The 40986-nt window shown below is 72.6% G+C and carries 37 protein-coding genes; 20 read left to right on the top strand and 17 right to left on the bottom strand.

What is annotated here, in order from left to right:
* Nucleotides 1-117: 117 nt before the first annotated feature.
* From KUM38_RS31345 to KUM38_RS31320, 6 genes are all read left to right on the top strand, one after another.
* Nucleotides 118-2199 (top strand): DUF4185 domain-containing protein, encoded by a 2082-nt coding sequence (locus tag KUM38_RS31345; RefSeq protein WP_308409100.1) that lies wholly within the window; start codon nucleotides 118-120, stop codon nucleotides 2197-2199.
* 206 nt (nucleotides 2200-2405) lie between these two features.
* Complete coding sequence (locus KUM38_RS31340; protein ID WP_217134371.1) at nucleotides 2406-3041, top strand: hypothetical protein; 636 nt, start codon at nucleotides 2406-2408, stop codon at nucleotides 3039-3041.
* Between the two features lie 153 nt (nucleotides 3042-3194).
* Entirely contained in the window at nucleotides 3195-3818 is a 624-nt protein-coding gene (locus KUM38_RS31335; protein ID WP_217134369.1) for a sigma-70 family RNA polymerase sigma factor, read from the top strand.
* Nucleotides 3819-3879: 61 nt separating this feature from the next.
* Entirely contained in the window at nucleotides 3880-4569 is a 690-nt protein-coding gene (locus KUM38_RS31330; RefSeq protein WP_217134367.1) for a transcriptional regulator, read from the top strand.
* Nucleotides 4566-5543, top strand: a complete 978-nt coding sequence (locus KUM38_RS31325) for a pyridoxal-phosphate dependent enzyme (RefSeq protein WP_217134365.1) — start codon at nucleotides 4566-4568, stop codon at nucleotides 5541-5543. The genes KUM38_RS31330 and KUM38_RS31325 overlap by 4 nt, the downstream gene beginning before the upstream one ends.
* A 140-nt stretch (nucleotides 5544-5683) precedes the next feature.
* A complete protein-coding gene (locus tag KUM38_RS31320) occupies nucleotides 5684-6043 on the top strand; it encodes a cupin domain-containing protein (protein WP_217134363.1) in 360 nt (119 codons plus the stop codon).
* A 156-nt stretch (nucleotides 6044-6199) separates the two neighbouring features.
* Here KUM38_RS31320 and KUM38_RS31315 read toward each other — a convergent pair whose 3' ends face one another.
* From KUM38_RS31315 to rhaI, 10 genes are all read right to left on the bottom strand, one after another.
* Nucleotides 6200-7564 carry a VWA domain-containing protein gene (locus tag KUM38_RS31315; protein ID WP_217134360.1) on the bottom strand — a complete coding sequence of 455 codons (1365 nt, stop codon included), beginning with the start codon at nucleotides 7562-7564 and terminating at the stop codon, nucleotides 6200-6202.
* Nucleotides 7561-8418 carry a MoxR family ATPase gene (locus tag KUM38_RS31310; protein ID WP_217134358.1) on the bottom strand — a complete coding sequence of 286 codons (858 nt, stop codon included), beginning with the start codon at nucleotides 8416-8418 and terminating at the stop codon, nucleotides 7561-7563. The genes KUM38_RS31315 and KUM38_RS31310 overlap by 4 nt, the downstream gene beginning before the upstream one ends.
* A gap of 88 nt (nucleotides 8419-8506) precedes the next feature.
* Nucleotides 8507-9817: an FtsX-like permease family protein gene (locus KUM38_RS31305; protein ID WP_217134356.1), complete on the bottom strand. Its 1311-nt coding sequence runs from the start codon at nucleotides 9815-9817 to the stop codon at nucleotides 8507-8509.
* 3 nt (nucleotides 9818-9820) lie between these two features.
* On the bottom strand, nucleotides 9821-10606 hold the full coding sequence (locus KUM38_RS31300; RefSeq protein ID WP_374227109.1) for an ABC transporter ATP-binding protein: 786 nt from the start codon (nucleotides 10604-10606) through the stop codon (nucleotides 9821-9823).
* A 123-nt stretch (nucleotides 10607-10729) separates the two neighbouring features.
* Nucleotides 10730-11371 (bottom strand): LUD domain-containing protein, encoded by a 642-nt coding sequence (locus KUM38_RS31295; RefSeq protein ID WP_217134353.1) that lies wholly within the window; start codon nucleotides 11369-11371, stop codon nucleotides 10730-10732.
* Nucleotides 11368-12846, bottom strand: a complete 1479-nt coding sequence (locus KUM38_RS31290) for a LutB/LldF family L-lactate oxidation iron-sulfur protein (RefSeq protein ID WP_217134351.1) — start codon at nucleotides 12844-12846, stop codon at nucleotides 11368-11370. Before KUM38_RS31290 ends, KUM38_RS31295 begins: the two co-directional genes overlap by 4 nt.
* Nucleotides 12843-13598, bottom strand: a complete 756-nt coding sequence (locus KUM38_RS31285; protein ID WP_217134349.1) for a (Fe-S)-binding protein — start codon at nucleotides 13596-13598, stop codon at nucleotides 12843-12845. Before KUM38_RS31285 ends, KUM38_RS31290 begins: the two co-directional genes overlap by 4 nt.
* Before the next feature lie 73 nt (nucleotides 13599-13671).
* The gene (locus tag KUM38_RS31280; RefSeq protein WP_217134347.1) at nucleotides 13672-15117 is read right to left on the bottom strand and encodes a rhamnulokinase family protein; all 1446 of its coding nucleotides are present in this window, start codon (nucleotides 15115-15117) and stop codon (nucleotides 13672-13674) included.
* Nucleotides 15114-17153 carry a bifunctional aldolase/short-chain dehydrogenase gene (locus KUM38_RS31275; protein ID WP_217134345.1) on the bottom strand — a complete coding sequence of 680 codons (2040 nt, stop codon included), beginning with the start codon at nucleotides 17151-17153 and terminating at the stop codon, nucleotides 15114-15116. The genes KUM38_RS31280 and KUM38_RS31275 overlap by 4 nt, the downstream gene beginning before the upstream one ends.
* Before the next feature lie 144 nt (nucleotides 17154-17297).
* On the bottom strand, nucleotides 17298-18458 hold the full coding sequence (gene rhaI / locus KUM38_RS31270) for an L-rhamnose isomerase (protein ID WP_217134343.1): 1161 nt from the start codon (nucleotides 18456-18458) through the stop codon (nucleotides 17298-17300).
* A 260-nt stretch (nucleotides 18459-18718) separates the two neighbouring features.
* Here rhaI and KUM38_RS31265 point away from each other — a divergent pair, with 260 nt between their 5' ends.
* The 10 genes from KUM38_RS31265 (at nucleotide 18719) to sigJ (ending at nucleotide 29379) form a co-directional block, all read left to right on the top strand.
* Nucleotides 18719-20236, top strand: a complete 1518-nt coding sequence (locus KUM38_RS31265) for a sugar ABC transporter ATP-binding protein (protein ID WP_217134341.1) — start codon at nucleotides 18719-18721, stop codon at nucleotides 20234-20236.
* Nucleotides 20233-21273 carry an ABC transporter permease gene (locus tag KUM38_RS31260; protein WP_217134339.1) on the top strand — a complete coding sequence of 347 codons (1041 nt, stop codon included), beginning with the start codon at nucleotides 20233-20235 and terminating at the stop codon, nucleotides 21271-21273. Before KUM38_RS31265 ends, KUM38_RS31260 begins: the two co-directional genes overlap by 4 nt.
* Entirely contained in the window at nucleotides 21266-22279 is a 1014-nt protein-coding gene (locus KUM38_RS31255; RefSeq protein ID WP_217134337.1) for an ABC transporter permease, read from the top strand. Before KUM38_RS31260 ends, KUM38_RS31255 begins: the two co-directional genes overlap by 8 nt.
* A gap of 28 nt (nucleotides 22280-22307) precedes the next feature.
* On the top strand, nucleotides 22308-23393 hold the full coding sequence (gene rhaS / locus KUM38_RS31250) for a rhamnose ABC transporter substrate-binding protein (RefSeq protein ID WP_217134335.1): 1086 nt from the start codon (nucleotides 22308-22310) through the stop codon (nucleotides 23391-23393).
* 31 nt (nucleotides 23394-23424) lie between these two features.
* Nucleotides 23425-23745 carry an L-rhamnose mutarotase gene (locus KUM38_RS31245; RefSeq protein WP_217134333.1) on the top strand — a complete coding sequence of 107 codons (321 nt, stop codon included), beginning with the start codon at nucleotides 23425-23427 and terminating at the stop codon, nucleotides 23743-23745.
* Between the two features lie 14 nt (nucleotides 23746-23759).
* Nucleotides 23760-25184 carry a BNR repeat-containing protein gene (locus KUM38_RS31240; RefSeq protein WP_217134331.1) on the top strand — a complete coding sequence of 475 codons (1425 nt, stop codon included), beginning with the start codon at nucleotides 23760-23762 and terminating at the stop codon, nucleotides 25182-25184.
* 81 nt (nucleotides 25185-25265) lie between these two features.
* Nucleotides 25266-26291 (top strand): LacI family DNA-binding transcriptional regulator, encoded by a 1026-nt coding sequence (locus KUM38_RS31235; protein WP_217134329.1) that lies wholly within the window; start codon nucleotides 25266-25268, stop codon nucleotides 26289-26291.
* A gap of 102 nt (nucleotides 26292-26393) precedes the next feature.
* Nucleotides 26394-27695 carry an alpha/beta fold hydrolase gene (locus tag KUM38_RS31230; protein WP_217134327.1) on the top strand — a complete coding sequence of 434 codons (1302 nt, stop codon included), beginning with the start codon at nucleotides 26394-26396 and terminating at the stop codon, nucleotides 27693-27695.
* 44 nt (nucleotides 27696-27739) lie between these two features.
* Entirely contained in the window at nucleotides 27740-28483 is a 744-nt protein-coding gene (locus KUM38_RS31225; RefSeq protein WP_217134324.1) for a PIG-L deacetylase family protein, read from the top strand.
* Nucleotides 28480-29379, top strand: coding sequence for an RNA polymerase sigma factor SigJ (sigJ, locus tag KUM38_RS31220; RefSeq protein ID WP_217134322.1), 900 nt, complete (start codon nucleotides 28480-28482; stop codon nucleotides 29377-29379). Before KUM38_RS31225 ends, sigJ begins: the two co-directional genes overlap by 4 nt.
* A gap of 127 nt (nucleotides 29380-29506) precedes the next feature.
* Here sigJ and KUM38_RS31215 read toward each other — a convergent pair whose 3' ends face one another.
* Nucleotides 29507-30949 (bottom strand): cytochrome P450, encoded by a 1443-nt coding sequence (locus tag KUM38_RS31215; protein ID WP_217134320.1) that lies wholly within the window; start codon nucleotides 30947-30949, stop codon nucleotides 29507-29509.
* 110 nt (nucleotides 30950-31059) lie between these two features.
* On the opposite strand from KUM38_RS31215, the gene KUM38_RS31210 reads away from it, so the two are divergent.
* Together KUM38_RS31210 and KUM38_RS31205 are read left to right on the top strand one after the other, a co-directional pair.
* Nucleotides 31060-31668, top strand: a complete 609-nt coding sequence (locus KUM38_RS31210; protein ID WP_217134318.1) for a TetR/AcrR family transcriptional regulator — start codon at nucleotides 31060-31062, stop codon at nucleotides 31666-31668.
* A gap of 88 nt (nucleotides 31669-31756) precedes the next feature.
* Nucleotides 31757-32485 carry a DUF2470 domain-containing protein gene (locus KUM38_RS31205; RefSeq protein ID WP_217134317.1) on the top strand — a complete coding sequence of 243 codons (729 nt, stop codon included), beginning with the start codon at nucleotides 31757-31759 and terminating at the stop codon, nucleotides 32483-32485.
* A 41-nt stretch (nucleotides 32486-32526) separates the two neighbouring features.
* Here KUM38_RS31205 and KUM38_RS31200 read toward each other — a convergent pair whose 3' ends face one another.
* Together KUM38_RS31200 and KUM38_RS31195 are read right to left on the bottom strand one after the other, a co-directional pair.
* The gene (locus tag KUM38_RS31200; RefSeq protein ID WP_217134316.1) at nucleotides 32527-33762 is read right to left on the bottom strand and encodes an aromatic acid exporter family protein; all 1236 of its coding nucleotides are present in this window, start codon (nucleotides 33760-33762) and stop codon (nucleotides 32527-32529) included.
* Nucleotides 33763-33842: 80 nt separating this feature from the next.
* Complete coding sequence (locus KUM38_RS31195) at nucleotides 33843-34331, bottom strand: FBP domain-containing protein (RefSeq protein WP_217134315.1); 489 nt, start codon at nucleotides 34329-34331, stop codon at nucleotides 33843-33845.
* Between the two features lie 160 nt (nucleotides 34332-34491).
* Here KUM38_RS31195 and KUM38_RS31190 point away from each other — a divergent pair, with 160 nt between their 5' ends.
* Entirely contained in the window at nucleotides 34492-35472 is a 981-nt protein-coding gene (locus KUM38_RS31190; RefSeq protein ID WP_217134314.1) for a phosphotransferase family protein, read from the top strand.
* A gap of 91 nt (nucleotides 35473-35563) precedes the next feature.
* Nucleotides 35564-36853 carry an ROK family transcriptional regulator gene (locus tag KUM38_RS31185; RefSeq protein WP_217134313.1) on the top strand — a complete coding sequence of 430 codons (1290 nt, stop codon included), beginning with the start codon at nucleotides 35564-35566 and terminating at the stop codon, nucleotides 36851-36853.
* 192 nt (nucleotides 36854-37045) lie between these two features.
* Here KUM38_RS31185 and KUM38_RS31180 read toward each other — a convergent pair whose 3' ends face one another.
* The 4 genes from KUM38_RS31180 to KUM38_RS31165 all read right to left on the bottom strand — a co-directional run bounded on the left by KUM38_RS31180 (nucleotide 37046) and on the right by KUM38_RS31165 (nucleotide 40719).
* Nucleotides 37046-37312, bottom strand: coding sequence for a hypothetical protein (locus KUM38_RS31180; RefSeq protein WP_217134312.1), 267 nt, complete (start codon nucleotides 37310-37312; stop codon nucleotides 37046-37048).
* Between the two features lie 78 nt (nucleotides 37313-37390).
* On the bottom strand, nucleotides 37391-38422 hold the full coding sequence (locus KUM38_RS31175) for an SDR family oxidoreductase (RefSeq protein ID WP_217134310.1): 1032 nt from the start codon (nucleotides 38420-38422) through the stop codon (nucleotides 37391-37393).
* A 395-nt stretch (nucleotides 38423-38817) separates the two neighbouring features.
* Nucleotides 38818-40032 (bottom strand): aromatic acid exporter family protein, encoded by a 1215-nt coding sequence (locus KUM38_RS31170; protein WP_217134308.1) that lies wholly within the window; start codon nucleotides 40030-40032, stop codon nucleotides 38818-38820.
* A 30-nt stretch (nucleotides 40033-40062) separates the two neighbouring features.
* Nucleotides 40063-40719, bottom strand: a complete 657-nt coding sequence (locus KUM38_RS31165) for an HAD family hydrolase (protein ID WP_217134306.1) — start codon at nucleotides 40717-40719, stop codon at nucleotides 40063-40065.
* Nucleotides 40720-40986 lie beyond the last annotated feature (267 nt).

Genomic DNA, 40986 nt, shown 5'->3' with positions numbered 1-40986 from the left:
GGCCGACGTCTACGTCGCCACCTCCAACGGCACCGACGGCTTCGTCAACGGCCGCAAGTGGCACGACTTCTTCGGCACCCCCGGCGAAACCAGCCTCTGACCGGAAAGGAACACGTGGTGAAACGCACTACCGGGAGACTTCTCCCGGCCGTACTGTCGCTGGCCTCCCTGGTCATCGGCTCACTGTTCGCCGGCGCCTCGCCCACCGCCGCGGCCTCGGCGGACACCGCCGAAGTCAAGGCCGCCGGTGTCGTCTCGCGCGCCGAGCGCGTCGCCAAGCTGACCGGCCCCGGCTCCACCAGCGCCACCGACGTCCGCTGGCAGCTGAAGGCGACCGACCTCGGCATCATGTGGGACAACGGCAAGGGTGAGATCCTCACCGCCTTCGGCGACTCCTACGGCAACGGCTGGACGGGGCCGGGTGCCGCCGTCGGCGACCAGGCCACGCTCGACTGGCGCTGCAACCTGGTGGCGCGCAGCGCGGACCACAACCTGGCCGACGGCATGAGCATCGACAGCATGGCGACGGACCGCCCGGGCCACGCCAAGCAGGTCCTGCCGTGCAAGCGCGTCGACAACGACGAGCTGACCACCATCCCCACCGCCGGCATCTCGGTCGGCGACCGGCAGTACATGCACTACATGTCGGTGCGCCGCTGGAGCCCGAAGGGCGGCGAGTGGTTCACCAACTACTCGGGCATCGCCTACTCGGACGACAACGGCGAGAACTGGGTGAAGGACGCCGACGCCCGCTGGCAGAACGACGCGTCCTTCGGCAACAAGTTCCAGATGGCGGCGATGCTCAAGCAGGGCGGCTACGTCTACCTGTACGGCACCAGGAACGGCCGCTTCGGGGACGTGTTCCTGTCCCGCGTCCCCGAGGGGCAGCTCCTGGAGCCCGGTGCCTACCGGTACTGGACCGGTGGCGACTGGGTGACCGACCCGTACGCCGCCACGCCGATCGCCGGGGCTCCGGTCGGTGAACTGTCCGTGCAGTACAGCCGCTATCTCGGCCGGTTCGTGATGATGTACCTGGACGACCCGGGCGGCTCGATCGTGATGCGGACCTCGGCGACGCCGTGGGGGCCGTGGAGCGGCAAGCAGGTGGTCGCGTCCGGCGCCGACTACCCGCAGCTGTACGGGTCGTTCATCCACCCGTGGTCGGCCGACTCCAACAGCCCGTATCTGTACTTCACGATGTCGCAGTGGCAGCCGTACAACGTCTACCTGATGCGGGTGCGGCTCACCGGCGGCGGCATGATGAGCGGTTCCCCGGCCGACTTCGACGGCGACCTGAAGGACGACATCGTCACCTTCACCCAGGACGACCGGGCCGACGTCTATGTCGCGAGGTCCACGGGCAGTGGGTTCGACGGCCGTGAGGTGAAGTGGAACGACCACTTCGCGCCGGGCGGGGAGACCCCGTTGACCGGTGACTTCAACGGCGACGACAAGGACGACGCGGTCACCTTCACCCACGGCGCGAACGCGGACGTGTACGTCGCCGCCTCCGACGGCAAGTCCCTCGGCACGGGCGAGAAGTGGCACGACCACTTCGCCCCCGGCCGTGAGGTGCCCGCGGTGGGCGACTTCGACGGCGACGGCATCGACGACATCATCACCTTCACCCGCGAGGACACGGCCGATGTGCATGTCGCCCTCTCGGACGGCGACACCTTCGGCGCGGGCCAGAAGTGGCACGACGACTTCGCGCCCTGGGCCCAGTTCCCGGCCGTCGGCGACGTCGACGGGGACGGCCTGGACGACATCATCGCCTTCACCCAGGACGCCGGCAACGATGTGTACGTCGCCCTGAACGAGGGCGGGAAGTTCGGCACTCCGTACAAGGCGCACGACCACTTCGCCCCCGAGGGCGAGCGGCCGCGCGTCGGTGATGCGGACGGTGACGGGAAGGACGACATCGTCACCTTCACCGGTGGCGAGGCGAGCGACGTCTACGTGGCCCTGTCCGGCGGCAAGTCCTTCGGCACGGGCCAGAAGTGGGCGGACTACTTCGCGCCGGACGGCGAGTTCCCGTACCTGGGCGACTACGACGGCGACGGCAAGGACGACATCGTCACCTTCACCCACAACGACCTGGCCGACGTCTACGTGAACCGGTCCAACGGGACGGACGGCTTCGTCGACGGCAGGAAGTGGCACGACTTCTTCGGCCTCGCCGGGGAGACGAGCCTCTGACCCCACCCGCCCCCTGACCGGCCCGGCCGGCCGTGGTTCCCGCTCCCCCCGTACGGGACCACGGCCGGCCGGGCCCTTTTCGTTTCCCGCAACTCCGACCACTTTGAAGGGTGTTCTGGATCACATACCGGGGAATGAGTTGCGGGCGTGGGAGAAACCGTATCCACGGGTGACCGGTTGGGGCCCGGGTGCGACGATGAGGGGTCATGACTGCTGGGTGGGGTGCTCGCACGGGACGGGCCGCGGTGTTCGCGGCCGTCTGTGTCGTGCTCGCCGCCCTGGGGCACGTCATGATGTCCGGCGACCACGTCCCCCTCGGGACGCTGGCGGCAGGCTGGGCCGTGACCGGTGCCCTGGGCTGGGGACTCGCGGGGCGTGAGCGCGGACTGCCGCTGATCACGGCCGTCGCCGTCGCCGCCCAGACGGTTCTGCACTCGGCCTTCTCCCTGGTGGAGCCCGCCCACGCCGACTTCATGGACGGGAGCGCGATGCCGCACGGCATGCACTCCACGCCCATGCCCATGGGGACGGGTACGGGCATGGAGGGACACAGGGCGCCCTCCGGCGACTCCTCGGCGGGCATGCTCGCCGCCCACCTGCTGGCCGCGCTGCTGTGCGGCCTGTGGCTCGGGTACGGCGAGCGGGCGGTGTTCCGGGTGCTGCGGACCGTCGGCGGATGGCTGGCCGCCCCGATGCGGCTGCTGTTCCTCGCGCCGGTGCCGCCGCGCCGTCCGTCCCCCCGCGTCCGCCGGCGCCGCCGCTCGGACCGCGTGCCGCGTCTCCTCCTCCTCGTCCACGCGATCACCTCCCGCGGTCCGCCCGCCGGGGCCGCTGCCCTCTGACGGCAGCCGGTGACACCCCGGGGCCGCCCCTGCGCGCCCCGGGCTCCGGCCGTGTGCCGGTACAGCCTCGTTCCGCGTACCGCCCGCGGCCGTATCCCCGCCGGCCGGGCCGCGCACGCCCGCGGTTCCCGGTTCCCCCGCGAAGGACCTCAGGTGATCACTTCCACCCTGCCCACCCCTGCCGGAAGACCCACCGACGACGCGGCGACCGCCTGGGCGCTGGCCGCGCGCGGCGGTGACTCCGACGCCGTCGACCGCTTCGTCCGCGCCCTGCACCGTGACGTCATCCGTTACGTCGCCCATCTGTGCGCCGACCCGCAGGCGGTGGACGATCTGACCCAGGACACGTTCCTGCGGGCGCTCGGCAGCCTGCACCGGTTCGAGGGACGCTCCTCGGCCCGCACCTGGCTGCTGGCCATCGCCCGCCGCGCGGTGGCCGACAGCCACCGGTACACGGCCGTACGGCCCCGGACGGCGGATGTCCCCGACTGGCAGCTGACCGTGGAACGGGCACAGCCGCGCGGACTGCCCGGATTCGACGACGGGATCGTGCTGCTCGACCTGCTGGACCGGCTGCCGGACGAGCGGCGCGAGGCGTTCGTCCTCACGCAGCTGCTCGGGCTGCCGTACGCGGAGGCGGCGGCCCTCGGCGACTGCCCGGTCGGCACGGTCCGCTCCCGCGTCGCCCGCGCGCGGACGACCCTCGCCGCCCTCGTCGCCGAGGCGGAGGGGGCGGAGGAGGCGAGCACGGCGGTACGGAAACCGGTACTGGACTGAAAATCCAGCAGTTGGACGTATAGTCTGAGAAAGGTAGGTGGAACAGGCAGGAGGTGGGCTCATGGCGGCCGCACAGGGCCGGGACGCCGAGCGGGACGCGATCCTCGCCGCGCTGGCGCCGCTCGTCGACGGGATCGCCGCGACGTTCGGGCCGGTCTGCGAGGTGGTGCTGCACGACTACCGGCGCCCGGAGGGATCGGTGGTCGCCGTGGCCGGCTCCGTGACCGGGCGGACGGTGGGCGGGGCGATGAGCGAGATCGGCATGCGGATGCTGGCCCGGGGCGATCAGGCCGCCGACGAGCTCAACTACGTCACCCGGACCGGGAACGGCGTCCTCGTGAAGTCCTCCACGATGGTGCTCCGGGACTCCGCGGGAGCGGTGTTCGGCGCCCTGTGCGTCAACGTCGACGTCACCGCCGTCGGCCGGGCGCACACCCTGCTCGGCGCCCTCGCCGGTCTCGGCACCGGTTCCGCCGAACCGCCGACGACCGCCTTCGGCAACGACATCGACTCCGTGGTGGAGGCGATCGTCGACGCCCACCAGCTGCGGCAGCACCGGGACTGGGCCCAGCTCGACCGCGAGGAACGGCTGCGGCTGTTCCGGGACCTGGACGCCCGCGGAGTCTTCGCCGTGCGGCGGGCGGTCGAGCAGGTCGCCGGCCGGCTCGGCATCTCCCGTGCCTCCGCCTACAGCTACCTCTCCCAGTCCAGGACGACGACCGACCCGACCCCCGCCGGAGGCAGCACATGACGACCACCATCCCGCCGGTCACCCTCGACGACGTCCGTGCCGCCGCCGGGCGGCTCAAGGGCGTCGCACACCGTACGCCCGTCCTGCGCTCCCGCACCCTGGACGCGCTCGTCGGCGCCGAGGTGCACCTCAAGTGCGAGAACTTCCAGCGGGTGGGCGCCTTCAAGTTCCGCGGCGCCTACAACGCGGCCTCCCGGCTCACCCCCGACCAGCTGTCCCGGGGCATCGCCGCCTACTCCTCCGGGAACCACGCCCAGGCCGTCGCCCTGGCCGCCCGGGAGCTGGGCACCACCGCCGTCATCGTCATGCCCGAGGACGCGCCGCCGTCGAAGCGCGCGGCCACCGAGGGATACGGCGCCGAGATCGTCACCTACGACCGCTACACCGGCGACCGGGTCGCCCTCGCCGAGGCCCTCGCCGCCGAGCGCGGCCTGACCCTCGTCCCGCCCTACGAGCACCCGCACGTCATCGCGGGACAGGGTACGGCAGCCCTCGAGCTCGCGGAGGAAACGGGGCGGCTGGACGCACTGCTCGCACCGGTCGGCGGCGGGGGACTGATCGCCGGAAGCGCCACCGCCGTCAAGGGCCTGTACCCCGCCACGCGGGTGATCGGCGTCGAGCCGGAGGCCGGCGACGACACCAAGCGGTCCCTGGAGGCGGGCCGGCGCGTGAGCGTCCCGGTCCCGCGCACCATCGCCGACGGCCAGGCCCTGCACACCCCGGGCGAGCTGACGTTCTCCCTCAACCGGCGGCTCCTGGACGGGATCGTGCTGGTCGGCGACGACGAGATCAGGGACGCGATGCGGTTCGCCTTCGAGCGGCTGAAGATCGTCCTCGAGCCGAGCGGCGCCACCCCGCTCGCCGCACTGCTCACCGGCCGCGCGGGCCCCCTCCCGCCCCGCGTCGGCCTGATCCTGTCCGGCGGCAACATCGACGCCGGCCGCTTCGCCCGGCTCTGCGGTCCGGGCGACTGACGTACCGGCTTCACCCGAATGGCGTCCCCGAGTGGACGGACGGACGATGGAGGGGTGGGGCCCGGCCCCCGCCGGCGCCGTTCGAGGCAGACGGAGACCGGACCCGGCCGTGCAGGCGACGGTCGGAAGGGAACAGGGCCATGCTCGAGATCAAGACGCTGGACAAGCCGGACGAGAGGCGCGACTTCCCCAGGGGGCACCTGGAAGCCGTCCACATGACAGGACTGGACTTCGCCGTGGCCACATTCGAGCCCGGGTGGCGCTGGTCCGAGTCCGTCGGTCCCATCGCGGGGACGGAGAGCTGCCGGATCCACCACAACGGCTATGTCGTCCAGGGCCGTATGCACATCCGCATGGACGACGGCGCCGAGCAGGAGGTCGGCCCCGGAGACGTCTTCGTCTGCGCACCGGGCCACGACGCGTGGGTCGTCGGCGACGAGCAGGTCGTGGTGCACGACTTCGCGGGCGGCATGGCCCAGGACTACGCCAAGGCCGACTAGCCGGTCACCGGAGTCGCACCCCGACGCGCACGGCCGTCCTCGCCCAGGGAGCACCTCGCGGGACGGCCGTCGGCGGTCACGGCGGCAGGAGGGTCCCGGCCCGGCGGATCGGACATCGGTTCCCCGGAGCCGTGCGGTGGCGCCGTCCGGGCCCCGTCACACCGGGAGCAGCCCTCCGACCAGCGCGCTCAACTGCCGTGCGTTGCGGCACTCGTGCATCTCCACCAGCCCCGCGTACGCGGGTGCGGCGGAATCGCCCGTGCCCCAGCGGGAGCGCTGCTCCGGGTTCAGCCAGTGGACGCGCCGGGCGCGCCGGACCAGCTCACGTACGGCCGCCAGGTTCGGGTCGGCCGTGTTGGTGCGGGCGTCGCCGAGGACGAACACCGTCGTGCGCGGGCCCACGGCATCGGCGTACCGTTCGGCGAACTCGCCCAGCGCCGTGCCGTAGTCGCTGCTGCCGTGCCGGCCGGTGACGGCCGCCTCGCCCTGGATCCGCGCACCCAGGCCCTCCGGGTCGGCGGCGCCGCGCACGAGCAGCCCGGTCACCTCGTCGATCCGGTTGACGAAGGCGAACACCCGCACCTTGGAGAACTGGTCGTGCAGCGCCTGCACCAGCAGCATCGTGAAGTCGGAGAACCCGGACACCGAGCCCGACACATCGCACAGCAGCACCAGTTCGGGCCGGGCGGGCCTGCGCCGGCGCAGCACGGGCCGCATCGGCACCCCGCCGGTCGACAGCGAGCCGCGCAGCGTCCGGCGCAGATCGATGCTGCCGCGCGCGGCCCGTCGGCGGCGGGCGGCCAGCCGGGTCGCCAGCTTGCGGGCCAGCGGCCGCACCGTCCGGCGCAGTTCGGCCAGCCGGTCCTTCCCGGCGAAGAGGAAGTCGACGCGGTCGGCGGTCGGGGCCACCGCACGCCGGGCGATCTCGTCCCGGCCCCGTCGCTCCGCCACCCGGCGCCGCGCCTCCACGGCCACCATCCGCCGGAACTCCTCGATGCGCCGCCGGATCTCGTCCTCGAGCAGCCGGTCGCCGAAGCCCGCCGAACCGTCCCGCCCGCGCACCTCGTCCCGCACCCGCGCCAGCAGGGTCTGCGGACGCAGCTGCTCCAGCGTCTGGTACGACGACCAGCCGTCCGACCCCGGTGAACTCCCGTACCCGCCGAAGCCGTCGACCGCCTCCACCGCCAACCGGCCCATCAGGGCGGTGTCGTTGTCGGCGAGCGCGGCCGCCAGCCGTTCGCGCAGCTCGTCCCGGTCCCCGCGTCCGCCCTCCGGCGCGCCGACCCCGCGCGGGAAATACAGGTCGAAGACGGCGTCGAACACCGGGCGTTGAGCGGTACCGTGCAGCAGGGTCGCCGCCAGGCCCTCCCGGAGCAGCTCCCGGTCGGCGAGTCCGAGCGCCTCCGTCGCGCGGGCCGCGTCCACGGTCTCTCCCGTGCCGACGCGCACCCCGTGCGAGCGCAGCGCGTCGACGAGGCCGGTCAGCCGGGCCGCGAGGGCCGAGTCCGCGACGGCGTTCACACGGCGTCCAGGTCGAGCTTGGCCGCCGCCTTCTGGATGTCGTCCTGGTGCTTGAGGATCACGCCGAGGCTGTCGCGCACGACCGTCTCGTCCAGGGTGGCGGCGCCCAGCGCCAGCAGGGTGCGGGCCCAGTCGACGGTCTCGGCCACCGACGGCGCCTTCCGCAGGTCCATGGCGCGCAGCGCCCCCACGACCCGTACGACGGACTCGGCCAGCGCCGCGTCGATGCCCGGCACCTTCAGCCGTACGATCCGCCGCTCCAGCTCCGCGTCGGGGAAGCCGATGTGCAGGAACAGACAGCGGCGGCGCAGCGCCTCCGACAGCTCCCGGGTCGCGTTCGAGGTGAGGACCACGAACGGACGGCGGGTGGCGGTGACGGTGCCCAGTTCCGGAACGGTCACCTGGAAGTCGCCGAGGACCTCGAGGAGCAGGCCCTCGACCTCCACGTCCGCCTTGTCGGTCTCGTCGATCAGCAGCACCTTGGGGTCGTCGCCGCGGAGGGCCGTCAGCAGCGGACGGGGCAGCAGGAACTCCTCGCTGAAGATGTCCGTGCGGGTCTCGTCCCAGCTCTCGTCGCGGCCGGCGCTGATCCGCAGCAGCTGCTTGGCGTGGTTCCACTCGTACAGCGCCCGCGACTCGTCGACGCCCTCGTAGCACTGCAGGCGCACCAGCCGGGCCCCGGCGACCTGGGCGACGGCCTTGGCCAGTTCGGTCTTGCCGACCCCGGCGGGGCCCTCCACCAGCAGCGGCTTGCCGAGCCGGTCGGCGAGGAAGACGGTCGTGGCGACCGCGGGCGACGCCAGATAGCCGGTCTCGGCGAGGCGCGCGGAGACGTCGTCGACGGAACGGAACAACGGAAACCTCCGGCTGAAGCGCGGAAACGGCACGGTCCGGGCACCCTGGGGTGCCCGGACCCTATCCAAGCGCTTGCTCACCGCTCTGTCACGCGGTCAGGGCGACCGCCCGCACCGCCGGTGTGCGCAGCACGCGTCGCGCCGTGCCCAGGCTCGTCCCGAGGGTCACCGCGGCCGTCACCGCCACCGTGGCGAGCCATGTGCCGAGGAACTGGTCCGGCAGCACCCCGTCGGTGCGGACGACCGTGAACGGGACGACCCCGGCCAGCGCGGCCATCGTGCCGAAGAACACCCCCGCGACCGTGAGGATCGCGCCCTCGGCACCCACCACGCCGAGCACCTGCCCCGGAGTGGCCCCCGCCAGACGCTGCTGCCCGAACTCGCGGGAGCGGTAGGTCGTGGCGGCGTACAGCGAGTTGACCAGCATGACGCAGACGAAGACGGCGATGATGCCGACGACGGTGAGGTTGAGCGTCTCCAGGTTCTTCGCGTCGACCGACTTCACCAGGCCCGAGGCCGCGACGGCGTCGCTCTCCACCGCCTGCATGGTGAGCGTCGCCGTGGACACGGCCGTGAACATGATCAGTGACACCAGGATCCCGGCGAGCTCCCCGGCCCGCTGCCGAAGGTTCCGCACGGCCAGCCACCCGCTCGCCCCGCTCAGCGCCAGCCGGTCCAGTACGCCCTTCAGCAGCCGTGGCGACATCAGCGCGAACCCCACCGAGAGCATGATCGCCCCCTGGGCGGGCGGCGCCATCAGCACCTCGTCCGTCGCGGAGAAGAAGAAGGTCGAGCCCGCTCCGGCGGCCCCGGCGGCCAGCGCGCCGTACGCCAGGAACCGCCGTGCCCGGACGCGTTCCCTGCCGCGCCGCGTCACCCGCCGCACGGCGAGGAACGCGGCGCCCGCCGCCGCGAGCAGGGTGATGTGCACGCCGGACAGCAGCGCGATCGGACCGAAGGAGTACTCGACCGACCGCGCGACCTGACCGCCGTCCTGGAACATGTCCAGCAGCACCCGCCCGCCGAGCATCGCCGGGCCGATCGCCAGCGCCGCGCCCACCAGGGCCACGGCCACCGCCTCACCCACGACCATCCGCTTGATCTGCGCCGGGGTCGCCCCCGAGCAGCGCAACAGCTCCAGCTCGGCCGCCCGCTGCCGCACGTTCACCGTCAGGGTCGAGGCGACGGCGAAGAGCACCAGCAGCGTGCCGTACCCGCCGACGACGCCGGCCGCCGTTCCCAGGGTGTCGGAGCTCACCGCGTCCACGCCCGGCTGTCCGGCCGTGTCGTGCATCGAGTTGAACATCATGATGATCGCCGCGCCCAGGAAGGCGGACAGCAGCGTCGCGAGGAACCGTCCGGGCCGCTGCCGGATCGACCGCATGGCCAGTACGAACACGGCTCACACCCCCGCCGTCATGTCGTCGCCCAGGTGCGCCAGCCGCTCGGCCACCGCGTCCGCCGTCGGCGCGTCCATCCGGCCGGCCAGACGGCCGTCCGCGAGGAACAGCACGCTGTCGGCGTAGGAGGCGGCGACCGGGTCGTGCGTCACCATCACCACGGTCCGCCCGTGCACCCGCACCGACTGCTGGAGCAGCGTCAGCACCTCCCGCGCGCTGCGCGTGTCCAGGGCGCCGGTCGGCTCGTCCGCGAAGATCACCCGGGGTTCGGTGACCAGCGCCCGGGCGATCGCCACCCGCTGCCGCTGACCGCCGGACAACTGGTCGGGCCGGTGCCGGAGCCGGTCGCCCAGACCGACGGCGGTGAGGATCTCCCGGGCCCGCCTCCGGTCCACGCGCTTTCCGGCCAGCTTCAGCGGCAGCACGGTGTTCTGCGCGACGGTCAGCGTCTCCAGCAGGTTGTACTGCTGGAACACGAACCCGATCCGCCCGCGCCGGAACTTCGTCAGCTCCGCCTCGCTGCCGCCCGTCAGCTCGGTCCCGTCGACGCGCACGATCCCGCTGTCCGGCCGGTCAAGACCCGCCGCGCACTGCAGCAGCGTCGACTTGCCCGAGCCCGACGGCCCCATCACCGCGGTGAACGTGCCCCGCGCCAGGCCGAGCGTCACCCCGTCGAGGGCGGTCACGGCGCTGTCCGCGATGCCGTAGGACTTGCTGACCTTCACCAGCCGCAGCGCCTCGGGGGCGGGGCCCGTGTCGTGGTCGCGTCGTGACCCGTTGCGAAACATCGTCATCTCCTCCGTCCGGCACGTCCTGTGCCACGCTCAAGACGCTACGGAGAAGACGGCCGCACCACATGGGGCGCAGAACCCGTATCGGGGGGTGTACTCAGCGACACCCCCCGAGGGGCTTCACCCGACCAGCACGACCTCCAGCGTGCGCGGTCCGTGCACGCCCTCCACCCGGTCGAGTTCGATGTCGCTGGTCGCCGACGGGCCGGAGATCCAGGTGAGCGGACGGGCCGGGTCGAGGCGTTCGAGGGCCTGGGGGACGGAGGAGACGACCTGGTCCGGGACCCGGACCACACAGATGTGGTGGTCGGGGACCAGGGTGATCCGGCGCCGGCCCTGGTCGGGGGAGCCGTCCAGCACGATCGTGCCCGTCTCGGCGACCGCCACCGCGCAGGCGGTGACCACACTGTCGACCCGGTCCAGCTCGTGCGGCGTGCTCTCCGCCCGGTCCATGACCCGGGTCACCTCCGCCCCGGCGAGCCAGTCCTCGTCGAGGCCGGGCGGAACGAGCACCGACGACGCGCCGCGCGCCGCGAGCAGCCCGGCGACCACCCCGGCCAGCCCGGCCGGATCCGTACGGTGCACGAGGGCCCGGTAGTCGGCCAGGTTCTCCGCGAGGAGGTCCACCGTCTCCTCGACGGTGCGCGTACCGTGCTCGCGCAGGTAGTCACGGGCGAGGGCCCGCTCGTACGGGGTGTCGTCCTTCGGTACGTCGGCGAGGGCGCGCCGCACCCGGCCCAGGATCCGTTCCCTGCTGCTCACTTCGCCGCTCCCTTCCCGCTCTGCGTACGCTGCCACCAGTCCCGGAACGGTTCCGCCGGCACCGGCGGCAGGTCCCGGGTCCCGCTCCACGCCCGGCCGGGGCCCGGCAGGGTGCGCGGATGGAGGCGGCGGGTGCGCGAGGCGAGGCGCTGGCCGGTGCGCAGGGCTTCGGGATACGTGAACGCCCAGCGGGCGGCGCGCATCGCGGCGCGTTCGGCGGCGTGCCCCTTGGCCGGCTTGAGCACCACCTTGTTGCCGCCCCGGGTCACCTCCCCGCCCTCCACCACCCGCTCCCGCAGATGCACCAGCACCTCGGGGATGTCGATGGCGACCGGGCACACCTCGTAGCAGGCCCCGCACAGCGACGAGGCGTACGGCAGGGAGGCGTCGATCTCGCTGCCGGTTCCCCGGAGTTGAGGACTGAGGATGGCGCCGATCGGGCCCGGGTAGACCGAGCCGTACGCGTGGCCGCCGGCCCGCTCGTACACCGGGCACACGTTGAGGCAGGCGGAGCAGCGGATGCAGCGCAGTGCCTGCCGGCCCACCTCGTCGGCGAGGGTGTCGGTGCGGCCGTTGTCCAGCAGGACCAGGTGGAAGTTCCGCGGGCCGTCCTCGTCGGTGGTGCCGGTCCACGTCGAGGTGTACGGGTTCATCCGCTCGGCGGTCGAGGAACGGGGGAGGGTCTGCAGGAACACCTCCAGGTCCCGCCAGGTCGGCACGATCTTCTCGATGCCGACGACCGAGATCAGCGTCTCGGGCAGGGTCAGGCACATCCGCCCGTTGCCCTCGGACTCCACCACCACCAGCGTGCCGGTCTCGGCCACCATGAAGTTGGCGCCGGAGACGCCGACCTTGGCGCGCAGGAACTTCTCCCGCAGGTGCAGCCGGGCCGCCTCGGCGAGTTCGGCGGGCGTGTCCGCCAGCCCTTCCGGGGCGGGGCGGCCCCACTCGCTCATCTCCCGGGCGAAGATCTCCCGGATCTCCCCGCGGTTGCGGTGGATCGCCGGCACCAGGATGTGCGAGGGCCGGTCCTTGCCCAACTGCACGATCAGCTCGGCCAGATCGGTCTCGTAGGCGGCGATGCCCTCCGCCTCCAGGGCCTCGTTGAGGCCGATCTCCTGCGTGGCCATCGACTTGACCTTGACGACCTCCGACTCACCGGTGTCCTTGACCAGCCGTGCCACGATCCGGTTGGCCTCGTCGGCGTCGACGGCCCAGTGCACGGTGCCGCCCGCCGCCGTCACCGACTCCTCCAACCGCTCGAGGTAGCGGTCCAGATGACGGAGCGTGTGGTCCTTGATCCGCTTGCCGGCCTCCCGCAGCTCCGCCCAGTCGGGCAGCTCCGCGACGGCGTTCGCCCGCTTGGCCCGGATGGTGTGCGTGGCGTGCCGCAGATTGCCGCGCAGCGTCGCGTTGCCGACCGCCTCGTGGGCGGCCTTGGGAAACGCCGGCATCCCGACGAAAGTCCCGCTCATACGGCCGGTTCCTCCTCCGTGCTCGCCAGGATCTCCGCGATGTGCACCGGCCGCATGCCGGTCCGCAGCCTGGTCATCGTTCCGCCGATGTGCATCAGGCACGAGTTGTCCGCCGCGCACAGCACCTCGGCGCCCGTCGACTCGGCGTTGCGCACCTTGTCGGTGCCCATCGCCGCCGAGACGTCGGAGTTCTTCAGGGCGAAGGTGCCGCCGAAGCCACAGCACTCCTCGGCGCCCGGCAGCTCGACCAGCTCCAGCCCCTTCACCGCCCGCAGCAGCTGCCGGGGCCGCTCGCCCAGGCCCAGCACGCGCAGCCCGTGACAGGTCGGGTGGTAGGTCACCTTGTGCGGGTAGTACGCCCCGACGTCCGTCACCCCCAGCACGTCCACCAGGAACTCCGTCAGCTCGTACGTCTTCGGCACCAACGGCGCCAGCGTCGCCGCGAGGGTGTCCCCGCGGCCCTCCGCCCGGGCCCGCTCACCCATCCGCGGATACAGATCCCGCACCATCGCCCCGCACGACCCGGACGGTGTCACGATCGCCTCGTACTCCCCGAAGACATCGGAGAAATGCCGGGCGAGCGGCTCGGCCTCGTGCCGGTAGCCCGTGTTGTAGTGCGCCTGTCCGCAACACGTCTGCGCCATCGGGAAGTCGACGTCGACGCCCAGCCTGGTCAGGAGTTTCACCACGGCGCGCCCGGTGTCCGGATACAGCGTGTCGTTGACACAGGTCAGGAACAGTGCGACACGCATCGCGGCTCCTAGTGAGATCGATCATCGGGTGAATGCAGGGTAGTGGGGGAGCGGGGGCCCGGGGGAGACCGCGTCAGCCCCGGGCGAGCCGGGCCTGCGCCGCCTGCCACCGCTGCGTACCGCCGCGCGGTTCGTACCGCGTCAGCGGTTGCGTACGGGTGAGCAGCCGCCGCATCCCGGCCAGGTCGCCGACCAGTCCATGGGCACGGGCCTGTACCAGCACATTGCCCAGGGCCGCCGCCTCCGTCGGCCCGGCCACCACCGGCAGCCCGCAGGCGTCGGCGGTCAGCTGGCACAGCAGGGCGTTGCGGGTGCCGCCGCCCACGATGTGCACCACGTCGGCCGACTGCCCGGCGAGCCGCTGCGCGTCGGTGACGGCCTTGCGGTGGGCCAGGGCGAGCGAGTCGAGGATGCACCGGGTGATCTCGGCGGGGGTGACCGGCACGGGCTGTCCCGAGTCCCGGCAGGCCCCGGCGATCCGCTCCGGCATCCGCCCGGGCGCGAGGAACGCCGCGTCCCCGGCGTCCACCACCGACCGCAGCGCCGGCACCTTGGCCGCGTCGAGCAGCAGCGTGCCCAGATCCGGCTCGCCCCAGGCCCGCACGCACTCCTGGAGCAGCCACAGGCCCATGATGTTGCGCAGATAGCGGACCGTGCCGTCCAGCCCCAGCTCATTGGTGAAGTTGGCGGCCCGGCTCTCCTCGGTGAGCACCGGCGCGTCCAGCTCGAGACCGGCCAGCGACCAGGTGCCGGTGCAGATGTACGCGAACCGCTCGCCGTCCGCCGGTACGGCGGCCACCGCGGACGCGGTGTCGTGCGAGCCGACCGCCGTCACCGGGACCGGCCCGGCCAGCCCGGTCTCCTCCAGCACCTCGGGCCGCAGCACCCCGGCCGCGTCCCCGGGCCGGCGCAGCGGCGCGAACAGTCCGAGGTCGATGCCGAGGCGCTCCGCGACCCCGTGCGCCCAGTCGCGGGTGCGCGGGTCGATCAGCTGGGTGGTCGAGGCGTTGGTCAGCTCCGTGCCCTGCTCGCCGGTCAGCCAGTACGTCAGCAGATCCGGAATCAGCAACAGCCTCCGGGCCTGCGTCAGTTGGGCCGAGTCGCGGGCCGCCGTCAACTGGTACAGCGTGTTGAACGGCGCGTACTGCAGACCGGTCGCCGCGTACAGCTCCCCGGCGGGCACGGTCGCCCACACCTTCTCCGCGATCTGGTCGGTACGGCTGTCGCGGTAGTGCACCGGGTTGCCGAGCAGCGCCCCGTCCGCGTCCAGCAGCCCGTAGTCCACGGCCCAGCTGTCGATGCCGACGGAGTCCACCTGCCCGGCCGCCTTCAGCCCGTCCAGCACCCCGGCGTACAGCGAGAGGACGTCCCAGCGCAGCCCCTCGGGCACGCGCACCGGCCGGTTGGGGAAGCGGTTGACCTCGGTCAGCTCCAGGCTGTCGGGGCCGACGCGGCCGACCATGACGCGTCCGCTGGACGCGCCGAGGTCGACCGCGGCGTAGGACTTCACGGAGCTCATCGCAGGAACGCGGCGGCGACGCCGGCGTCGACCGGGACGTGCAGTCCGGTGGTGTGGGTGAGGTCGCCGCCGGTCAGCGCGAACACGGCGTTCGCCACGTGCTCGGGCAGCACCTCGCGCTTCAGCAGCGTCCGCTGGGCGTAGAACTCGCCCAGCTTCTCCTCCGGCACCCCGTACACGGCGGCGCGCTTGGCGCCCCAGCCGCCCGCGAAGATCCCGGAGCCGCGCACCACACCGTCCGGGTTGACGCCGTTGACGCGGATGCCGTGCTCACCCAGCTCGGCGGCGAGGAGGCGCACCTGGTGCGCCTGGTCGGCCTTGGTGGCCGAGTAGGCGATGTTGTTCGGGCCGGCGAACACCGCGTTCTTCGACGCGATGTAGACGATGTCGCCGCCCAGCTCCTGTGCGGTCATCACCCGGGCCGCCTCGCGCGAGACGAGGAAGGAACCGCGGGCCATGATGTCGTGCTGCAGGTCCCAGTCCTTCGCGGACGTCTCCAGGAGCGGCTTGGAGATCGAGATACCGGCGTTGTTCACCACCAGGTCGACCCCGCCGAAGGCGAGCACGGCGGCCTTGAAGGCATCCGCGATCTGCTCCTCGGACGTCACGTCGACGGTCACGGCGACGGCCTTGTCGGACCCGCCCAGCTCCTCGGCGACCCGCTCGGCGTTCTCCCCGTTCAGGTCGGCCACGACGACACACGCGCCCTCGGCCACCAGCCGCTGGGCGATCGCCTTGCCGATCCCGCTGCCCGCACCCGTCACCAGCGCCACCCGGGTGGCGAGCGGCTTGGGCTTCGGCATCCGCCGGAGCTTGGCCTCCTCCAGCGCCCAGTACTCGATGCGGAACTTCTCCGACTCCTCGATCGGCGCGTACGTGGAGACCGCCTCGGCCCCGCGCATCACGTTGATCGCGTTGAGGTAGAACTCGCCGGCCACCCGCGCGGTCTGCTTGTCCTTGCCGAAGCTGAACATGCCCACGCCCGGCACCAGCACGATCGCCGGGTCGGCGCCGCGCATCGCGGGGGAGTCCGGCTCCGCGTGCCGCGCGTAGTAGGCGGCGTACTCCTCGCGGTAGGCCGCGTGCAGTTCCTTCAGCCGGGCGACCGCCTCGTCGAGCGGGGCGGACGGCGGCAGGTCGAGGACGAGCGGGCGGACCTTGGTGCGCAGGAAGTGGTCCGGGCAGGAGGTGCCCAGCGCGGCCAGCCGCGGGTGCTCGGCGCGGGCCAGGAAGTCCAGTACGGCGTCGGAGTCGTCGAAGTGGCCGACCTGCGGCCGGTCCTGCGAGGCGACGGCGCGGACGTACGGCGCCAGTGCGGCGGCCCGCTCCCGCCGCTCCTCCCCGGACAGCGCCTCGTACCCCTCGATCACCGGCCCGAACGGCTCCGGCCGGCCGCGCTCGGCGAGGAACTCCTCGGCGGTGCGGATGATGTGCAGCGAGTTGCGCTCGCACTCCTCGGAGGTGTCGCCCCACGCGGTGATGCCGTGCCCGCCGAGCACACACCCGATGGCCTGCGGGTTGGCCTTCTTCACGGCGGCGATGTCCAGCCCGAGCTGGAAACCGGGCCGCCGCCACGGCACCCACACCACGGTGTCGCCGAAGCACTCGGCGGTCAGCTTCTCCCCGTCGGCCGCGCAGGCGAGCGCGATCCCGGAGTCGGGGTGGAGGTGGTCCACGTGCGCGGCGTCGACGAGCCCGTGCATCGCGGTGTCGATCGACGGGGCCGCACCGCCCTTGCCGTGCAGGCAGTAGTCGAACGCGGCGACCATCTCGTCCTCGCGCTCGACACCCGGGTACACATCGGTCAGCGCCCGCAGCCGGTCCAGCCGCAGCGCGGCCAGCCCCGCCTCGGTCAGCGTCCCGAGGTCGCCCCCGGACCCCTTGACCCACATCAGCTCGACGTCACCCCCGGTGACGGGGTCGGTGTCGGTGCCCTTGGCGGAGGTGTTGCCGCCGGCGTAGTTGGTGTTGCGGGGGTCGGCGCCGAGCCGGTGCGATCGAGCGAGCAGAGCGGCGGCTTCGGGATGGGTTGCCATGAACGTCCAGTCCTTACGTGAAAGAGGGTGAGTGGTGCGCCCCTCCAGGGGCGCGGGGCGGTGTCGGATGTGCGGCTACCGCCGCGCGGGCGCGATCAACCACAACCGACCCGCAGTCCGCGACGAACAGAACTCGGCAGACGCTCACGCCCCCCAACCGGCCTGCTCCCCACCAACCCGCTCGGCAACGATCTTCTCGGCCCACCCGGACCGCCGATAGGCGACAAGGGGTTCGGGGTCCAACCCCATCTCCTCCCGCACCTCACGCAGCAGCGGACGCACGTCCGTGTTGTACGCGTCCATCAGCACGGCGTTCGCCTCGAGCACGTCCCCCGAGGCCTGTGCCTCACCCAACGCCACCCGGTCGACCAGCAGCGCTTTCGCCGTCGCCTCCTGAACGTTCATGACGGAACGAATGATCGCCGGGATCTTCGCCTCGATGTTGTGGCACTGGTCGAGCATGAACGCCACCTCGGGAGCGAACCCACCCCCACGGATCACCTCGTACATGATCCGGAACAGCTGGAACGGGTCGGCGGCACCGACCATCAGGTCGTCGTCGGCGTAGAACCGCGAGTTGAAGTCGAACCCGCCGAGCTTCCCCTCCCGCAGCAGCGTCGCCACGATGAACTCGATGTTGGTCCCCGGAGCGTGGTGACCGGTGTCGACCACGACCTGCGCCTTCTCGCCCAGCTTCAGGCAGTGCGCGTAGGCGGTGCCCCAGTCCGGCACGTCCGTCGTGTAGAACGCCGGCTCGAAGAACTTGTACTCCAGCAGCATCCGCTGGTCGTCCCCGAGCCGCTCGTACACCTCGGCGAGCCCTTCGGCGAGCCGGTCCTGCCGGGCCCGGATGTCGTCCTGCCCGGGGTAGTTCGTCCCGTCGGCGAACCACAGCTTCAGGTCCTTGGAGCCGGTCGCGTCCATGATGTCGACGCACTCCAGCAGGTGGTCGACGGCCTTCCTGCGCACCGCCGCGTCCGGGTGGCAGACGCTGCCGAGCTTGTAGTCGTCGTCCTGGAAGGTGTTGGAGTTGATCGCGCCGAGCCTCACCCCGCGGTCCTCGGCGTGCTTGGCCAGCGCCGCGTAGTCCTCGACCTTGTCCCAGGGGATGTGCAGCGCCACCGTCGGCGCCACGCCCGTGAACGCGTGCACCTGGGCGGCGTCGTCCAGCTTCTCCTGCGGGGTGCGGGGGACGCCCTGTTGCGCGAACACCTTGAACCGGGTCCCCGAGTTCCCGTACGCCCAGGACGGCGTCTCCACGGCCTGTGTCTTGAGAGCGGCTTTCACCGCGGCGAGCTCGGTCACGTCAGGGCTCCTGTGACATCGGGTCGTAACGACCACTGAGTGAAACGATTCAGAACGGGAAGCTATGGGTCTCCCGAAGGGGTGTCAACCCTTTCGGCAAAGACCGTCCTCTGTGACCAGGCCGAGACCTGAAGGTGTCGAAAGTTTTTCGACCGGGACCCATTGACGTGACATGCGTCGCGCGCCTAACGTCCCGGCAACCCAGTTGAAACCTTTCACGACGTCGTGGGGCCTCCCGTCGGCGTCGTCGAGGAGCCCTCATGACCCACCCGTCCGACACGGGTCCGGCCCCGGTTCTCGCGCTGAAGGACATCTCCAAGTCCTTCGGCGCGGTCCGCGCACTGCGGGACGTCTCCCTGGAGCTGTTCCCCGGGGAGGTGCACGCCCTCGCCGGCGAGAACGGAGCCGGCAAGTCGACCCTCATCAAGACGCTCGCCGGAGTGCACCGTCCGGACACCGGCCAGGTGCTGCTCGACGGTGCCCCCGTCGTCTTCCACGGCCCCGGTGACGCCCGCGACGCCGGTATCGCCGTGATCTACCAGGAGCCCACGCTCTTCCCCGACCTGTCGATCGCCGAGAACATCTTCATGGGCCGGCAGCCCCGGAAGGCGCTCGGCCGGATCGACCACCGCGCCACCCACGACGCCACCGCCGCCCTGATGCGGCGGCTCGGCGTCGAGCTCGACCCGGACCGTCCGGCCCGCGGTCTGTCCATCGCCGACCAGCAGATCGTCGAGATCGCCAAGGCGCTCTCCTTCGACGCCCGCGTCCTGATCATGGACGAGCCCACCGCCGCCCTCACCGGCAGCGAGGTCGCCCGCCTCTTCGGCGTCGTGCGCACCCTGCGCGACCAGGGCGCCGCGGTGCTGTTCATCTCCCACCGCCTGGAGGAGATCTTCGAGATCTGCCGGCGGGTCACCACGCTCCGCGACGGCGCCTGGATCTCCAGCGAGCCGCTGGAGGGCATGACCGAGGACGACCTGGTCCGCCGCATGGTCGGCCGCGACCTCGAGGAGCTCTACCCCAAGCAGGACGTGACGCCGGGCGAGATCGCCCTGAGCGTGCGCCGGCTGACCCGCGAGGGCGTCTTCACCGACGTCTCCTTCGACGTGCGGCGCGGTGAGATCGTCGGCCTGGCCGGACTCGTCGGCGCCGGGCGCACCGAGGTGGCCCGCGCCGTGTTCGGCGTCGACCGCTGGGACGCCGGCGAGGTCGAGGTCGACGGACGGAAACTGACCAACGGCGCCCCGTCCACGGCCATGGCCGCAGGCCTCGCCCTGGTCCCCGAGGACCGGCGCGCCCAAGGCCTGGTGATGGACATGTCCATCGAGCGCAACATCGGCCTCACCGGACTCCGTACGACCGTGAAGGCCGGCCTGATGGACCGCGGCGCCGAACGCAGCCGCTCCCTCGACTGGGCCGTCAAGCTCCAGGTCAAGTACGCCCGGATCGCCGACACGGTGAACACCCTGTCCGGCGGCAACCAGCAGAAGGTCGTCCTCGCCAAGTGGCTCGCCACCGGCCCGAAGGTGCTGATCGTCGACGAGCCCACGCGCGGCATCGACGTCGGCACCAAGGCCGAGGTGCACCGGCTGCTGTCCCAGCTCGCCGCCGACGGCGTCGCCGTCCTGATGATCTCCTCCGACCTGCCCGAGATCCTCGGCATGGCCGACCGCGTGCTGGTGATGCACGAGGGCCGGCTCACCGCCGAGATCCCCCGCACCGACGCCACCGAGGAAACCGTGATGGCCGCAGCCACGGGGAGGGCCGCCGCATGACGGTCGCCGCTCCCGAAGAAGCCCCCGTCGCCGAGGTGCCCAAGGCCGGCGCCACCCGGCTGGTGGACCGCGTCTTCAAGATGCGCGAACTCGCCATCCTCGTCGTCTTCCTGGTGATGATCGCCGTCACCCAGGCCGGCAACAGCGAGTTCCTGTCCGAACAGGGCATCAAGGACCTGCTGCTGAACGCGACCATCCTGGTCCTGGTCGCCACCGGCCAGTCCCTGGTCGTCATCACCCGCAACGTCGACCTGTCCGTCGGCTCCACCCTCGGCATCAGCGCCTTCGCCGCCGGCGTCTACCTCCAGGACGGCGGGAACCCGGTCGTCGCCGTCGCCCTCGCCGTCCTGCTCGGCATCGGCTTCGGACTGCTCAACGGCCTGCTCGTCAGCCTCGGCCAGGTGCCCGCCCTCGTGGTCACCCTCGGCACGCTCTACATCATCCGCGGCATCGACTCCATCTGGGTCGGCTCCCGCCAGATCACGGCCGCCGACCTCCCCGAGGGGTTCGTCGACTTCGGCTCCGGCGGCATCTCGGCGGTGCCGTACCTGGCCCTCATCGCGCTCGCGGTGCTGGTGGCGACGGCGTACTACCTCAAGCACTTCGGCAGCGGACGCGAGCTGTACGCGCTCGGCTCCAACCCCGAGGCCGCCCGGCTCGCCGGCATCCCCGTGCGCAAGCGGATCCTCGCCGCGTACACCTTCTGCGGCGCCCTCGCCGGCCTCGCCGGCGCCCTGTACCTGGCCCGGTTCGGCAACGTCGACTCCGGTACCGGCAACGGCTACGAACTCACCGTCGTCAGCGCGGTCGTGGTCGGCGGCGTGGTCTTCACCGGCGGCTCCGGCAGCGTCTACGGCGCGGCCCTCGGCGCGCTGCTGCTGACCTCCATCAACAGCGTGCTGCCCGCCCTCGGCGTCAGCTCCGTGTGGGTGCTCGCCATCAACGGCATCCTGCTCATCCTCGCCATCGCGGTCGACCGGATCGTCGCGCTGCGCGTGGCCTCCGCCCTGAAGAAGAGGAACGCCCGCCATGCCTGAGTCCCTCACGCGCGCGGTCCGCTGGGACACGGTCGTCGGCGCCCTGCTCGTCGTCGTCCTGCTGCTGTCCTTCACCACGGTCGACGGCTTCGGCAACGCGCTCAACCTGTCGTTCCTCATCGGCAACACCCTGCCGATCGCGCTGATCGCCCTGCCCATGACCCTGCTCGTGGTCTCCGGCGAGATCGACCTGTCCGTGGCCTCCACGGCCGGCCTGTCCGGCGCGGTGATGGGCGCCCTGTGGAACCAGGGCATGACCATCGAGACGATCATCCCGATCTGCCTCGTGATCGGTGTCGTCTGCGGCCTGGTCAACGGCCTGCTGGTGACCCGCCTCGGGCTGCCGTCCCTCGCCGTCACCATCGGTACGCTGGCCGCCTACCGGGGCATCGCGCAGATCGTGCTCGGCTCCGACGCGGTGACCGACTTCCCCGCGCCGTACCTGGACTTCGCCGCCGGACGCATCGGCGACACGTTCGTCCCGTACGCCCTCCTGCCCTTCCTGGTGCTGCTCGCCATCGCCGTCGTCGCCCTGCACGCCACTCCGTTCGGCCGGTCGCTGTTCGCGGTCGGCGCGAGCGAGGAGGCGGCCCGGTTCGCCGGCATCCGCGTCAAGCGGCAGAAGCTGATCCTGTTCACCCTGACCGGTCTGATGGCCTCCCTCACCGGCGTCTTCTGGGCCCTGCACTACGCCAGCGCCCGCTACGACAACGCCACCGGCCTCGAACTCTCCGTCGTGGCGGCCGTGCTGCTCGGCGGCATCGACTTCGACGGCGGCAAGGGGACGCTCGGCGGCGCGATCGCCGGCGTGTTCCTGCTCGGCGCGCTGCAGAACGTGATGAGCCTGCAGGACGTCTCCGCGCAGTCGCAGATCGTCGTCACCGGTGTGCTCCTGGTCCTGTCCGTGCTCGGACCGCGTGTCGCCCGGCAGATCGCCGTCGCGAGGGCCGGACGCCGGGCAGCCACGTCACCACCGGTCTCCAAGGCCCCCACCCCCACCTCCTGAACCCTTCTCGTCCTCTAAGGAACCCACCATGCGCAAGGCATCCATCCGCCGCACCTGCGCGGCCCTCGCCGCCGTCACCTCGCTCGCCCTGGCCGCCACCGCCTGCGGCGGCACCACCAAGGAGGACGTCAAGAACGAGGGCGGCGGCGCGGCGGCCTCGGCCGGCAAGGCCGACCCGAACGCGGCCACCAAGAAGGGCCTGACCGTCGGCTTCCTGCCCAAGCAGGTCAACAACCCCTACTTCACCACCGCCGACAAGGGCGGCGAGAAGGCCGTCAAGGAACTGGGCTCCACCTACAAGGAGGTCGGCCCCTCCAGCGCCACCGACACCGCGGGACAGGTCTCCTACGTCAACACCCTGACCCAGCAGCAGGTCGACGCCATGGCCGTCTCCGCGCAGGACCCCGGCGCCCTGTGCACCGCGCTCAAGCAGGCGATGAAGAACGGCATCAAGGTCGTCACCTACGACTCGGACACCACCGCCGACTGCCGCAACGCCTTCGTCTCGCAGGCCAGCGGCGAGGACCTGGGCCGCACCGAGGTGCAGCTGCTCGCCGAGCAGATCGACTACAAGGGCGAGATCGCGATCCTGTCCGCCGCGCAGACCGCGACCAACCAGAACGCCTGGATCGAGTTCATGAAGGACGAGCTCAAGGATCCCAAGTACAAGGACATGAAGCTGGTCAAGGTCGCCTACGGCAACGACGACGCCCAGCAGTCCTTCCAGCAGACCCAGGGCCTGCTCCAGGAGTACCCGAACCTGAAGGGGATCATCTCCCCGACCACCGTCGGCATCAAGGCCGCCGCCCAGTACCTGTCCGGCTCCAAGTACAAGGGCAAGGTCAAGCTGACCGGCCTCGGCACCCCCAACGACATGCGCAAGTACGTCAAGAACGGCACCGTCGAGGCGTTCGAGCTCTGGGACCCGGCCAAGCTCGGCGAGCTGGCCGCCCGCACCGCGATCGCCCTGTCCTCCGGCCAGATCACCGGCAAGGAGGGCGAGACCTTCACGGCCGGCGCGATGGGCGAGTACACCATCGGCAAGGACGGCGTGATCAACCTCGGCAAGCCCACCGTCTTCGACGCCGAGAACATCGACCAGTTCGACTTCTGATCCCGACCACCCCCTGAAGGAGCGGTACTTCATGCAACGCGTCTGTTTCCTGCTCAAGGTCCGACAGGACCGGATCGCCGAGTACCGCGAACGCCACGCCGCCGTGTGGCCCGAGATGCGCGAGGCGCTCTCGGCCACCGGCTGGCACAACTACTCCCTCTTCCTGCGCGACGACGGCCTCCTCGTCGGCTACCTGGAGACCGAGGACTTCGAGGCCGCCAGGGCCGGCATGGAGGCCACCGAGGTCAACGGCCGCTGGCAGGCCGAGATGTCCCCCTTCTTCGAGTCCCTCGACGGCCCCCGGCCGGACGAGGCGATGAAACCGCTGACCGAGGTCTTCCACCTCGCCTGACGACGGAGCCCGCGATGAGACGACGCACTCTCCTGGCCGGAGCACTCCTCGGCACCGCGGCGGCCCCCGCCCTGGCCGCCGGCACCGCCCGGGCCGCCGCGCCCGGCCCGTCGGTCACCCGCACCGGCAGCACCACGCTCGACAACCGGGCCATCTACTTCGTGTCCTACGACGGCCTGGTCAACAACAACTCCTTCCAGAAGAACGGCCTGCTCACCCACAAGGGCCACCAGTACGCCGCCTGGTACACCGCCGACCGGGGCGCCGTCGTCGGCCGCCGCGCCCTCGGCGCGAGCACCTGGCAGACCGTGCGGGTCGGCCACGCCCTGCGCTACGACGACTCGCACAACGTCATCTCCATGGGCGTGTCGAGGACCGACGGCCGCCTGCACCTCACCATGGACTCCCACAGCGACGGCTTCACCTACGTCAAATCCGTCGCCGGCCTCCTGGACGACCCCACCGGGCTGAGCTGGACCGCGAGCCGCTTCGGCGCCCCGCAGTCCACCCTGGACGGGCTCGCCCTCACCTCGCAGTTCACCTACCCGCAGTTCGTCGCCACCCCCGAGGGCCGGCTCCAGCTCAGCTACCGGGCCGGCGTCTCCGGCAACGGCCGCAACGCCCTCGCCGAGTACGACGGCACCCGGTGGACCGCGCTGGGGGAGTGGAGCGCCTCCACCGGCACCTACACCAGCGAGCACGGCTCCTCCACCGCCCGCAACATGTACCTGCACGGCATCGACTACGACCGGAACGGCCGCCTGCACGCCTTCTTCACCTGGCGCGAGCAGAACGGCGCCGTGATGTGCTCCGGCGGCGGCATCACCAACCACGACACCGGCTACGTCCACTCCGACGACCGCGGCCGCACCTGGCGCAACGACGCCGGCACCGTCGTCGGCAGAACCGGGACCTCCGACCGGGTCTCCGTCACCGACCCCGGACTGGTGGTCGACCCGCTGAACCCGGACCACTCCCTGATGAACCAGGAGAGCCAGTTCACCGACTCCGCCGGCCGGCCGCACGCGATCATCTCCTACGTCCCCGGCCGCTTCGGCCGGTGCACCACGGACTACGTCGCCGACCGCACGGCGCACGGCCGCGCCTTCCACGTCCGCCGGACCGCCGCCGGCGGCTGGCGGAAGACCGAGATCCCCGTCCCGCTCAACTCCAGCCAGCGCACCAGACTGGTCCTGGACCGGTACGACAACGCCTACGCCGTGTTCCCCTACGGCCGTATCGCCGCCGCCTCCGCGGCCTCCGGGCACACCGACTGGAAGCCGCTGTACGACGGCGCGGGCCTGAACGCCTTCGGCGAGGTGGTGATCGACGAGACCCGCGTCGCCCAGGACGGGGTGCTGTCGGTCATGTACCAGGAGAAGTCCACCGGTACGACACCCTCGCCCCTGCACGTAGTCGACTTCAGGCTGCCCGCCTGACCGTGACCGCTCGAGGGCGGCGCTGCCGGTAGTGTGATGGCCCGCCGCGTCGCCCCCGCTCTTTCTGGAGGTCCCTGCCCGATGGCCCAGTCGGTGGGTATCAAGGACGTCGCCCGCGTCGCCGGAGTGTCCGTCGGCACGGTCTCCAACGTGATCAATCGCCCGGACACGGTCGCCGCCGAGACCCGGGCACGGGTGCTGTCCGCCATAGACCGGCTCGGCTACGTGCGCAGCGAGTCCGCCCGTCAGCTGCGCGCCGGCCGCAGCCGCATCATGGGCCTGCTCGTCCTCGACATGGGCAACCCGTTCTTCGTCGACGTCGCGCGCGGCGCCGAACGCGCCGCGCGCGAGGCCGGGCTCGGCGTGATGGTCTGCAACAGCGCCCAGAACTCGGGCGAGGAGGCCGAGTACCTCTCCCTCTTCGCCGAACAGCGGGTGCGGGGCGTGCTGCTCACCCCGGCGGACGCCACCGGCCGCAACATCGAGGCGTTCCGCCGGCACGGCATCCCCTTCGTGCTGGTCGACCGGGTCGCCGAGGGCACCACCGAGTGCTCGGTCTCCGTGGACGACGTGGCGGGCGGCGCGCTGGCCGTGCGGCACCTCGTCGACGCCGGGCACCGTTCCATCGCGTACGTCTGCGGCCCGCCCGGACTGAACCAGGTCCGGGACCGCCGCACCGGCGCCCTGAACGCCCTCGCCGAGGCCGGACTGGGCCCCGACTGCCTGCGCGAACTGCCCACCGAGCGGCTCGACGTCGCCGCCGGACGCGACGCGGGCGCCCGCCTCCTCGGACTCGCCGACCGGCCCACCGCCGTCTTCTGCGCCAACGACCTGCTCGCCCTCGGTGTGCTCCAGGCGATGTACGCGGCCGGCGTCGGCGTCCCCGACGACCTCGCGATCGTCGGCTACGACGACATCGAGTTCGCCGCCGCGGCGGCCGTACCGCTGACCTCGGTGCGGCAGCCGGCGGTCACCATGGGAGCCCTGGCGGCCGAGCTGCTGCTGGAGGAGACCGAGAGCGGGAGCACCGCCAAGCCGCACGAGCACCGCCGGGTCGTCCTCCGCCCGGAACTGGTGGTCCGGCGCTCCAGCCTGGCGGCCCGCTGACGGGTGTTCAGTAAGAATTCCATGATCCCGGGCTCGTTGGCCGGACGAACATGTGCTGAACTGGGTCACGGTCCGACAATCCGTTCGTCCCGGGAGCCTCCGTTGTCCGTCAGCTACCGCCAGCCCGGAGTGGTCCTCACCGACCGCCGGTTCACCGTGCCCCTCGATCACGACGACCCCTCGGGGGAGACGATCGAGCTGTACGCGCGTGAGGTCGTCGCCAGTGACAAGGCCGGCCAGGACCTGCCCTGGCTGCTCTACCTCCAGGGCGGCCCCGGCTTCGGGGCGAACCGTTTCGTCGGGAAGGAGGCCTGGCTCGGCCGGGCCCTGGAGGATTACCGCGTACTCCTCCTCGACCAGCGCGGCACCGGGCACTCCACCCCCGCCAACCGGCAGACGCTCCCGCTGCGCGGCGGCCCCGCCGCACAGGCCGACCACCTCACCCTCTTCCGCGCCGACTCGATCGTGCGGGACTGCGAGGCCATCCGCCCCGAGGTGACCGGCGGCGCCCCCTGGACCGTGCTCGGCCAGAGCTTCGGCGGCTTCTGCACCGTCGCCTACCTCTCCACCGCCCCCGAGGGCCTGGACACCGCCCTGATCACCGGCGGCCTGCCCTCCCTCGACGCCCACGCCGACGACGTCTACCGGGCCGCCTACCCGCGCGTCGAGCGCAAGGTCGCCGCGCACTACGCCCGCTACCCGCAGGACGTCGAACGCGCCCGCCGCATCGCCGACCACCTCCTGACCCACGAGGTCGTCCTCCCGAACGGCTACCGGTTCACCGTCGAGGCGTTCCAGTCCCTCGGCCGGATGCTCGGCAGCGGCGAGGGCAGCCACCGGCTGCACCACCTCCTGGAGGACGTCTTCGTCCGCACCCCGGGCGGCCCCGCACTCTCCGACGCCTTCCAGGAGCAGGCGCAGGGCCTGCTGTCGTACGCCGGACACCCGCTGTACGCACTCGTCCACGAGGCGATCTACGGCCAGGACGCCCGGCCCACCGCCTGGTCCGCCGAGCGCGTGCGGGCCGAGTTCCCGCGGTTCGACGCGGCCAAGACGCTCGCCGGCGACGAACCGCTGCTGTTCACCGGCGAGACCATCCACCCGTGGATGTTCGACTGCGACCCCGCGCTGCGCCCGCTGCGCGAGACCGCCGAACTGCTCGCCGCGCGCACCGACTGGACGCCCCTGTACGACCCGGCGCGCCTCGCCGTCAACGAGGTCCCGGTCGCGGCGGCCGTCTACCACGACGACATGTACGTCGACACCGCCCACTCCCTGGAGACGGCCCGCGCCATCCGCGGCCTGCGCACCTGGGTCACCGACGAGTTCGAGCACGACGGCGTCCGGGCCGGCGGTCCCCGCGTCCTGGACCGGCTGCTCGCCCTGGCGCGCGACGAGGTGTGAGCGGGGCCCGGTGGGACGTCGGTGCGGCGGGTTAGTCTGCGGGCATGACCGAGCCGACGATCAGTCAACTCCCGCCCATGCCCGACGACTGGCAGCGCGCCCTGGCCGTGGTGGCCCACCCGGACGACCTCGAGTACGGCTGCGCGGCGGCGATCGCGTCCTGGACCGACGCCGGCCGTGAGGTCTCCTACGTGCTGGCGACCCGCGGCGAGGCGGGCATCGACACCCTGGAGCCGGCGAAGTGCGGCCCGCTCAGGGAGCGGGAGCAGCGGGCGAGCGCGGCCGTGGTCGGGGTGTCGGAGGTCGGCTTCCTCGACCACGCGGACGGGGTCGTCGAGTACGGCCCCGCGCTGCGCCGGGACATCGCCGCCGCGATCCGCCGGTACCGGCCCGAGCTGGTGATCACCCTGAACCACCGGGACACCTGGGGCGGCACCTACTGGAACACCCCGGACCACGTGGCCGTCGGGCGGGCCGTGCTCGACGCGGCCGGTGACGCCGGCAACCGGTGGATCTTCCCGGAGCTGACCGAGCGGGGCCTCGAACCCTGGGACGGGGTCCGCTGGGTGGCGGTCGCCGGTTCCGACAGCCCCACGCACGCGGTGGACGCGACGGACGGGCTGGAGCGGGCGATCGCGTCGCTGCTCGAACACCGGACCTACATCGAGGCGTTGACCGACGAGGACCCGGAGGCGTACGCCCGCGGCCTGCTGACCGGTTTCGCCGAGGAGGCGGGGAAGCGGTTCGGGAACCGGCCCGCGGTCACCTTCGAGGTGTTCTCCCGGTGAGCCCCGTGGACCACGACAAGGAACTGCTGGCGGAGCGCTTCGAGGAGCACCGCGGACACCTCAAGGCGGTCGCCTACCGCATGCTCGGCTCGCTGACCGAGGCGGAGGACGCCGTCCAGGAGGCCTGGCTGAGGCTGGGCCGTACCGACACCGGCGACATCGGCAACCTCGGCGGCTGGCTGACCACCGTGACCGGCCGGATCTGCCTGGACCTGCTGCGCTCGCGCACCGCGCGCCGCGAGCAGCCGATGGACGAGACGTTCGTCCCGGACCCGGTGATCAGACCCCTCTCCCAGGTGGACCCGGAACAGGAGGCGCTGCACGCCGACTCGGTGGGCGTGGCGATGCTGGTGGTCCTGGAGACGCTGGAGCCCGACGAGCGGCTGGCGTTCGTCCTGCACGACATGTTCGCCGTGCCGTTCGACGACATCGCCCCGGTGGTGGAGCGCAGCTCGGCCGCGACCCGGCAGCTCGCCAGCCGGGCCCGGCGTCGGGTACGGGACGCGACCCCCTCCTCCGACCCCGACCTCGGCCGGCAGCGGCAGGTCCTCGAGGCGTTCATGGCCGCCGCGCGCGGCGGCGACTTCGAGGCGCTGGTCGCCGTCCTCCACCCGGACGTGGTGCTGCGGGCGGACGCGGGCGCACTGGTCCGCGGCGTGGCCGGATCCAAGATCCTCCAGGGCGCGAAGACGGTGGCCGAATCGGCGATGCTGTTCGCCCGCTACACCGCGGCGGCACGGATGGTCCTGGTCAACGACGCGTTGGGCCTGCTCAGCGTGGTGGACGGCCGCATCCAGTCGATCATGTCCGTCACCATCACCGACCACCGGATCACCGGCATGTACATCCTGGCCGACCCGGACCGCCTGGAACACCTGGAGCTCCCGAAGAACTGACCCCCCCGAAACCGCGGGCAGTCGTGCCGCTGGGGCGGCACGGGTGGGCGCGACGGCACCCCGCAAGCGCCGGGCCGCGCGACCCGCCCCCGCCCCGCACCAACGCGCCCAAGCTGAAACCCCGCCTTCAGCCCCGGCGTTCCGGCCACAGCCGCAACGCCTCCGGCATCAGCGTGAGCCGCTCGGTCACCCGCAACCGATAAGCGGGGTCGGCCCGCAGCTCATACCGGCGCAGCAGCAACCCCAGCACCAGCACCGCCTCGTGCAGCGCGAACTGCCGCCCGATACAAGCCCGCGCCCCCGTCCCGAACGGCTTGAACACGTGCGGCGGACGTCCCCGCACCGCCCCCGCGTCGAACCGCTCCGGATCGAACCGCTCCGCGTCCTCCCCCCACACCTCGGGATCCCGGTGCAGCATCGGCGTCAGCACCAGCGTCCAGGCGCCCCGCCGCATCGGATGCTCCCCGCCCAGCACCGTGTCCCGCGTCGCCTCCCGGGCGAAGGCCGGCGCGGTCGGCCACAGCCGCAGCGACTCGTCGAGCACCCGGCGCACGTAGCGCAGTTTGGCGACCTGCTCGTAGCCGGGCGCCGCCGCGTCGCCCCAGACGCGGTCCACCTCGGCGCGGGCGCGCGCCGCGACCTCGGGCTCACGGGACAGGTAGTGCAGCGCGAACGACAGCGCCCCCGACGTGGTCTCGTGACCGGCGACCAGGAAGGTGATCACCTGCCGGCGGACGTTCTCCGCCGACAGCCGCTCCCCGGTCTCCGGGTGCGCGGTCTCCAGCATCCGGTCCAACAGGTCCCCGCCCCCGCCGCCCCCGGCCCGCCGGCTCCGGACCACCTCGTCGACGATGCGGTGGAGACGCGCGATGTCGGCCGCGTTCCGTCGGCCCGCCCGGCGCAGCAGCAGCGGGCTCAGCGGCGCGGGAACGCTGTTCAGCCGCTGGGCGTAGGTGAGCGTCCCGACCATCGCCGTGACGAACGGGTGCGGACGGGACCGTTCGAAGGACCCGAAGTCGTGCCCGAACCCGGTCCGCGCGATCGTCTCCAGCGTCAGCTTGGTCATGTCCCCGGGCACGTCCACCGGCCGGCCCCCGGCCGCCGCGCGGTCCCAGTGCTCCGTCAGCCGCTCCGCCACGGCCAGCATCATCGGGTGGTAACCGGCCATGGCCTCCCGGCTGAACCCGGGGGCCAGCACGTCGTGCGCCAGCTGCCAGTTGGGCTCGTGGTTGTACGCGGTGAACAGCCCGTCGCCCGCGACCGGCCGCAGATTGGCGACGCCCAGCCCGACGTGCTTGGCGAACCGCGACTCGTCGGCCAGATCCGCCACCAGTCCCGCGCCCCAGGTGAACACGAACTCCTTGCCGAAGGCGTTCCGCCGGAAGACCGGCCCCAGCCGGCGGGCGTACTTCAGCGAGTCCTGCACGGGCGTGCGCCTGCTCGCTCCGACGACGTCGCCGAGCAGCGGCAGGCGGTACGGCGGGTGGGGGATGCGGTGCAGTTCCGGCCAGCCGTGCTCCGCGCTGCGGAACCCCTTCGGCGGTACGGCCCGTGTCGTCGTCTCCGCCATGACGCGCTCTCCTTCGACCCGGTGCGCACGTGCGACGTGTTGTACGCGAGTTCAATAAGGCGGCCTCAGTCTGGTCCGGTCGCTGAACCGGCGTCAAGTAAAGTGCGGGAATGGCCGTGAACCAGGGCGGGCGCACGCGCCGTCGGCTCAGCACCGCGGAGCGCCGGGAGCAGCTTCTGTCGGTCGGCGCGCGGCTGTTCTCGGAGAGCCCCTACGACGACGTGTGGATCGAGCGGGTCGCCGAGATCGCCGGGGTGTCGCGAGGGCTGCTCTACCACTACTTCCCGACCAAGCGGGACTTCTTCGCGGCGGTGGTGGAGCGGGAGAGCGAGCGGATGCTCCGCATGACGGCGGCGGTTCCCGGTCTCCCGGTGCGCGAGCAGCTCACGGCGGGTCTCGACGCGTATCTGGAGTACGTCGAGGCCCATGCGCACGGCTACCGCGCCTTCCACCGCGCCGACGCGGCGGGGGACCAGGCGGTGCGCCGGGTCTACCGGCGGGCCCTGGCCGCGCAGGAACGGCAGATCCTGGCCGCGCTCGCCCGGGACCCCGAGTTCGGCCCCGGCTTCGAGGTGCGGCCGGACGTCCGGCTCGCCGTGCGCGGCTGGCTGGCCTTCACCACGGCGGTCTGCCTGGAGTGGCTGCGCGACTCGGAGCCGGACCGTGAGCAGGTGCGGGACCTGTGCGCACGCGCCCTGCTGGGCGTCCTCGTGCCCTGAAAGGTCTCGTGAAGATCACGCCATCAGGTTGGCGCGCACTCCGATCTTCGATAGGTTAGGCAAGGCTTACCTAAGAGGAGGTTCGGGGATGGCTGACGACACGCACGGCTGGACGGCCGCGCCCGGTGCGGCGGAACGGGCCCGCTCGGTGCTCGCCGCCGCGTGGTCCTGCACGGTGACCGCGGAGGGCACCCGGGAGGAGCTCGTCGGCGCGCACGGCGTGACCGACGACGGCCGGGTGCTGCTGCACGTGCCCGAGGACAGCGCCCTGCTCGCCGCCGCGATCTGCGCGCCCCGCGGCGAGCCGTCCGCCGTGCTGGAGTTCGCCGACGTGGCACCCGTCCCCGTGCGCAACCGGATCCGCGCCCGGCTGTGGCTGGCCGGCTGGTTCGCCGTGCGGGACGGGCACCTCGTCCTCCAGCCCACGCGCGTGGTGCTGCGGCAGCCGTCCGGCGCCCTGGTCGTCGACGTCGAGGAGTTCGCCGCCGCCGAGCCCGACCGGCTCGCCACCGCCGAGGCCCGGCTGCTGACCCACCTCGCCGACTGCCACGCCGACGCCGTCGAGCGGCTGACCCGGCTGGTCGACCACGGCAGCCTGCACGGCGCGGTCCGCGTCCAGCCGCTCGCCGTCGACCGGCACGGACTGACCCTGCGCATCGAACGCCTCCGCGCGGACGGTGACGTACGCCTGCCGTTCCACGCGCCCGCCGACGACGTCTCCCAGCTCACCGAGCGCATGCACGTGCTGCTCGCCCAGGCGAGCGCCGCCTCCTGCCCCCGTGCGCTGCAGCGGCAGCGCACGGACGGCGACGGGTGACGCGGAGGACCCGGTCGTACGGGCGTCTCCGGCCGAGCGCGTCACTTGGAGCGGTGGGAGGCGCCACGGCGCTTTTGGCCCAGCCGCTCCCGCATCCGGGTGAGCCGCGGCAGCCGCTCGCGCTGCGCCTGTGAGTGCCGGTCCAGTTCCTCGAACAGCCGGCGCGTGCGGTGCTCGGTGTCCATCTCGTCGAGGATGCGGTTGACCTCGGTCAGCACGGCGCCGAGCAACTGCCACTGGCGCGCGTCGCGCCGGGCCTGCTCGAAGAGCAGCCGGGCCAGCTTGTCGCGGGTGGCGGCCGCCTGCCGCAGCTGGGAGGCGAGCCGTTCCTCCGCCGACTCGGCGTTCGCGCTCACGCTCGTGGTCACCAGCACCGCGAAGCTGACCACGGCGTCCGCGATCTCGGACAGCAGCTCCTCGAAGGCGGCGCCCGTCTCCGGATCGAACAGCGGCTCCGGGTCGCGCTCCTTGGCCAGGTCGGTCAGCGTGCGCGCCAGCACCCGCAGCACCACCGTGCAGATCTCCAGCGTGTCGAGGCCGGTGCGCAGCACCACCCGGTGCAGCAGGCCCTCGCGCACCCGCGGATTGAGCCGCAGGCTGTCCTCCGCCTGCCGGAGGTCCGCGTCGACCTCGGTGATGTCGTGGTCCAGGCGGCGGGCCTCGTGCAGCCGGGCCGCCGCGCGGTGCGGGGGCGTACGGCCCGCCGCCTCCTCGCCGATCCGCAGCATCAGCTGCCGCACCCGGCGCGCCAGCTCCTCGATCGACTCGCCGGCCTCCTCCACCCACACGGGCGGGGCGAGCAGGAGGTTGAACCCCATCCCGACGAGCGCTCCGATCAGCGTCTCCACGATCCGGGCCCAGGCGGTGTCCCCGTGCGTGGTCACCCCGAGCACCAGCATCGCGCTGATCGCCACCTCGGGCACGAACTCGTCCACCCGCACCAGATGGCCGACGATCAGCGACGCCAGGATGAGCAGGCCCAGACTCCACCAGGTCAGACCCACCAGGAGGCTGAAGAGGATCGCCACGACGACGCCGGTCACCACGGAGTTCACCCGGCGCATCCCGGTGGTGAGCGTGGAGTACAGGGTGACCTGGACGACGAGCAGCGCGGTCAGCGGCGCGGTGAGCGGTGCGGCCTCCGGACTCAGCCGCAGCGCGATGACGTAGGCGACCGTCGCCGCGGCGGCCGACCTCACCATCTGCACGGTCACCGGGTCCCGGTGCCGCTTCACGAACTCGAGGGCCGGCGCTGTCATCTCACGTACCACTTGCATCCTCGGACGGTTCCCCTTCCCCGGACGCAACGAACGTGTTCACCTGCGACGGCAGTCCCCCGGGGGACAGGCGGCCGGGCCTACAGCTTGTCGAGGAAGGCGAACAGGTTGCCCCGGGTGCGGGCGATCTGCTGCTCCAGGGTGAGGCTCTCCTCGAAGCGGGCACCGGTCTCCGGGACCTTCCTGCCGCGCAGATAGAGGGAGCAGGCGAGGTCGGTGCACATGTAGGCGCCGACCGAGTTGCCCTCCCGGCCGGCCGGGCCCGCCTTGCGCGCGGTCATCAGGGCGACACCGCCGCGCGGATGGGTCGTCAGGCACAGGGAGCACATGCTGCGGTGCAGAAAGCCGCGCTGAGCGGGCTGGAAGCGCATGGCCACCCCGACGAGACGGTCCTCCCGCTCGGTGACGAGATAGCTGCGGTCGGGCGCGCCGGGATCGCGCCAGCCCAGGAAGTCGAGGTCGTCCCAGGGACGCTCGCCCAGGTCGCGCGGTACGGCCAGCCGCTTGGCCTCACCCTTCGAGCAGTTGATGAACGAACCGCGGATGTCCTGCTCGGTGAGTGCTCTCATGGGGTCGTCTCCTGGCGTGCTCTTTCGAAACCTAGGGGGTCTAGGTTTCTGGGTCAGGGTAGATATCCGGCGTCGGGGGGAGCCAGCGATTTTTCCGGGGGCCGTGCTTGCCTGGGTTCCGTACGCTGTACCGCAGTCGCCGAGGGGGAGGGTGTGGACGATGGGGGATTCCTGGGAGCGGGCCCGCCGGGTGCTCGCGGGGGCGGGACTGCCGCCCGACGCGCTCGCCGGGGTGCGCCCGCTGAGCGGGGGCACCTACAACACCGTCGAGGAGCTCCTCCTCACCGACGGCGGCCGCTACGTGCTCAAGGTCCCGCCCGCGCCCGCCACCCCCGGCCTCCGGCACGAGCGGCGCCTGCTCGTCTCCGAGGCGGACTTCTGCGCCGGGGCCGCCGAGGCCGGTGTCCCCGCCCCGCGCGCCGTGTCCGTCGGAGGCGACACCTCCGTACCGTATCTGCTGATGACCGCCTGCCCGGGCGAGCCCTGGACGCAGGCGGAGCCGGCCGACGGGGAGCGGGAGGGGCTGCGCACGGAGCTCGGCCGTCAGGTGGCCCGGCTGCACCGGGTGACCGGACCGGGATTCGGCTACCCGTCCGGCGCCCTCGGCCCGCTCGCCCCCGACTGGCGGACCGCGTTCACCGCGATGACCGACGCCGTGCTCGCCGACGCCCGCGACTACGGCGCCCGGCTGCCGCGCCCCGTCGACGAGGTGGCCGCCGTGATCCGTACCGCCGCCGGGGCGCTCGACGAGGTCACGGTGCCGGCCCTCGTCCATTTCGACCTGTGGCCGGGCAACATCCTGGTGGAGCGCACGCCGGCGGGGGAGGCGCGGATCGGTGGGCTCATCGACGGGGAGCGCATGTTCTGGGGCGACCCGCTCGCCGATTTCGTCTCCCTCGCCCTGCTCGGCGACATCAGGACGGACCGGGCGTTCCTCGCCGGGTACGGGGAGGCCGGCGGCCGGGCCGTCTTCGACGCGGCGGCCCGTGCCCGCCTCGCCCTCTACCGCGCCTACCTCTACCTGATCATGCTCACCGAGACGATCCCGCGGGCGGTCGGGGACGAGCAGGAACGACGGGTTCGGGCCACCGTCGCCCCGCACCTGGAGGCAGCACTGGAGGAAGTCGGCGGCCTCTGTTAGTTCACATCATGAAATAAGGGGGAGAGGAAGTCGCGCCGAGTCGTGTCCCGGCGGTATGTTGCAGGTCGGGCAGGGTCTCGGAAGGAGCCACATGGCGGGGCGGAACGGGCGCACGGTGCGCGACCTCAGGCGGGCCAACCGCACGGCCGTGCTGCAGCGGCTGTACTTCGACGGCCCGCTGAGCCGCTTCGAGCTCGGCCCCGCGACCGGGCTCAGCTCCGGATCCGTGAGCAACGTCGTCGCGGACCTGGTCGCCGACGGCCTCGTGGAGGAGGCCGGCAGCGTCGACTCCGACGGCGGCCGTCCGCGCACCCTGCTGCGGGTGGCACCGGTCAGCGGCCACATGATCGGCGTCGACGTGGGCGAGACCCGGGTCCGCGTCGAACTGTTCGACCTGACCCTCACCGAACTCGCCCGCGCGCAGCGCCCGCTGGAGCAGCAGCGCTACGAGGTCGAGGTCATCGTCGACCACATCCGCTCCGGCATCGCCGAGGTGCTCGCCGGCGCCGGCCTCGCCCCCGAGCGGCTGCTCGGCGTCGGCATCGGCGTCCCCGGCATCGTCGAGCACACCCCCGACCGGGGCGCCGTCGTGCACGGCCAGACCATCGGCTGGGACGCCGTCCCCTTGGAGTCCCTGCTCCGCGCCGGGTCCCCGCTGCCCGAGACGGTGCCGTACTTCATCGACAACGGCGCCAAGACCCTCGGCCAGGCCGAGATGTGGTTCGGCGCCGGACGCGGCGCCCGCAACGCCCTCGTCGTCCTCTTCGGCTCCGGCGTCGGCGCTTGCCTGGTCACGCCCGAGGTGGAACACGGCCGGGCGGTCGAATGGGGGCACCTGACCGTACGGGTCAGGGGACGCCGCTGCCGCTGCGGCGCGCTCGGCTGCCTGGAGGCGTACGCGGGCGCCGAGTCGCTGCTCGCCCGGTGGCGGGAGGAGGGCGGCCGGGTGCCCGAGGGCACGGACGAGGAGACGGCGCTGACGGCGATGCTCGCCGCCGCCTACCCGGCCGACGACGGCGCCCCCGACCCCGTGGCGCTCGCCGTGCTGGAGGAGACCGCCGAGTACCTGGGCGCGGGCCTGTCCGACCTGATCAACCTCTTCCAGCCCGAGCGCATCCTCATGGGCGGCTGGGCCGGCCTCCAGCTCGGCTCCCGCTTCCTGCCGTCCGTGCACCGGCACGCCCTGTCGTACGCGCTGCGCCACCCGGCCGAGAAGGTGACGATCGAACTGGGCCGGCTCGGCCCCGACGCGGTCACCGTCGGCGCCGCGATCCTGCCGCTCGCCGACTTCTTCGCCCGCGGCGGCCGCCGCCCCGACCCGGACCCGCAGTCCCCGCCCCCCGCCTGGCACACGGCCCTTCAGGAGCGCACCCCGCGCTAGGCGCATCGCCCGGCGTACCGGGGCGGAGGGAATCCGGCCGCGTCCGACAGCCGGACCGGGGCGGTGGCGCGCACCCGCGCACGGGACCCCCGCTCGAGCGAAGCCGGGAGCGAGGGAGGGACCGGGCGTGGGAAAGCCGGCGCGACGGCCCCGCGAACCCGGTGCCGCGCAGGGCCCGTCCGCGCAAGCCGGCTACGCCGAGGACTCGTCCGGCACCGGTTGTTCCGGGTTGCCGGACGCCGAGTGCGGGGCGCCCTGCCGGCCGGTGCCGGCCTCGTCCGTGTCCGGGACGTCGGGCTCGGGCTCCCGCTGCTCGTCGGCCTTCTTCTCGCTCTCCCGTTCCGCGGCGGCGGGTGCGACCTCCCAGGGGTCCTCCCCGGGACCGGCCTGCTGGTCCGGCAGGTCGCGGGGAACACCGGCGCCGTTCTCACCGGGCCCTTCGAGGCGGTGGTCGGTCACGGCGCTCTCCTCTCGTTCGTGCGCGAGCCCTCGCGGGTACCTCCGCGAGGACCGGTCAAACCCGGTGGGACCCGGTGCTCAGCCGACCTTGCGGCCCCGCATCGGTTCCGTGTCCTCCCCGGCGCCCTGCTGCACGCCCAGCAGGAACTCCTCCACCACCTGCGTCGCCGTGTGCTCCGGCCGCCAGCCGAGCTCCACGCGCGCACGCGTGCAGTCCATCAGCGGCAGCCTCAGCACCGCGTCGAACAGATGCGGCGAGGCGGGCAGCAGGCGCAGCCCCCAGGCGGCGGCGACCGCCGAGCGGGCGGCGGTGCGCGGCAGCCGCACCCGGCGCGTCCCGAGCATCTCCCCGAGCAGCTCCGCGTCGACCGTCGGCTCCGCGGCGAGGTTGAAGGCCCCCCGCGCCTCGGCGGACAGCACGGCCAGCCGGTAGGCATGGGCCGCGTCGTCGGTGTGCAGCGCCTGCACCCGCAGTCCCGGAACGTCCGGGAGGGCGGGCAGCAGATCGGGCCGTGCCAGGGGACCCGGCAGGAAACGGCCGCCGAAGATACGGCGCTGCTCGCTCCCCGACTCCCGCTTGAAGAGGAACGCGGGCCGCATCCGTACCACCCGCGTCCCCGGGTGATCACGCTCGAACGTGTCCAGGGCCCGTTCCAGGTACGCCTTCTCCCGGCAGTACGCGGCGTCCGGCCAGCCGTGCGTCGGCCACGACTCGTCCACCGCGTGGTCCTTCGGCCCCGGTGAGTACGCCCCGACCGACGAGGCGTGCACCAGCGCCGGCACCCCCGCCTCGGCCACCGCGTCGAACACCCGCATGCTGCCGAGCACATTGGTGCGCCAGGTGGTCGCCGGATCGTGCGTCGGCTGGAACGCCCACGCCAGATGGATCACCGCGTCCGCGCCGGTGAACTCCTCGACGAGACCGGGCCGGTCCGAGGCCAGGTCCACCGCCGACCACTCGGTCTTCGGGGGCGACAGGTCGGGGATCCGCCGTGCCAGGCCCCGCACGGAGCCGACCTCCGGTTCCTGCGAGAGGACCCGCACCACGCTGGTCCCGACATTGCCGGTGGCACCCGTGACGACGACCCTCATGCCCGCTGTGCTGCTCACCTTCCCGCTCCTCTCGGCCGGCTGCTCCGCGGGCCGGCCGAGTACCCCTCAGCCGAAGGCGTGCACGCCCGTCGGCGGGCCGAGCTGTGCGCCGCTGTCGTCGCTCATGTCCGGCACACCACGAAGGGGAGCGCTCTCGAAGCCGAGCGACGCCCGGAGCGGGGCAAAAGGGAAGCCCCGACCGCGACGGGGGAATCACGGCCGGGGCGGCTCGGTGGTGGGCGCGGACGGCGGTCGCCTCTCGGCGAAAGGCTCCACAGGGCTTCAGCCGAACGATCGTCCCTGTGGGCGGATGATGAGGCCCGGGGACACTGTCCCGTCCGCACCCACGATCGGTTCAACGGAGAACCACCTCCGGGTGTTCCGCGTCCGGCCGTTTGTGGGCGTGACGTGTGTCACCGGCCCCGGGCACCGCCGTCGAGTTCGGCCCAGAGGTTCTCGGCCTGGAGCACCAGCGTGCCCAGGACGGCCGTCCGCGCGGCGCCCCGTCCGGCCTGTTCGCGCAGCCCGTCCTGGAGTTTTCCGTGCAGGTCCCGCATCACCGCCTCGGTCCGCTCGTCCAGGAGGGCGTCCACGCGCGTGCCACCGGTCGGCAGCCGGTCGGCCTCCGCGTGGCAGGCGTCGCCGATCAGCTCCAGCAGTTCCGCGTAGCAGCTCAGCACCGCGGCGTCCGGAGCGGCGGGCGTACGGTCCTCGTCGGCGGCCACCGCGAGCGTGCGGGTCAGCGCCGTGACGTGTCCGGTGACGCGGCTGAACCGCTCGTCCTCCTCCTCCGGCGGCAGCGCCGCCGTCGGCGCCCGGTACAGGGCGCGCAGGGCGCCCGAGGTCAGCCGCAGGCTCTCCCTGCTCCAGTCGCGGGCCGAGCGCAGCGCCTCCAGACGGTCCTGCAGCCGCGCCGCGGCACCGAGCCGGCCCGCGGCGGTCTGCGCGTCCCACTCGCCCCCGCGCAGATCCCCGGCGACGGCGTGCAGCACGTCACCCGCCTCGCGGGCGAGCGCCGCCAGGTTCTCCCGTACGTCCCGCAGATGGATCGGCGGCAGGACCAGCGCGTTGACGGCGATGCCGATGACCGCGCCGAGCGCCGCCTGCCCCAGCCGGTGCCCGACGGCGACCGCGCTCACCGTTCCCGTGGCGATCGTGAAGACGGCCGTGGTGGCGGCGTAGACGCCCTGGTCGCCGAAGCGCGGCCAGTTCGACAGCAGCATCAGCACCGGCACGGACAGTGCCAGGGCGCCCGTGGTGTCGCCGGTGACCGCCTGCGCCCCCGATGCCACGAGGGCTCCCACGCAGATCGCCGTGAACTGCCGCGCCGCCTGCACCAGCGAGCTGTAGACGGTGGCCTGCACCAGGACCAGTGCCACCCAGGGCGCCATCAGGGCCATCGGGTCGCCGAGCCACACCTGCGCCAGCAGCCAGGCCAGCAGCGCCGCCGCGGCGGCCTTCAGCGACTGGACGAGCAGATCCCGCTCCCGTCCCGGCCCCCGCCACGCGGCCCGCGCCGCCCGGCCGACGGACCGCACGTCCCACCGCACGGCGTCCCGCACCCGCGCCACCGGAGCCGTCCGCCCCACGGCGTCACCCTGCCCGCTCTCTTCCCGTACGCACGTCATGCCCCGCGGGTATCCCGGCCCCGGGGGACCTCATGCCAGGGGACTGTCCGGCAGCGACGCCAGCAGATGGGCCGGGTCGTCGTAGACCGCGTCCGCGCCGGCCTCCTCCAGGTCGGCGCGCGGAATGCCGCCGCACAGCACGCCCACGCAGCGCACACCGGCACGGCTGCCCGCCCGCATGTCCCACACCGTGTCACCGACGAACACCGCCCGCTCCGCGGGCACCCCGGCCAGCTCCAGGGCGTGCTCGACGGGCTCCGGCGCGGGCTTGCCCTCCGCCACGTCGTCGGCGCTCGCCGTCGCGCCGATCGCCTCGTCCGCGTCGATCGCCCGGCGCAGCGCGCTCAGCTCGGCACCGCCCGCCGAGGTGGCGAGCACCACCGTCCAGCCGTCCCGGTGCAGCCGCTCCAGCAGCCGGCCGGCGTCCGGCAGCGCGGGCAGCCGGTCGAAGTACTGCCCGTACAGCGCCTTGTGCGCCGCGCTCAGCTCGTCGTCGCGGCCGGTGTCCCGGTCCTCGCCCAGCAGATGGGCGACCAGACCGGAGGAGGGCAGCCCCACGGCCCGGTGGACGGCGTGCATCGGCACCCGGTGGCCCGCCTGCCGGAAGGCCTCCCACCAGGCCGTCACATGCAGGTGGTTGGTGTCGACCAGAGTGCCGTCGACGTCGAACACGGCCGCCCGTTCCATACGCGCTCCTTCCTCGGGAGCGGTACGGGTACCACCCCGGCCGTCCGCCACTCCGGAGGGCGCCTTCCGCTCCGGGGCCACGCCGGCGGCTCGTCCACGGACCGGGCGGTGACCACCCGGCCAGACGGCACCCGGTGCTCCGGCGCGGTGCCCGAGGACGTCGGAGCGCGGGTCGCGCCACGCGGCCGCCGTCCGGTGGGCCGTCCTCGCTCCGGGGTTCCCCGGGGCGCGTACGGCCGTACGGCGGACGCGGAGGTTGGCCCCGCG

This window comes from Streptomyces sp. AC558_RSS880 (genome assembly GCF_019049255.1).
Classification (GTDB): Bacteria; Actinomycetota; Actinomycetes; order Streptomycetales; family Streptomycetaceae; genus Streptomyces.
The sequence above is the reverse complement of the archived record's forward strand: the minus strand, read 5'-3'. Positions and strand labels throughout refer to the sequence as shown.

Bases quoted from the DNA above. Each gene is read 5' to 3' on its own strand.
- KUM38_RS31205 (WP_217134317.1), top strand. From the start codon at position 31,757: ATGGCTGACGACACGCACGGCTGGACGGCCGCGCCCGGTGCGGCGGAA.
- KUM38_RS31210 (WP_217134318.1), top strand. From the start codon at position 31,060: ATGGCCGTGAACCAGGGCGGGCGCACGCGCCGTCGGCTCAGCACCGCG.
- KUM38_RS31265 (WP_217134341.1), top strand. From the start codon at position 18,719: ATGACCCACCCGTCCGACACGGGTCCGGCCCCGGTTCTCGCGCTGAAG.
- KUM38_RS31280 (WP_217134347.1), bottom strand. From the start codon at position 15,117: ATGAGCTCCGTGAAGTCCTACGCCGCGGTCGACCTCGGCGCGTCCAGC.
- KUM38_RS31240 (WP_217134331.1), top strand. From the start codon at position 23,760: ATGAGACGACGCACTCTCCTGGCCGGAGCACTCCTCGGCACCGCGGCG.
- KUM38_RS31200 (WP_217134316.1), bottom strand. From the start codon at position 33,762: ATGCAAGTGGTACGTGAGATGACAGCGCCGGCCCTCGAGTTCGTGAAG.
- KUM38_RS31195 (WP_217134315.1), bottom strand. From the start codon at position 34,331: ATGAGAGCACTCACCGAGCAGGACATCCGCGGTTCGTTCATCAACTGC.
- KUM38_RS31260 (WP_217134339.1), top strand. From the start codon at position 20,233: ATGACGGTCGCCGCTCCCGAAGAAGCCCCCGTCGCCGAGGTGCCCAAG.
- rhaS (WP_217134335.1), top strand. From the start codon at position 22,308: ATGCGCAAGGCATCCATCCGCCGCACCTGCGCGGCCCTCGCCGCCGTC.
- KUM38_RS31170 (WP_217134308.1), bottom strand. From the start codon at position 40,032: ATGACGTGCGTACGGGAAGAGAGCGGGCAGGGTGACGCCGTGGGGCGG.
- KUM38_RS31330 (WP_217134367.1), top strand. From the start codon at position 3,880: ATGGCGGCCGCACAGGGCCGGGACGCCGAGCGGGACGCGATCCTCGCC.
- KUM38_RS31290 (WP_217134351.1), bottom strand. From the start codon at position 12,846: ATGAGCGGGACTTTCGTCGGGATGCCGGCGTTTCCCAAGGCCGCCCAC.
- KUM38_RS31320 (WP_217134363.1), top strand. From the start codon at position 5,684: ATGCTCGAGATCAAGACGCTGGACAAGCCGGACGAGAGGCGCGACTTC.
- KUM38_RS31325 (WP_217134365.1), top strand. From the start codon at position 4,566: ATGACGACCACCATCCCGCCGGTCACCCTCGACGACGTCCGTGCCGCC.
- KUM38_RS31165 (WP_217134306.1), bottom strand. From the start codon at position 40,719: ATGGAACGGGCGGCCGTGTTCGACGTCGACGGCACTCTGGTCGACACC.
- KUM38_RS31340 (WP_217134371.1), top strand. From the start codon at position 2,406: ATGACTGCTGGGTGGGGTGCTCGCACGGGACGGGCCGCGGTGTTCGCG.
- KUM38_RS31245 (WP_217134333.1), top strand. From the start codon at position 23,425: ATGCAACGCGTCTGTTTCCTGCTCAAGGTCCGACAGGACCGGATCGCC.
- KUM38_RS31215 (WP_217134320.1), bottom strand. From the start codon at position 30,949: ATGGCGGAGACGACGACACGGGCCGTACCGCCGAAGGGGTTCCGCAGC.
- KUM38_RS31300 (WP_374227109.1), bottom strand. From the start codon at position 10,606: ATGTTTCGCAACGGGTCACGACGCGACCACGACACGGGCCCCGCCCCC.
- KUM38_RS31185 (WP_217134313.1), top strand. From the start codon at position 35,564: ATGGCGGGGCGGAACGGGCGCACGGTGCGCGACCTCAGGCGGGCCAAC.
- KUM38_RS31225 (WP_217134324.1), top strand. From the start codon at position 27,740: ATGACCGAGCCGACGATCAGTCAACTCCCGCCCATGCCCGACGACTGG.
- KUM38_RS31235 (WP_217134329.1), top strand. From the start codon at position 25,266: ATGGCCCAGTCGGTGGGTATCAAGGACGTCGCCCGCGTCGCCGGAGTG.
- KUM38_RS31275 (WP_217134345.1), bottom strand. From the start codon at position 17,153: ATGGCAACCCATCCCGAAGCCGCCGCTCTGCTCGCTCGATCGCACCGG.
- KUM38_RS31255 (WP_217134337.1), top strand. From the start codon at position 21,266: ATGCCTGAGTCCCTCACGCGCGCGGTCCGCTGGGACACGGTCGTCGGC.
- KUM38_RS31190 (WP_217134314.1), top strand. From the start codon at position 34,492: ATGGGGGATTCCTGGGAGCGGGCCCGCCGGGTGCTCGCGGGGGCGGGA.
- KUM38_RS31285 (WP_217134349.1), bottom strand. From the start codon at position 13,598: ATGCGTGTCGCACTGTTCCTGACCTGTGTCAACGACACGCTGTATCCG.